Source organism: Chryseobacterium sp. RU37D, assembly GCF_900156075.1.
GTDB lineage: Bacteria > Bacteroidota > Bacteroidia > Flavobacteriales > Weeksellaceae > Chryseobacterium.
In genome coordinates, this window is the sequence record NZ_FTMM01000011.1 from 57,672 (window position 1) to 106,128 (window position 48,457).

Here is a 48,457-nt window from a genome sequence, read left to right on the forward strand (position 1 = left end):
ATGAATATTTATTCATACCACGGAATTCGCCCCATCATTAAGCCATCCGCTTACGTTCATCCACAAGCGGTGATTATCGGAAATGTGGAAATCGGCGAAGAAGTTTATGTTGGTCCGAATGCGGTAATTCGTGGAGACTGGGGTAAAATTATTGTGAAAGACGGTGCAAATGTTCAGGAAAACTGTACGCTTCATGTATTCCCTGGCATTGAAACCATTTTGGAGGAATATGCACATATCGGTCACGGAGCAATCATTCATTCCGGACATATCGGTAAAAACTGTCTCGTTGGAATGAACGCTGTTGTAATGGATAAAGCCGTTATTGGTGAGGAATGTATCATCGGAGCATTAGCTTTTGTTCCTGCCAACTTCAAATGTGAACCAAGAAAATTAATTGTGGGAAGTCCTGCAAAAATTATCCGCAATGTTTCTGACGAAATGATCAAATGGAAAACAGAAGGAACAAAACTATATCAGGAACTGGCAAGAGAAGGAAAGGACGCAATTTTACCATGTGAACCTTTTACAGAATATGTTCAGCAGATTCCTACGAAAGTTGTTGATTACAGCATTTGGGATGATGTGAAATAATTTCCGTACCTAAACCTCATAGGTTTTTAAAACCTATGAGGTTTGAATATTAAAATACAAATGAAGAAAAATAAATGTCAAATACAGAAAGTTTTGAATGTGGTTATGTATACCATATTTACACTCACGCAAATGGAAAAGATTTAATTTTTAGAGAAGAGGAAAATTATAAATATTTTTTAGATAAGCTTATAAAATACATTATTCCAGTAGCTGAAATATATGTATATTGTTTGATGTCTAATCATTTTCATTTTTTAGTAAGGTTTAAAAATGTAGACCAAATATCGGATGAAGATGAGCATAAATATTTAATGAAGCAGTTTAGTAATTTATTAAATGGTTATGCAAAAGCTTATAATAAGAAATATAATAGAAAAGGGTCTCTTTTTCTTGATTATCTAAAACGTAAAAGAGTAAACGATGAAAAGTATTTGATTAAATTATTACATTATATCCACAATAATCCTGTCAATCATGGATTTGTTGAAGATATTAATGATTGGAAATATTCATCTTATAATTCTTACATTAATTTGACTAAAGAAAGCAAAATTGAAAGAAAAGAAATGATGCAATACTTTGATACAATAAAAAATTTTGTAGAATATCATCAATCGAATGTTGAATATGATTTTCTGACTATTGAATAAATATGGCAACTCAAACCTCATAGGTTTCTAAAACCTATGAGGTTTTGAAAAGAAAAATAAAGTATGTTAAAAAAACTTCTCATTTTCTGCAGCATTCTCTTTACATTTCAATCTGTGTTTTTTACCCAAACAGGAAATGTAAAACCTTTTTTGAATATTGAAGAAATCAGAACCATAAAATCAGAAATTTTAAACAAGGAAAGAACATTAAACATCTATCTTCCACAAAATTTTTATAAAAATAAATCTTACCCAATTATTTATTTTTTGGATGGAGGTATAAATGAAGATTTCATCCATGTGATAGGTTTAGTTCAATTTTTTAATCAAATGTATTCCATGACAGAAACGATTGTGGTCGGAATTGCCAATATTGACAGAAAAAGAGACTTCACTTTTCATACCGATTTAAAGGATTTGCATAAAGATTATCCTGCGAGTGGACATTCTGATAAATTCATCAGTTTTTTGGAAAAAGAATTAAAACCCTATATCGAAAATCAGTTTAAAACAACAGAAAAATATTTGTTTAGACAATCGTTGGGCGGGCTTTTAGCAACTGAAATTTTGTTGAAAAAACCTGAAATGTCCAATAATTATTTTATCATCAGTCCGAGTTTATGGTGGGATGATGAAAGTCTTTTGAAACAGGCCCCTCAATTATTAACCAAAATTCCGGATACTAAGAAATTCATTTATGTTTCTGTCGGAAAAGGTGAACATCCGGTGATGGTAAAAGATGCTGAGGATTTATTTGATGTTTTAAAAAAAGCCAACAAAAAATTGGACGGTAGAATACAAAATGATGGAAACAGACAATCATGCAACGATTCTTCACAGAAGTTTGTATGAAGGTTTGGTGAAATTGTTTCCATATCAGGAACCGAAATAAAATAATATACCAATGTATCAATGTAACAATTTTGAGCCTGTCATTCTGAACGCAATGAAGAATCCCATTGGTAAACTGTTACATTAATACATTTTTAAATTAAAATATAAGAATATTTTATGGAAAAGTTAAAAAATTACATCCACGGCGAATGGATCGAAGGTACCGGAAACGGAATTCCTTTATATAACGCAGTGACAGGAGAACAGGTTGCTGTTTCCGATACGGAAGGTCTGAATTTTGAACAGGCTTTAGATTACGGAAGAACAGTAGGTTACAAAAATCTTTCATCCATGACGTTCTACGATCGTGGAGAAATGTTGAAAAAAGTAGCGCTTTACCTTTTAGAAAGAAAGAAAAAATATTACGATTTATCTTATAAAACGGGAGCAACTCATGTAGATTCTTGGGTAGATATCGAGGGAGGTTTTGGTACTTTCTTTACATACTCAGGATTGGCGAAGAGAATGCTTCCAAATACTCCGTTTTGGGTGGATGGAGATACTCAGAAAATTTCTGCTAACGGAACTTTTTTGGGAACTCATATATTAACGCCAAGTGAAGGGGTTTCTATTCAAATCAATGCATACAATTTTCCGGTTTGGGGAATGTTGGAAAAGTTATCCACATCTTTGTTGGCAGGTGTTCCGTCAATTGTGAAGCCTTCTCCGTTTGGCTCTTATTTGACGAATGCCGTTTTCCAGGATATGATTGAAAGCGGAATTCTTCCGGAAGGAGCTGTTCAGTTGGTTTGTGGTGAACCGGGAAATATTCTGGATTACGTTCAGGATGGAGACTCTGTATTATTCACAGGTTCTGCGACGACGGGTAGAAAATTAAAATCTTTACCATCAGTTGCAGGAAATGCAGTTCGTTTCAACATGGAAGCAGATTCTTTGAACTGCTCAATTCTTGGATTGGATGCAAAACCGGGAACTCCGGAATTTGATCTATTCATCAAAGAAGTTCGTAACGAAATGACGACGAAAGCTGGACAAAAATGTACAGCAATCAGAAGAATTATCGTTCCTGAAAACTTAATCGGAGACGTTCAGAATGCTTTGTCTAAAGCTTTGGATCAGACAAAGATCGGAAATCCGTTAAGCAGAGAAACAAGAATGGGTTCTTTGGTCGGAAAACAGCAGTACGATGAGGTTGTAAGAAAAGTAAATTTACTAAAAGCTGAAACAGAATTGGTTTATGACGGACAACACGAATTGGTAGATGCAAATTATGAAAATGGAGCATTTATGAGTCCAAAATTGTTCTTAAACGATTCTCCGTTTACTAAAAATATCTCTCACGATGTCGAAGCTTTTGGTCCGGTTTCTACATTAATGCCTTACAAAGATGCAGAAGAAGCTGCAGCGTTGGCAAAAAGAGGAAAAGGAAGTTTGGTAGGTTCTATCATTTCTCATGACGACAATTTCGTAGCAGAAACTTCGTGGAAAATGGCTTCTCAACACGGAAGGATTTTCGTTTTAAACAGAGATAATGCGAAAGAAAGTACAGGTCACGGTTCTCCGCTTCCGACTTTGATGCACGGTGGTCCCGGAAGAGCAGGTGGCGGTGAAGAAATGGGCGGTTTGAGCGGTCTGCATTTCTTCCTACAAAAAACAGCGATTCAGGGCTCTCCCGATACTTTGACAGCTATTACTAAAATTTATCAGCAAGGTGCTGAGAAAAAATATTCAGATAAACACCCTTTCCAAAAATATTTCGAAGAAGTTGAGGTTGGCGATTCTTTAGAAACAGCAGGAAGAACGGTTACCGATGCAGATATTGTAAATTTCTCCAATATTTCCTGGGATCATTTCTACGCACATACAGATGCAACGAGCTTAACAGGAACTATCTTCGACAAAACCGTTGCTCACGGATACTTCATCCTTTCTGCAGCAGCGGGATTATTCGTTTCTGGTAAAAAAGGACCTGTTATCGCGAATTATGGATTGGAAAACTGTTCGTTCTTCAAACCTGTTTACGCAGGAGATACCATTACGGTTTATTTGACTGCAAAAGAGAAGATCAATCGCGGAGTAAAAGGGAGAAATATTCCTTCAGGAGTTGTAAAATGGCTGGTTGAAGTGGTGAATCAAAGAGATGAGATCGTTTGTGTGGCTACGATTTTAACACTGGTGGCTAAACAATCTCCTTTTATTGATTTAAATCTAAAAACTATTCAAAAAGCTTTAAATGGCTTAACGGAATCTACTCAGCCAGCTTGGGGCAAAATGTCCCCTCAGCAAATGATCGAACATCTGGAGCATGGCATTTTGGTAAGCTTGGGAGAACCAGAAGCAGAAAAATGCTTCACTCCGGAAGAACAGCTGGAAAAATGGCAGGATTCTTTATACAATCACAGGAAAATGCCCAAAGATTTCCCTGCGCCATTCTTAAAAGAAGACGAAAAGTTATTGGAGCTGAGACATAAAAATCTTGAAGCTGCAAAAATTTCTTTTATAGATTCTTTAAAGCGATACCTGATTTATTATAAAGAAAATCCTCAAGCTGAGCATATGAATTTCGTGTTCGGAAGACTAAATAAAGAAATGTGGGAGCTGATGCACAGAAAACATTTTACACATCATTTTGAGCAGTTTCAATTAATCTAATTGAATAAAGCATACATGTTATCCCTTTTTTGTTTTTGATTGAAAGGGATTTTTTAAGCCTTGTCAATGTTCAAAACCTAGATAAGGCTTCTTAAAAAAGGCTTCATGTATTCTTAAAATAATTTCTCGGATTTTTAATTCTTATTTCCAGCTGGTTTAATAAAGAAAAAAATAGACATGGAGTTTTTATAGAATCTCCGTTGAAAAGAATAATTGATTATATCCGTTTGTCATTTCTAGGCTCATAGCAAATCCTGTAGTTTTTCGTTTGGGTAAACTTTGTTATCCATGATATTAGGCGCGACATCCCTCTTTCTGAGGCTTTCCAGATATCGCCATATAATTCAAAGTAATAACAACAATCATTAAATTTGTAGTAGAGTAGAAAATACCAAATTAAGAATTACATATTTCTACATAACAATAATAGGAATTACAATAAAAGGTATACCCTGTTTTTTGGCATTAAATTTCTTAAAATAGCTGTATTTTAGTATTTTTGTGTTTATCAATTTAATTTAAAAAATGAACGAATTCGTAGTTTCAGAACTTAAAAATAATATCGCCGAAATCACATTCGGAACCCCAAAAAGCAATTCCCTTCCGGGAGCCATTCTTGAAAAATTAGCACAAACCATTCTTGATGAAGGTGCGAAAGATGATGTAAAAGCTATCCTTGTAAAGAGTGAAGGTAAGAAAGCTTTTTGTGCAGGAGCCAGTTTTGATGAGCTTTTGGAAATTGAAGAGCTGGAAAAATCAACCCAATTTTTCGGAGGTTTCGCAAAAGTATTGAATGCAATGAGAAACTGCGGGAAAATCATTGTTATAAGAGTTCAGGGAAAAACCACTGGTGGTGGGGTAGGATTGGCTTGCGGAGCAGATTACTGTTTTGCAACAAAAGATTCTTCATTGGCTCTTACTGAGATTAATTTAGGAATTGGCCCTTTCGTAATCGGGCCTTATGTGGAAAGAAAAATTGGGAAGTCCCAATTTTCAGCTATGGCCATTGATGCAGATTTCAGATCGGCGGAGTGGGCAGCACAGCACAATATTTACCATTCAGTTTCAGAAACAATTGAAGAAATGGACTCAAAATTAGAAAAGTTCCTGCAGACTTTAGCTTCCAGAAGCTGTGAGGCTTTAGCTTTAATTAAAAAAGTTTCATGGGAAGGTACAGATCATTTCAATGAACTAATGCCGGCCAGAATTCATATGAGCGCAAGCTTAATTTTGGAAGATTCTGCAAAGAAAAACATTGAATCTATTAAAGAAAAATTGAGAGCTAAATAATTTTGACATTTCTTTTATAAATATAACCGCTGGATTTCCAGCGGCTTTTTTTTGAGTTGAGATCAGTTAATTAACCTTTATTTTTTTTAGAAACAATTTTGTACTTTGAAAAAAAATAATAACTTTGTATCTCAAAGTTCTTTTTATGGATTCAAAAAACTATCACGAAGACTTATCACACATCCGTTCCATGATGGAGCGTTCTTCCAGATTTATTTCTTTGAGTGGATTATCCGGAGTTTTTGCGGGTGTGGCGGCACTTATTGGAGCCAGCTATGTTTATTTTGTTTTCCATAAGAAAAATATAAGCTATTTTGACGGGGAAAGCCATTCTTATCCGCCATCGTTAGTAAATGAATTAGTAATTACAGGAACTTTGATATTACTGGCCGCACTTTTCAGTGGATATATTTTTACAGCCAATAAAAGTAAACAAAAAGGACTGAAGATATGGGATGCCACCACAAAAAGGCTTCTCATCACTTTTTCAGTGCCTTTGGTGACGGGAGGGATCTTCTGCTTGGGCCTTCTTTATCATCACTTTTTTGTTTTCGTTGCCCCTGCGACATTAATTTTCTATGGAATTGCCCTGGTAGCAGCTGAAAGGTATACTTTGACGGATATAAAATATTTAGGATACTGCCAGATTGTTCTTGGGCTGGTTTCTCTGTTCTTTTTAGGATGGGGGTTGCTTTTCTGGGCTCTTGGCTTTGGAGTATTGCATATCGTTTACGGATTGATTATGCACAAAAAATATAAATAAGTATAAAAATTGCAGACCTGAAAAATTTAAATCTGCCAAGTGCAGCCTTCTTATTATGATAAAAATAAATCAACTCAATAAAGAATTCGAAAGCCGTGTAAGATTAGGCATCATGTCCGTTCTTATGGTCAACGACTGGGTTGATTTTTCGGAAATGAAAAACCTGCTGGAGATCACGGACGGTAACCTTTCCAGTCACAGCAACGCGTTGGAAAAAGTGGGCTATATCGAAGTGAAGAAAGAATTTGTAGGTAAAAAGCCCAAAACCTCTTACCGTGTTACCCAAAATGGCAGGGAAGCCTTTTCTGAACATCTCAATTCTTTAGAAAAATTATTAAGAAAATAAGGGAAAAATTTTATAAATAAACTTTGAAATACAAAGTACTTTTAATAATTAATTAAAAATTAAAATATGATTACTACAAAACAAAAAACGCCGTTCATTTTCGCAGTTCCGGCTTTATTACTTTCAGCAGCATTTTTCGGAAACCTTTTTGTAGAAGGCTGGAATTGGTCGTCGTTTGACTTTATTATTGCCGGAATTTTGCTTTTCGGGTCAGCTCTTCTTATTAATCTAATGATTAGGTCAGAAAGAACTTTTTCTTCAAAATTGATTGTCTGCTCGGTTATTTTGCTTCTGCTACTACTGGTTTGGGCAGAATTGGCTGTAGGCATTTTCGGAAGCCCGTTTGCGGGAAGTTAAGTTTAATTGATAAAATAGATCTATGAATGATTCTATAATAGAAAGTATAGGAAAATATACCTTCGGACTGTTTTTCCTGCTTGGAAATATCCGCCTTTTCGGATATGTACTGACAAAAAATGATGAATTTGCCGCTGGTGGATTAACTCTTATAATTTTGGGTACAGTCATCAATTTGATTATTATCATAAGCTTACTTATTTACGGAGTTATTTTAAAATCAAAACTCAATGTATGTCTGAAAGCAACAGGTATAATGCTCTTAAATGTTCCTGTTGCCGTAATCTATAACATAATAGGAATCAATATTATTAATTAAATAAACTATGAAAAAAATACGCATTCAATTTCTTCTTTTTGTTTACGATAAAACTCAAAAGCTGTACAGAAAATACTTTAAGAAAAAGAAACGACAGTGGCAGTTTAACGAAAAGCAGCTTCTTGAGTTCCAGGAAGATTCATTAGGGAGAAAGCTTGGGGAATTTTACAAAAAACATGGCTTCACCATGATCCCGAAAATGGAAAATCACGATGTGCACCATCTTATAACAGGCTGCGGAACTAATTTTGAAGATGAAATTGCCATGCAATTCCTTCTTTTAGGCAACGGAAAGCTCAATGCGCACCTTCTGGCGGCAGTGGTTTTGGGAAGCATCATCTTACCGGAATACTACAGGATGTATATCAAAGCATATAAAAAAGGGCAAAATATGCGGCCATTTTATCATTGGGATTTTGAGGCTTTGCTGTGGCAGAATTTTGAACACCTGAAAGATTTTATCCAGCAAAAAAACACGGTGGTTATTCATTAATGAGAGCTTAATTCTTTTAAATTTTTAATCATTAAATAGTTAAATAAAATGAAAACACATCATTATATACTCCTCACTACAATCCTTTTTGTTATTGTATTTTATGATCAAAATCCGGGATTGAATCTTGGGATCATCGGGATCATTTATTCCTTGCTTACCCTTTACAGAACACCGGAAAAAAACAGGACCAGGGTTTTCTTTTTCCTTTTTGTAACGAGTATTTTATCCAGTGTTGCATTTGCGTGGTACGGAGATTTTCCTTCGTTTTTGGCTGTTGCAAGCTCTTACCTGCTATTGGCTTACCGTTCAAAAAACAGGAGACTGAAAATTTTATTCCTAATTCCGGTTTTTGCAATAAACTGTTTTACGGCAATTTTCCGGTTTTTCAGCTTTGATGGATGGCTTCCGAAAAAAGATGTGCCGGGATTGTGGCAGAAAACCTTGGCGTTTGTACTAATTCCGTTATTATTCATTTCGATTTTCTTTGCAATTTATTCCGCGGGAAGCCAGCATTTTGCAAATATTTTCACCAATGTAGAGCTTGATATTAATATCTGGCAGCTTCTGGCAATGACTGTTTTAGGTTTTTTTATCGCTTTCAATTACTGGAATTTTGCAGTGGAGAAATTTATTTATAAAAACAACCATATTCTTGATGATGAATTTAAGGAAAAAGAGGCGGTTCAGAAATCAACATATTCTTTCCTTGATCTTGATGCAGAAAGAATGAGTGGTGTAATTTCTTTCTTTGCACTAAATGTTTTGTTGATTTTTTTCATCATAACATACAATTACGAACAATTTTATGAAGTTCAAAAAACTCCGGCTCAGCTTTCCGAAGAAACACATGAAAGGGTAAATGCTGTAATTATGTCAATTGTAATGGCAATTTTGGTCATTATGTTTTACTTTAAATCGAATTTTAATTTTGATCCGAAAGCAGGTTTGATGAAAATTTTAGCCAAAATCTGGATTTTCCTTAATGCTGTTCTGGTTATCTCTGCAATGGTGAAAAATTCTGAGTATATTATTAATTATGGTTTCACGTATAAAAGGCTGGGAGTTTATGCTTTCCTGATTTTATCGTTGATAGGCCTGGTTACAACATTTATTAAAATTCAGATGAAAAAAAGAAATGCCTTCCTTTTCAATACAATGGTGTGGTGCGTTTACGGGACGATTCTCACCTGTAGCTTTATCAATTGGGGCGGGTTCATTACTTCCGAAAATAGGAAACGTAAAGATTTTGTTTGGGAATATCATCAAAATCAAATCAATTTTAATGAAAAAGAGTTATTGAAATACGCAGAAGAAAAGCACGACAATCAACTAAAATCTGAAATTGTAAATTCAGAAAGAGTGAAGTTTCAGCAAAAAGAAAAATTTTTGTCTAAAGTTCTATATTATCAATTCGTTAAATAAAAAAGATATAGCTTTTGCACAGCCTGCATGAAACATAAACATATTAAAATGATGAAAAAATTAAAAGAAAACCAGAGGTTTAGGCTCACTTTACTGCTGATGCTGATGACCTGTTTTTGTTTCGCACTCTCTATTTTTCGTTTTTATATCAGCAATACGAAGGTGTTTTTATTCTTAAACTGGAACCTTTTTCTGGCCTGGATTCCTTTTCTGGTTAGTAGTTTTTTAATAATTTCTAAAAATAAGAGTAAAATTTTATTAGATATTGCTGTTGTCGTATGGGTTTTCTTTTTCCCTAATTCACCATATATTCTCACGGATCTTTTTCATCTGAAAACCAGAAGTCTGGTCCCTATATGGTATGATCTTATGGTTATCCTTTCTTTTGCCTGGACGGGGCTTTTCTGCGGATTTATCAGCCTGATGGATATTGAAAAACTGCTTTCTGATTATGTTAAAACCTCTACGATTAATTATTTCGGCATTATATTTTTATTCATGTCGGGTTTTGGAGTTTATTTAGGCCGGTTTCTGAGATGGAACAGCTGGGATATCCTCAATAATCCTCTTGGCTTATTCCAGGATATTTTTATACGGATCATATATCCGGCAGAGCATCCGAAAACATGGGGCATTACTATACTGATGGGGATTCTGCTTAATTTTATGTATTTAATGATTAAATGTCTGAAGTCAGATAGCAAAGTAAAAACTACTCTTGAAAACTGAAATTCTAATATTTTTTTAAGCTTAAAAATCTGTCAATGGAACAGTTTTAGCTTCTCAATACTATCATTAAAAATCAAGATTATGAAAAAATCCTTATTGCTGATCCCGCTGATTATTGTTTCGTGTAAAAAAGATCCGGGCATTTCAGAGACACAGAATAAAGATTCAATGACGGTCGAAGAGCAGCCTGCCACTGCAGAAAAACCGGATTCTGCTGCATTGAGAATGAAGGATTCGATCATTAATAATGCACCCAAAACCAAAGAAGTTTTACGGACAGGAGTAATGAGAAATGTGAAGAACGGGCAGATTATCAGAACAGCTGATGCAGAGCAGCTTCCTTTCACTTTAGGAGAAGAATTTACAAAAGATGATCAGGAATTTATTTTGAAAATAACGAATTTTAGCCAGCCTAATCTTAAAGCAAAAATTTCAACAAAAGAGAAAGATTTTAATATCCGGTTTAACCAGATTAAGCTTCCTAACGGCAATTATGACGGACCTTTCGGAAGAGAATTTACTTACGATATTAAAGACAAAGGAGAAGTCTGGCTGATTATCGGAAAGAGCAATATGGCTTCGGGAAATACTAAAGGAAGTTTTACCGTAAGTGTAGAATAATTTTTTTCAATTTGGTGCAATTTATGAAAACAAAATTTTAAAATTTATCATTATGAAAAATATATTTTTGACGACGGCAGTGGCTTCGGTTGCATTGGTAAGTTGTGGTACAGTACAGTCGTTGGTCCAGAATACATTTCCTTATACAGCCAACGTTTTGGTTTCCACAGGGGTTCCGGCTGATAAAGAGGTTTCTTCTACGGCAACAGCGTCCAACGTCCAGACGTGGTTTGGAGGGAATAATAATGCGCAGATTAAAGATGTGAGAATTGCAGATGTAAAGGTTTCGGTAGTTTCACCGTCAGGAGGTAATCTGCGTGCTTTTAAATCTATTAAAGTATACATTTCATCAAGTGGGACCGGAGAAAGGCTGGTCGCTTCAAGATCAAATATTTCCACCGATGCTTCGAATCTTAATCTTGACTTGGAAAATTCCGGATTTTTAGATGAGGTGGTGAAAAGTACCGGGCTTACGGTAAGAACGGTTTACGAATTGAAAAACCAGACCAGCTCTGATATGAACCTTAGAATTTCACTTAATTTCAGCAGTGTTCCTGCGAAATAGTTTTTTATAAAAGTTTATTTTAAAAAACGTCTTTCAAATTCTTGAAAGACGTTTTTATTGTTATAGTAAATTGAACCTTTAAATTAATTAAATACTTAAATATTTAAATCATTACTTAAAATCAATCAGATCAATATCAAAAATAAGCGTTGATCCCGGCGGGATTACGTTTCCTGCACCGTTGTCTCCGTATGCAAGATCGGCAGGAATGTAAAATCTGTATTTTGATCCTTTGCTCATTAACGGGATACCTTCCGTCCAACCTTTTATCACTCCGGAAAGGTTCAGCTCGATAGGTTTACCGCCGTTTTTATCCGTAGAATCGAAAACAGTTCCATCCATCAGCTTTCCTGTATAAGTTACATTAACGGTGCTTGTAGCCGTAGGTCTTGTCTTTCCGTCACCTTCTTTCAAAACTTCGTATTGCAGGCCGCTCGCTGTGGTTTTTATTTTTTTATTCTGTTTGTTTTTGGTAAGGAATTCAATGCCTTTTTTTCTGTTTTCGTCTGCTTTTACTTTTGCTTCTGCCTGTTTTTTTTCACTTTGTTTTTGCATAAAACCTTGTAAAAAAGTGCTCATTTCTTCTTTCGGGAATAACCTTGGCTTATCTCCAAACTCGTCTTTTATAGCCTGGGCCAATAGTTCAGGATCTGCTGAAAATCCTTGTTTTTTCATATTTTGAGCAATATCTAATCCAATATAATAAGACGCTTTTTGCTCATCAGTGTAAGATTTCTGAGCAAACGCAAGGTTTACTCCTGTAAGAAGAACTAAGATAATTAATGTTTTTTTCATTGTTATTTAAAATATAATTTGTTTGCAAATTTAAGCTTTTGTACTTAAGAAGTGATATAATTTAATTTTAATAATATTCTACGGATTTCTGTTATAAATTGATTGTTATTAGTAAGCCAAATTATTATGATATTTTTTTCCGGAATCATGATTAAATGTGATTTAAATCCATCCTGATCCCTAGCGTGTTCAATAACCTTTTCATTTTTCTTCAGTTTTTGTATAATAATAAAATCATTGTAAACAAACCAGGCTCCGGAAGGAATCCAACTTGATTTTTAAAAGCTTGTCGCGACTTTGCTCAAAATAGAGACATGAAATAAGAATAGAACAAATAAATTAATCTTTAAGTTAAAAGGCAGTAATTAGCTTTTGGTCATAGAATCCATTACAATTGTTACGGGTCCGTCATTAATTAAAGAAACTTTCATATCTGCACCAAAAATCCCACTTTCGGTTTTCAGTCCTGATTTTGAAATTTCTTCTTTAAAATAATCAAAAAGCGGAATTGCTTTATCCGGTTTTGCGGCCTTAATGAATGATGGGCGGTTTCCTTTTTTGTAGTCTGCAACTAATGTGAACTGACTGATACAAAGGATTTCACCTTTAATGTCAAGAATAGAAAGATTCAGTTTATCATCTTCATCCCCGAAAATTCTAAGGTTTAAAATTTTCTGGACGAGCCAGTCTGCATCAGATTTTGAATCATTTTCATCAATTCCTACCAGAAGCGTGAATCCGTTTCCTATTTCTCCTACAATTTTTCCGTCTACTTTTACATGGGACTCGGAAACTCTTTGTATGACAACTTTCATTTTTAATAATAAATATTTAAAATTTTCCCTCCGGCATCATAATTATAAAGATACGTTTTCGGCGGAACATTGGCCCCGGCAGTCGGCTGTCCCGTCAATAAAATCCACTGGGCGTTGTCTTTCGGGCAGATGATTTTGATATTATCCTTTACCTCAAGGGTGGTGTTGGTATCCGGGCAGATTTGGGGAGCATTCCTGTCGTATACTTTAAACGTAGTGTCAGATGCTCTTACAACGATAAGGCCTCTTGTTCCGGACTGCTGTTCATTGATGTAAACCCATCCACCGACCTGGTTGAGAACATAGTAAGCTGGAAGATTAAGATTTAAAGTCACATTAATAGGATTATTGGGGAAACAGCTTACTGTATCTTCTCTAGTTCCACATGAATTTATTGATAAATTGCTGAAAATCAACAATGTTAATGTGAAAAAGATTGAAAAAGTTTTTTTCATTTCAATTTAAATTTTTATATATTTGTAAAAATAAACGATTATAATACGAAAACATTGTCCGGCAAATGTCGGATTATTTTTTTATACTAAAACTAAATTTTGAAAATTATGGCAAGCTATGTTACAAAGGAGGGATTAGAGAAAATGAAAGCTGAGCTGGAACAGTTGGAAACTGTGGAAAGACCAAAAATTACCCAGCAGATTGCAGAAGCCAGAGACAAAGGAGATTTGTCTGAAAATGCAGAGTATGATGCGGCTAAAGAAGCTCAGGGTATGCTTGAAATGAGAATTTCCAAGCTTAAAGATGCTATTGCTACTTCTAAAATTATAGACGAAAGTCAGCTGGATACTTCGAAAGTTTCTATTCTTACAACGGTAAAACTTAAAAATAATACAACAAAGCAGGAGCAGGTGTTTACTTTGGTTCCGGATAATGAAAGTGATCTTAAATCTGGTAAAATCTCTGTAAATACCCCCATTGCTAAAGGATTGCTTGGAAAAGCTGTAGGAGAAACAGCAGACATTACACTTCCAAACGGGAATAAACTATCTTTCGAAGTATTAGAGATTACGTTATAATTAAATTTTTTTAACTAACTTCTAAAATCTAATTTCTATAAAGATGAGCACAATATTTACAAAGATCATCAACGGTGAAATCCCTTCTTACAAAATTGCCGAAGATGAAAACTTTATTGCGTTTTTAGATGCGATGCCTTTAGTAAAAGGACATACTTTGGTGATTCCTAAAAAAGAAGTTGACCTGATTTTTGATCTGGACAGCGAAGAGTATAAAAACCTTTGGGGATTTGCCCAGGAGGTTGCCAAGAAAATAAAGAACGCCATCCCGTGTATAAGAGTAGGCGTGGCAGTTGTAGGCCTGGAAGTTCCTCATGCTCATATTCATCTTATTCCTCTAAATAAAATGGAAGATATGAATTTCAGAAATGAAAGATTGAAATTAACAAGCGAAGAATATACCGAGATCCAAAACTCAATAATTAATTCTTAAAAAAACAAGAGCTCGTAAATAGTACTTTTACGAGTTTCTTTAATCTATACCTTATATATTATATATAAAAAATGAATTCAAACCAATGTTCTTTCTGCGGAAGAAAAAGAAATGAAGTGCAGATGCTGATTTCCGGCCAGAATGGTTTTATTTGTGAAAACTGTATTGAGCAGGCTCATGCCATCGTAAAAGACAGTTCTTTGAAAACAGGATATTCTCCTGCAGAAAATATAGACGAACTAAAAAAACCGAAAGAAATTAAAGAATTTCTGGACCAATATGTAATAGGGCAGGACCAGGCCAAGAAACAATTATCAATTGCAGTTTATAACCATTATAAAAGGCTGCTCCACGCTCAGGACGAAAATAGGGAAGTGGAACTGGAAAAGTCAAACATCATCATGATCGGTGAAACAGGAACAGGGAAAACTTTGCTGGCGAAGACCATAGCAAGAGAACTGAACGTCCCTTTCTGTATCGTAGACGCAACGATTCTTACGGAGGCAGGGTATGTAGGAGAAGATGTAGAAAGTATTTTATCAAGATTATTAATGGTTGCTGATTATGATGTGGAAAAGGCCGAAAGAGGGATTGTATTTATTGACGAGATTGATAAGATTGCAAGAAAGTCTGACAACCCAAGCATTACAAGAGATGTTTCGGGAGAAGGCGTTCAGCAGGGCTTACTGAAATTACTGGAGGGCAGTATTGTGAATGTTCCGCCTCAGGGAGGGAGAAAACATCCTGACCAGAAATATATCCAGGTAAATACACAAAATATTTTATTCATCGCCGGCGGAGCTTTTGACGGTATTAAAGAGATTATTGAGAGAAGAATGAATAAGCAGGCAATTGGCTTCAGTTCGGAAAAAATCAATAAGACCGATGAAGATGAGTATATATTAACAAATATTAATGCAATAGATCTCCGTTCTTTCGGATTAATTCCCGAACTTTTAGGAAGATTTCCAATCATAACTTATCTCGATAAACTCACAAAAGAAACGATGATAAGAATAATGAAAGAACCAAAAAACTCTATTGTGAATCAATTTGTGGAACTTTTCAAAATGGATGGCACAAAATTGGTATTCACAGATGAAGCAATTGAAAAAATTGTAGAAGAGACTATTGAAAAAGGTTTAGGCGCAAGGGGATTGAGGGGAACTACTGAAAAAGTCCTTGAGGATTATATGTTTTCAATAGGGGAAGAAAACGAAATAATGTTAACGAAAGATAATATTTTTGTTAATAAATAAAAAATATTTTGTTTTTTATTTTAAAATAACATACCTTTGCAGTTGAGATATTGTATTAATATACAAGTAATTGTATTTTATGCATTAAATTTGTATTAACACACAAATAATTATACAATGAGAAAAAGTTTATTTGCTATTGGTTTATTAGCGGCAGTGAGTTCTGTTCAGGCGCAGAATGTTCTATTACACGTAGATGACGCTGCTACTACGTATGTGAGTAAAGGTACACTATTATACAGTGGTGGTGGCCTACAAATGAAAGCTACGGGAAAAGTTGAAAATCATGGAAATGTTATGGTTTCCGGATCTGCAACGGATTCTTTTAAAACAATTGATGCTTCTAATGCAGACAAAACAGAAGCTACCGGTGGAGGGAATTTTGTTAACAAGCTTAATGAGCCTACGGCTTATGCTTCAACAAATCCAACTGATGCAGTAACACCTCCAGTTTATACTTACGGACAACTTTATATTTCCGGAATTCCTCAAACTAATATTACAGGTATTGTAGATCAGGAATTTAGATCTGTTAGTCATGGAGCTTACCAACAAATTGGTATGCCGTTCTATGATAAAACAGCTTCTACTTTAAGTACAGAACTTGGTAAAACATTTAATACTACTAGAGGAGGAGGAAGTGATATCCTTCACTGGGAAAATTCTAAAGCACAATTCCACAACTTAACAAATTTTGCTACACAAAAAATTGGTTTGGCTGCAGCTCCTTATGCTTATTATATTCTAGGAGGTACAGGACTTGATGTAAGTACACAAACAAGAACTGTAAAAGGTCGTCCAAATACGGATAGCGGTACATCTATTACATTGCAAGATGGTGGAGCAGCAGGATTCTTTGGACCTGGTGGAAATGGAACTAACTCTTATGGAGAAACATATAAATCTTATCTTCAAGATGGATTTGATATCGGTTCTGGTGGTACTGCTTGGCAAGGTAATTATGGTAAAAACTGGTATCAGTTTTCAAACCCATTCCTTACCAATCTAGATTTATCTAGAATCGCTTACAATGAGCCAGCTGCTAATGGAGACGGTGTGAATTTAACTACAATTTATGGTGTTAGATTAGAAGTTTCTGGGGTACAGTATGTTTCTGGTGCTGGAGGCGGATCTACATCATATAAGTATATTACATTTGGCTCAGGAGGAGTACCAACAGGTGATGTTGATTATATGATGGTAAGACCTATGGAAACATTTGCTATAAAGCTTAAAAATAATACAGCAGCAGATGTTCTTAACCTAGGAAACCTTAGAAGATTCAATTATTATCCTAGAGCTGAAGGAACAGATTATGGTGTAGCTAATAAAAATGCTAGTAATACAGTAAAACAGTTAGGTGTTATAGGTTTGGATGCTAATGGTAACGAAGTTGGAAGAACTTATTATGTAGTTTATCCAAATGCAGTTACTGGTCATGCTTCAGGAGCTAGTACACAAAGTTCAGCTTTTGGTTCTGATGTAATTGGTACTTATGAAGAAGCTCCGACAGGAGGATATGATTATAACTATACTAATAGCTATTGGTTATATATCAATGAGGCTAATGAAAATAATTTCAAGGGTAAAAATATTAAGCTTGTAAATTATGATCTTAATAAAGTTAAGTCTTATAGATTTGAAATTAGAGAGAATGCAGCTTTAGTAAGTACTGGAACACATGCGCTATCTACAGGAGTAGGTTTCTATTATAAAACTCCAAACGGAACAGCTCAACAAGCAAAACAAGGTGATGTAATTCCTGCAAGTGCAGCAGAATTTGATCTTTATTATGGAGAACCTAGCAGTGTAGTATTAGCGGCTAATGAAACTGTAAAAGCAGGATCAAGAACATTGGTAATTTACAATCCTCAAATTGATGACTATATTGTAAGATTTGATCCAAATTGGAAAAAAGCAGATATTGAAGTTTATGATATGAGTGGAAAACTCGTAATCTCTAAAAAAGCAGTTGAAACTTCTAGAGATTTTGTTATTCAATTAGATAGCAAAATTAAAAATTCTTATGTAGTAAAAATTGTTTCTGAAAAAGGAGACGTTGTTAACACTAAAATCTTAAAATAAAATATATGAAAACTATAAATAAACTAGTATCAGCTCTTTTTCTTTTTGCTATTGTAATGATAAATGCACAGCCAGGTGGAGGCCCTCCAGGTGGGGGGGGAGGTACAACTCCAGGAGCACTACCATCATCACCAATTGATATGTATGTATATGCATTGGGTATTATAGCAGTAATGTTTATTGCTTTCTTTACAAAAAAATATTCAAGCAATAAAATATAAAATTTTATTAAACTCTCTGTTTACTCAGAGAGTTTTTTTATTTTTACGATATGAAAAAGATTTATATAATTTCAGCATTATTAGCTGCATTTTCTATGCAGGCTCAGTTTACTGTTACGATTCAGACGCCTCCGGATTTCAAAGATCAAGATGCGATTCTATATACTTTAAATGGTTCTAAGGATATCATTGTATCGAAAGAGCAAAGTAAAAATAATACCTGGACTTTTAAGTATCCGAAAAATTATATGGGAATGATGAAAGTCTATTTCCCAAGTTCAAACAATACATTCAATTTTATTTCTGAAAATAAAAATGTAAGTGTAAAACTTGAAACTCAGACTAATAAAATTAAAAATGTTATCTATCTGGATGAAGCCAACGAAATCATGAGCAAAATACAGGAAGGTTCTCAGAAAAAAGAACTTATTTTACCAGCGTTGTCCCAAATTAAAGACTATTACAAAGATGACACAGAATTTGGAAAAGCTTTGAAAGCTGAAATAAACAGACTTTCCGGAAGTGCAGACGGAGTTGATCAAGCTAAGCACCCATTTATCTCTTATTATAACTCAAACTACAGCAAATTCCTTTCGAATGATAAAAAAGCAAGTTTGGATGACATGATCAATTTTATTGATAAGTCCAATGATATGCTTGAAACGTCTTCATTATTAAGGCCAATATTAGTAGCTTATCTTTATACCGGAGGGAATACCAATTTTTCGGCTTCTGTAGATAAACTTCTAGACAAATTAAAAGTGGAAACTCCCCGTGGGCAAACAGTTTTGTCAGAGTTGATCGATATTTTTAGCGTATATGAAATGAACGAGTACAAGGATAAATACCTTAACCTTGCTAAAAATCTCAAATGTACAATTACCGACAGACTGGCCACAACATTAAAGTCTAATGCAAATGTAGAGCTGGGAGCTACTTTCCCGAATAATAAATTTCAGTCTCCTGTGAATACGACAGCAAAATCACTTTACGATATCAAGGCAGACAAAAAGATCATCGTATTTTGGTCTTCTACATGCTCGCATTGTGAAAATGAATTGCCGCAATTATTGGCAAAATACAATGATTTAAAAGCTAAGAATATTCAGGTAGTAGGCTTATCGCTAGATGTTGACAAAGATTCTTATTCTAAAAAAATAACAGCATTCCCTTGGGTGAATGATTCTGAATTAAGAGGATGGAATAGTAGCTATGTAGATACTTATAATGTTCATGCAACTCCTACGTATTTTATTTTAGATGCTAACAATAAGATTATCAATAAACCAGACCATGTAGGCGATGTTTTGGAATATTTTAAATTAAAATAATTTTGGAGGTAAGTAAATATTTTTTATATTTGCACCACCAAAACGGCGAGGTAGCTCAGTTGGTTAGAGCGCAGGATTCATAACCCTGAGGTCACGGGTTCAATTCCCGTCTTCGCTACAAAAAACCGGAACATTTGTGTTTCGGTTTTTTTATTTTATGTACTTAACTTTGATATCCAAGAAGCTTTCTTATTTGGTAAAAAAATCTTTCGATTAATCTTAAATCCTGTGTGACGATTTCAGCATTTCCTCTTAGCTCTTTGTCAAAAGGAAGGGTTTTGTTATAGCTTGTTTTTAACCCTTTCGGAAGAATAACATTTACATAATAATTTCCTTTATCATCAGGGGCAAGAGAAATATTTTGCACTTTACCCTCCACAATACCATATTCCTGGTAACGATAATTGTCAAGTTTAATTAAAACTTTTTCTCCGGATACAATCTTTCCGGAATTGATAGCCGGTACAGACATTCTTCCTGCCAGATTTTCTTTATTTCTGGGAAGGATGGATAATATGACATCTCCTGTTTTTACAAATTGATTTTCGCCGAAAAATTGCTGAAAGCTTACCAATCCCTCTGTATTGGAAATAATGAGGTAATTCTGCTCCCATTGCTTGAGTGATTTTCTTAATTGCTCAAACAGCTGCAGGGTTTGGGAGGAGTAGGTGATTTTATCTTTTTCCGTATTAATGGCGGCTCCGCTTTTGGTTTTATTTAAATTTGAAATTCCTTCATCCATTTGTGAAAGAGAAATTGTAATATTTTCAAGATTCTGCTGAGCCTGCAAATATTTTATTTTTTCATTTTCCATTTCTACCTGTGCGATTACCCCCTGATTGAACAGTTCCTGAGAACGCTGGTAGTTTTTCTTTGTAAGCTCATATTTTGCCTGCTCCAGGCTTTTTTGCTGTTTTAATGTGATAATTCTTACCTTGTATTCAGAAATGCTCTGATTAGCAGCCAGCTTTTCTGGTGCGTATGGCTGAAGCCTTGTAAATAGAGCCTCATCCTGAAATGCCTTTGCAAAACTATTGTAATCGCCCTGCAGCTCACCAAGTTTGAAATGGGAGGTCTGCTGAAGAGGAAATGAAGACAGTTGATTGGGTGAAATGGAATCAATTAGTTTTTTAAGCTCCAATACATTTTTATAGTTGGCAGTAGATTGCATGACCATTAAAACCTGATCTTTAGTAACAGGCTGATGGTTTTTTATGAGTATTTTTTCAATTTTAGAATTGGAGCGTGCTTCCAGCTTTTCTGGCGGGTTTTGTGAGGTTACTATGATGGGAGCAGGAATGAATTCCGGGTATTTGATAATGTAGCTCATAATCAAAATGAGAATGAGGATAATAAAAATAACAGTATTTCCCCAACGGATCATCCAGTGTGGAGGTTGTGTAAGAATATCCTGAACGCTTTCAGAACGGAGTTCCAGATTGTCTAATATATCGTTGCCTTTCATTAATTTAGTTGTTGTTTTTTCACAGATCTTACAGGTTTTAGACGATGAAATTTGTAATTAAAAATATTATAATTCAACTAGCTTCCGAGTTCTAATTGGTTTTTTACCAGCCTGTAATATTCACCTCTTAAAGCTACTAATTCAGTGTGGTTTCCTTCTTCCACTACTTTTCCTTTATCCAAAACAATAATTTTATCGGCATGCTTTACTGTTGATAATCTGTGTGCAATCACAATAGCTGTTTTACCTTTGAAAAACTGTTCAAGATTTTCCATAATGACTTTTTCATTATTGGCATCAAGAGCAGAAGTGGCTTCATCAAAGAAAATATATTCGGGTGATTTATAAACTGCTCTGGCAATGAAGAGCCTTTGCTTTTGGCCGCCGCTTACTCCCAAACCTTCATTCCCGATTTTTGTGTTGTAGCTTAAAGGCAGCTCTTCGATAAAGTCTTTGATATTGGCAATTTCTACGGCTTGTCTTAGCTTTTTTTTGTCTACAAAATCTTCACCTACAGTAATATTGTTGGCAATAGTATCATTAAAAATGTAGCCTTCCTGCATCACTACCCCGCAATGGTCCCGCCAGAACCTCGGGGAGATATTTTTAAGCTTCGTATTTCCAAGTTTTATTTCTCCTTCGGTAGGTTCATAGAATTTCATTAACAACTTTAAAAGTGTCGTCTTACCGCTTCCGCTGGCTCCTACAATAGCTGTAGTTTTTTGATAAGGAATGGAAAGATTCAGGTTTTCAAAAACATAATTGTCTGAACCAATGTACCTGAAAGAAAGATTGTCTATTTCAATATCTTTTTCCGGGAGGTCATGGGTGTATTGTTCATCTTTATTCTCCTCATCGTCCTTATCATGAATCTCCCCTAATCTTTCGAGTGAGATTTTGGCATCCTGTGTTTGTTTAATAAAGTCAATTAATTGTAACAAAGGACTATTCAATTGCCCGATAATATACTGTACCGAAAGCATCATTCCTAATGTTAAGTTTCCGCTTAAAACAAGCTTTGCTGATAAAAAACTTACCAGAATATCTTTCATTTGATTAATAAAATTCCCACCGACTGACTGCCATTGTTCCAGCGAAAGAGATTTTATTCTTATTTTAAATAATTTTACCTGTAAAAATTCCCAATCCCAGCGTTTTTGCTTCTCGGCGTTATGCATTTTAATTTCCTGCATTCCGTTGATGAGTTCTATTACTTTGCTTTGTTCCTGGGAAACCTGAGAGAATCTTTTATAATCGAGTTCTTTTCTTTTATTTAGGAAAAAGCTGATCCAGCCGATATAAGCTGCAGCTCCGACCAGGTAAACGATAAACAGCCTGTAATCATAAAATAAAAGCACTATGCTGAAAATAATCAGATTGACCAATGAAAACAAGGTATTCAAAGAAGAACTGGTGAGTAGCTGTTCAATTCTGTGGTGGTCATTGATCCTCTGCATAATATCTCCCGTCATTCTCGTATCAAAAAAGCTTATGGGAAGTTTCATGAGTTTAATAAAAAAATCGGAAATAATGGAAATATTGATCCTGGCAGATAAATGAAGCAGAATCCAGCTTCGGATGACCTCAATTCCCGTTCTGCCTAAAAATAACATGATTTGGGCTAAAAGCACAAGGTAAATAAAGTTTAGATCCTGGTTTTGAATCCCGACATCAACAATGCTTTGGGTAAGAAACGGAAAGATAAGCGAAAGTAAACTCCCCGCCAATAGCCCAATGGCAAGCTGAATAACAAGTGATTTGTATTTTAATAAATATTTAGATAAAAAGCTAAAGCTGGCCTTACTTTCCTGATCATCAAACTCTGTTTGAAAGAAGGTAGGGGTAGTTTCCAGAATTAGAACAATTCCTTCTTCTGTTTTTTCATTTGCATTTTCCCCGATCCATAGTTTAATGAATTCGTCGCGGGTATAGGTGATCAGTCCGTAGCTTGGATCTGATACATAGACTTTATTGTTTTTGTCAATTTTATAAACCACCACAAAATGGTTTTTATTCCAATGGACAATGCAGGGGAGGGGAACTTCCTCAGTAAGCGTTTCAAAATTGATCTGAACGCCCAGTGAACGATAGCCAAGTTCTTCCGCCGCGTCACTTAAGCCCAGCAGGCTGCTTCCTTCCCTTGTAGTTTCGGAAAGGTTTCTGATCTGTTGCAAGGAAATGCTTTTTCCGTAATGCTTACTTACAATACGGAGGCAGGTGGGGCCGCAGTCTTTGGAGTCTGGCTGAATATAATGAGGGAATTTTTTCAATTATGAATTTTTTTGAAGCTTAAAAATAGAATTGTTATAATTATTTATAAAAGATGGGCTCTGTAATACCTTCCTTTAATAAAACATCTTTATTCATATTGAAATGTCTTTCAGTCATTATATTTAAATATTTTTTTAAAGGATCAAGGTTGTACTTTTTTCTCAACTTATCTATATTAATAGTATCAATTAAGCCATTTTTAGGTTTAGCTTGTCCATTTTTTTTGTATTCTATTTGAGTTCCAAATAACTGTTTCTCGCCGTTATTAACCTTAATTCTATCATATAAAAGAGCATAATTGTCTGGACTGGCATTTTTTTTACTAACTTCCTTTTTTAAGGATTTCAAAACTTTATTTTGAAAATCAACAGATTTATCAGAGTGTTGTACAATTGCCCAAAACTGTGTTTCTCCTTTTTCTCCTACTTTATCAATCCCCAAATATCCATATTTTTTATAAAGTAACTCTGCTCTTTTTGTATTATCTACCATAACACTATCTTTAAATGTATTCCATTTTTCACGAGAGTAATTGGCATATTTTCCCTGAGGAATATAAGCAGCAACCTGATCTATTTTTCCCATTGCATCTATTTCATTTGTCAAATCTCTTTTTTCAGTGATTGACAATGTATTTTTGCAACTTACAGTGATTAATAAAAGGGAAATAGCAATTATTCTTTTACACATATCTGTTTTTTTAATAAATGTAATTTTTATTTTTCCACCAATTCTGATAAATCGTAATATTTTATTGCTTTTTCTTTAATTGGGTTTTTATTCCAATGGACAATACAGGGGAGGGGAACTTCCTCAGCAAGCGTTTCAAAATTGATCTGAACGCCCAGTGAACGATAGCCAAGGTCTTCCGCCGCGTCACTTAAGCCCAACAGGCTGCTTCCTTCCCTTGTAGTTTCGGAAAGGTTTCTGATCTGTTGCAAGGAAATGCTTTTTCCGTAATGCTTACTTACAATACGGAGGCAGGTGGGGCTGCAGTCTTTGGAGTCTGGTTGGTGGTAAAATGGAAAAGATTTCAATTATTTATGTTTTATATTTAAACAAATTGCCACTAATTTAATGACAAATTGCTTCGCTTTGGGCTTTTAAAATTTTTCTAAATTAAGGAATTTTTATTAATGTAGAATCTCCCTATCTTCTGTGAGCTCATCAATAAAATAATAGATGTCTTCGCGATCATATTTTTCAGGAAACTGGTACCCGTTGATGAGAATAATTGGGGTGAAATTCAATCCGGCCGCTCTGTTTTCCGCAGACATATTAATTAGAGATGACAAATCTTCCTGAACGGAAAAGTTTCCTGCTTTTTGTTTTATTTTGTTTTCATCTTTGGTTTCAAACCAATATTCTATGGTATTAAGGAATTCTTCTTCCGGCTTGTTTTTATAGATATGCATAAAGTCAGAAATAAGTCCGGTTAATTTTTCATTCTGATTTTCAGGAGAATAATTAAATCTTATCTGTACAGAAATATCATTGGGGTATTTTTCAAGCAGATTTTCCATAATCTTGTGGGCGTCTTTACAAAATCCACAATAAGGATTGGATATGATGGATATATTTAACCTGGAGTTTGGGTTTCCTACAGAAAAAGTTTCGCTGTCTGTAAATGTAATTTTTTCGTTTTCTAAAAGCTCTTTTTTGAAGAGGTCATAATTTCTTTTAAACCTTAAATTTTTTGCGTTTGATTTTTGAAGGCTTTCTTTTTCATTAAGGGTGTTGTTTACATATAAAACCAATGAAAAAGCTGAGATCCAAAGAATAAAGCTTAATATTATTGTATTTATATCAAAATAGGGATTGCTGAAGAATAAAAGACCGATGGCCAGCTGTCCCACCAACACTGAAATAATCAAAAGACAGATTCTACAGAAGGCTTTCTCTACTAATGCTTGAATGTAAACGGAATATCCAATGGCAATTACCGTTGCAAAAGCAAAACCTTTAATGATAAATGATGCTGAGGGTAAAAATAAACCAAGGACTGTGATTCCTATGAAATATATTAATGAGAAATCAGAAAATTTAAGGCCTAATATGTTTGTTTTATCCTGATTGATGATTTTATTACATGAATTAACGGTTTGATTAGTTGCTGTATCACCACCGCAAATACTTCCGATAACGGCAGATGTATTCCCAAATTTTTGATTGAAAATTTCCAGCGAAATATAAACCCCAACCAACGATAGCACATTGAAAACCGTTTCATACCAGGCAAGGTTGATAAAAGAATAAAAGATGATAAGTACAAAAAGGCTATAAATAAAGGGCTTGTAACTTCTGACCGATTTGCTTTTTGCATTCTCTTTTTCGAAAAGTAAAATGAAATCTGTGGATTTTTTGTAAAGCTCGTCTTTGTTTAAAGTTTTCGCTTTATCTGAATATATGGAGTATTGTGTTCCTGTTTTCTTGACTAATGAAAAAGAATTATCAACAATCGCAATGAATTCTTCCGGCAGTTCATCCCAATATTCTTTATCCAGCTCATATGCATCATTTCGGGCTCCCATAAAGTTTAAAGTATCGCTAAAAGCCAATGCCGAAGGATAGTTAGGATGTGAATTGAACTGAAAAAGAAACTCCTGTTTGTCGAGCTTGAGATAATTGATGAGTTTGTCCAAGAGTATATTAATATTTTTAATTAAAATGTGTATATGGTTGAAAATTAGAAGCTGTTTTTTTAGAATTTATTTTCTTACGGGTATTTTACGGCTTCGGAAAGTTCTATAGGGTTGTTGTTGTCACGAATATATTTTTGAGCAGATTTTGTTAACTTATCAAAATCAGGAGGCGGTTGATGTTCTCCTGTTTTTTCATCTATCATATAGATTATTTTTTTCTCTTTCATTCTTCTGTAGGGATTACTATAATGGGTAAGATAAAGTTTTTTTAATTGATTGTTGTTCACAACTAAAGCTTTCGGAAAATTTTTATTAGAAAATGCAAAAAAAGATTGTGATATTTTTTTCTTGCTATCTACAACTTTTTGCAAAGAAAAATTATAGTTGTTTTTTAGATCATGAAGTTGCACTATCAATCCGGGTAATCCATGGAAAACATATGGCCCATAAGAAATTGTATAGCTCTTATCAAACCATGCTTCCCATATTCGACCCTTGTATTTTAAAGTTGCTAATTGGCAAGTAAAGCCATTAATTTTTTTAATTTCGTTTTTAATATTCCAATCTAAAATTTCATTTTTTTCTAAATTTTTATATAAATAGTTGTCAATAAAATGATATTTATATAAGTAATTTTTATCCTTTATAGTCATAAAATCAATTTCGTCGCTGGATACATATATATCTTCATTATTCTCCTGATTTATTGAGTCTCGATTTATTAATTCATTTGAACAAAAAACTATACTATCCTTATCAATCCATAAAACCATCTGCTTATTTTCCCTCTTATTATTTATTGTATCGTGAACAAATTCTAAATTATAAAGCAATTTAAAATTTTGTCCAGATATGCTTATAAAAACAAATGTCAGTATATTTAACAAAAAAAATTTCATTCTTAGATTTTTAAATTTATTTTAAATGCTGCTAGTAATAGCAGCATTGTGTTATTAACATCCTCCCATTGCAGTAAATGACTTACAATGATATCCTGATGGGGGCGTTGGACATTTCCCTCCACCACTTTGACCATAGTCTGAAGAAGTTCCAGTTAAAGTGCCATTTTTTTCATGTACCCAACAATTTCCTCCTGCTACATCTACGCTCATATTTTGAGCGAATCTTCCACCAACCATATCTTTCAATTCATTTCTTGAAAGTTTTCTAAGATTTTTCATCTATTTAATTTTTTAAAGTTAATAATTTGTTTTGTCATACAAACCCTGACATGGGTCTTTGCTGATCAGCTTATTTATACTTTTCATACTGCGCATTATAAAAAGAAAATAGCGTTTGTGTTTTTGCCTGAGACAAAGATGTGGGAGATTTCCAGACCGCACAAGAAAAGCATATCGGTATTGATCAATTTTGGGTTCTTTTTTACCGATATTGATAAAAAAAGGGACGAATAAATATTTTATATTTTTGACTATGAATAAGTTCTGTTATTTGAGAGTTTTATTCACAAGTTGGTATAAAAATTTATATTTTTGTGCAAGTAAAAACACATGCACAAACGTTTTCTATATTTTCTTCTTATTTTTTATACTTCATTATTCTTTTGCCAGAGCGTAAAAGGGTTTCATATTCCGGATTCTTTACGGAATAAAAGCTTTGATGAGCTCGATAATAAATTTAACCAATTTCGTGAAAGTAATCAATCAATACTTTACGTAAATTCTTATATAGTAAAGGCAAAAAAGGAAAAAAACATCATCAAACTAATTAATGGATATTATTTACAAACTATAAAAGAAAAAGAAAAAACAGGATATATTGATAGCATAAAAAGCATTATCAAAAAAAGTATCGATGTGAAAGAGCTATCTCTAGGTCATCGCAAAATTGGCAACATATATTACAACTGTGGCAAATACGATCTGGCTCTGTCTTCCTATTTAATTGCTCTTTCCTGTCGTTAGATGGAATTGTGAATAAAGAAAATTTTTCATCTGAAATAAAAGAATGGAGAAATAAAAGAAAAATCCCCAAATGGATACAATGGGTAAAATCTGATAACAAGCTTACCGTAAACTTAGAAAATTATGATCTTATAAAAATGTTTATAGATTCTGTGAAAAGTCAGGGGTTTATTATCATTGAAGAGTTTTTGTATAATGAGAAAGACGAATTCAAACGTGAATTTATTTTCCCGATCTATAAAGTAAAATAAAAAACACGCCCTATGATGAAAAGAAAATTTATTCCAGGAAGCAAATGGCTTTATTTTAAAATTTACACCGGAGTAAAAACTTCCGATACTATTCTTACAGAAGCAATTTCACCGCTGGTAAGTCGGCTGCTGGAAAATAGTAATATAAAAAAATGGTTTTTCATTCGTTATAATGATCCCAAATCTCACTTAAGGATAAGATTTGAACTGACAGAAGCAGATCAGTACAATATTGTTCTTTCCGCAATCAACCAAATGTTGGAACAGTATATCACTTCTGGAGAAATATCGAACCTTCAATTTGATACATATAACAGAGAAATCGAAAGGTATGGTGAAGAAACAATAGAATGTGCAGAGCTCCTTTTTTTCTGGAACAGCAGGCTTGTAATTCAGGAGTATATAGATTTTGATGATGAAGAAAAAATAATTGTTTCCATATATTTTGTGAATAAAATGCTGGACAGGCTGCAGCTTTCGGTGGAAGAACAATTGAAATGGATCGAAAATTCTAATAAAGCTTTTAAAAAAGAATTTAATGCAGATAAAGTATTAAATTCCCAGCTTGATAAAAAATACCGTGATTTTAAAATAAAATATCTTGACTTTTTAAACTCTGATGAATATCAATATTTCAGGGCTGTAATTGATATGGAGATTAATAATTCAGGAAATATTTTAAATATGATTATTGAAAAATCAGACAGGTCTTTCCTGCAAAGTTTTTTTGCAAGCATTTTTCATATGAATATCAATAGGATATTTATTTCAAATCAACGGACTTTTGAAATGATCATTTATGACTATTTGTATAGGTATCATAAATCGGTGCATTTTAATCATCAGGTTAATTAATATTTTAATTAATTTAAAGAAATAAATTTTCTGATGAAAAAATATTTCTTTATTGGTTTTCTTTGTTCCTTTAGCTATTTCTTTGCCCAGAAGAAAGAAGAGCTTTTTACTGTTAAGGACAGCATTACGATCCAGACGAAGGATAATGCTTTTCTTTCCCTTACATTGATTCTTAATAAGGATAAAAATCCTCAAAACACTATTCTTATCAATACCATCTATCCGGATAAAAATAATATTGAACTCCTTAGGAATTTTGTAAACAACGGCTATGCGGGAGTAATTCTTCATGCAAGAGGAAAGTATCTGAGCAATAATGATATAGAACCATTTGAGCATGATGCAGATGATATTAATGCAGCAATCGACTGGATTATAAAGCAGCCCTGGAGCAATGGAAAGGTTGGAATGTTGGGGGGAAGCTACCTGGGTTTCAGCCAATGGGCGGCGGCAAAAAAGCTGCATCCGGCTTTGAAAACCATAATCCCCCAAGCGGCTACAGGTATCGGAACAATGAGCTTTCCCATGAACAATAATATCTTTATGGGATATGCTCTGCAGTGGCTGGATTATGTGACCACTAATAAAACGACGAATTCCAAAAGCTTTTATGATCAGAAAAAATGGAATCTGATATTTAAAAAATGGTACGAAAGCGGAACATCTTTCCGTAAGCTGGATTCTATAAGCGGCAAGCCTAATGCTGTTTTTCAGGAGTGGCTGGATCATCCGGGTTATGATGATTACTGGAAAAAAATGATCCCGTACAAGGAAGAGTTTTCAAAGATCGATATTCCTGTTCTTTCGGTTACCGGATATTTTGATGTAGATAAAACGGGGGCTTTGTATTATTTTAATCAACATTATAAGTATCATAAAAATGCCGAACATTATCTTATCATTGGCCCATATGACCATTGGGGAGCACAAGGTTTTATAAAAAATGAGGTACGGGGATACAAAATGGATCCTGCTGCGATGATAGATCTAAAAAAGATCTGGTTGCAATGGTTTGATTATGCTTTAAAAAATAAAACAAAACCAATATTTCTCAAGGATAAAATTAATTATGAGGTAATGGGTAGTAATGAATGGAAGGGAATAAAATCCATTAATGAAAATCAAAATAATATAAAGCTTTATTTGGAGGAAAGCCTTATTTTATCAAATAATAAAAGCAAAGAAGAAAAATTTTCAACCCTTATGGTTAATCTTGCAGACAAGTCTGATGCAGATGAGCTGTTGGGCTTGAAGTATAATATTTTAGATAATTTTATTTACACTAAAAATAATATAGTTTTTAAAACAAAACCATTCAGTAAGCCTATTGAATATACAGGAAACTTTTCCGGCAATTTGAGTTTTTCGGTTAATAAAAAAGATGTCGATCTTTATATAAATTTATACGAAGAAACAGAAAATAGGCAGTATTTTTTACTTTCTACTTATGTCTCCCGAACCAGTTTTGTAAATGATAATGAAAATAGAAATTTACTTGTTCCCGGCAAAAAGCAAATGATCTCAATTATTAATAATGATTTTGTGAGTAAAAAAATTGAAAAAAGAAGCAGGATTGTACTAATGATAGGCGTTGTGAAAAGCCCTTTCTGGCAGCTCAACTATGGAAGTGGAAAGGATGTAAGTGATGAAACAATTGCAGATGCAAAAGTACCATTGGAAATAAAATTGTATAATAACAGCTATATAAAATTACCCGTTGTAAAAAATTGATATCACTTTGTTCTTTAAATTTTTCTACGAATTTTATAGAAGTAAAAATATTTGTAATTAAACAAATGTTTGATTTTATATGTATTTTAAATTAAAATTAAATTTATGATATTATTTTGATAATTATTTAATAAATTATTAATAAATCATTTAAAAGTGATTAAACTCAACTGAACTTAAAAGGTCTTAAAGTTTTCATAAAGTTTTAAAAAAAGGGTAAAATGTTTTTGTATTTATAAAATATATTGTAAATTTACAACGCCTTGAATGAGGGAACAAGTCAAGGTAATAAATTTTTTTTCATCATTTGTGTTTTTAGAATCGTATCGCCTGATACGATTCTTTTTTTTATTTTAGATCTTCATAATTGAGAAGTAAGTCAATAAAATATGAATAAGTAACCGATCCTTCTTGTTGATTACTTTTTAAAAAAAGATTGTTTGTACATCCAAAAAAGTCATTCAACAGTCCCTCGTGTTTTAAAATATAAGCTCTTTCGTACAATCTGTCTCGTTTCATTTCCGGAGAGTAGTTTTTAATTATATTTTTTACAAATACAGGATCTTCATCTGAAATGAAATTTAATAAGCTTTTTAAAGTAAAATATTCAGTACTATATCGTAATTCGGTATTTTTTGAATTAATTCCAATCAGATAGCCTACAAAATTTGCTTCTTGTTCTCTGGCAAACCCAAGCTGGTGCGAACTTTCATGGGCAGAGGTAAAAGGAATAAACGTATTCGGTAATTCCGGATTATATTGAGCCTCTGCAGTGAAAGGATTGTAATAGCCGAGAATACCGGTAAAGCTCATTATGCTTTTAAAAATGCTGGGTTTGAAAGAATTGATTAGAGGAGCTTTTTTAATAGCAATATATTTGGGCATTGTTGTTTGCTGAAGGAGTATTTCTTTTTGCACAGATTTCAGATTTGTTACAATGAAAATCCCATTTTTATCTTGTTTTACAGCTTTTCGTGTTGCTTTACATTTTTCAAGATATTGTAAGCTCAATGCTTTTGCCTTTGCAATATTAGGCGCTTCCTGAGATTTTAATTTTTTAATGATAGGAACCTGAAAATAAAGCATTCCCCAGAATAGCTGATAAGTAAAATAAAACAGGTTGATAATGATAAGAAGCCTCAGTAAAGATGTGTTTCTGCTTTTCTTTTTAAAGCTTTTAATGATAAAATAAAGAAGAAAAATACCTAACAATACATACAAAACGTCTCCAAAAGAAAACGAAATCCAAGCAAAAATAATCTGATGAACGGTTTTCTGAATTTCAAAAAAACTTTCAAAAAACGAAATCATTATTCGGGATTTCGAGAAAACATAAAACAAAAGAAATTGGGCAAGTAATAAACCCGCCCAAAATCTTTTCTTAGATATTATTTTTGTATTATTAATGACCACCGCCTTTAGTAATTTTATCAAGATCGATCCCTTGAGACTTCAAAATCCCGCTTACTCGGATCGCATAGAATGCAAGATAAGCAAAACAGATTACTCCAACAATATAGCTGAAATGGATATTCGTAAGGTCTGCAATATATCCTTGGATGAAACTTACAATTCCACCTCCCATAATCATCATAATAAGATACCCCGAACCTTGGTTCGTATGTTTTCCAAGACCATTGATTGCCAAGGCAAAAATACAAGGCCAAAGTGTAGAGCAGAATAAACCAACACTTGTGAAGGCATATACAGAAACCATTCCTGTTGTAAACATACCAATCAGCAAAGCTGCAATACCGGCAACAGAGAAAATCAGAAGCATTCTTGCAGGATTTCCCTTACTCATGATATCACAGATAATCATTGCAATGATAATTATACCATACACATAGAAATGTGAAAGTTCATGTTTTGCAATCGCGTTTACCAATAAGAATACTCCAAAAGCTAAATACGGAGCTAAGAATCTCAACACTTTTTTGAATCCCGCGTTCACGTCGAATGCCTCAACAGCACCCGTCCAACGGCCAATCATCAAAGAAGCCCAATATAAAGAGATGTAAGGGGCCACATCTTTAGTTTCAAAACCTAGACTTTTTTCCATGTAGGCAGGAAGATTACTCGCTGTAGAAACTTCTACACCTACATACACGAAAATAGCGATCATTCCTAAAATCAACTGTGGATATTCAAAAGCGGATTTTCTGTGTTCACCCGGAGTAGAATCGTCTGTATCTTCAAGGTTTGTAGGAGTTACGGCCGGAAGCGATGAAAATTTAAGCATGATGGCAACTAAAACGAATGCTACACCCAAAATAAGATAAGGAACTTTTACACTTTCAACACTTACATCATTACTCGCAGCAGCTGCAGATCCGAAAATCGCAAAAGAAACAATTAGCGGTCCGATCGTTGTTCCAAGGTTATTGATTCCTCCTGCCATAGTTAATCTCTGTGAACCTGTTTCAGTAGGTCCCACTTCGATGGCTAATGGATTGGCAACAATCTGTTGTAATGAGAAACCAAGTCCTACGATAAACAAACCGGAAATCATTAACGGGAAAGAGTGCATATTTGCCGCCGGATAAAACAATAAAGTTCCTGCCGCAGAAATAAGAAGCCCTACAATCAATCCGTTTTTGTACCCTATCTTGTTGATCAGGTCCTGTTTTATTCCTTTAGAAATTGCCATATAAATTAGAGAACCTACCGTGTATGCCACATAGAAGCATATCTGTACAAGCATACTCTCGGTTTGAGATAAATTAAAGGCTTTTTTGAAAACCGGGATCAAAATATCGTTACTTGCCGCTACAAATCCCCAGAAAAAAAATACAGTAACTAACGGAATGAATTGTCCCCAATTAGTTTGTTTAGAATAATTTGACATGTTTGTTGAAAATTTCTAAAAACAAATATATTATTATTTCTTTAATTAGAGTGTTTCGCCAATGTTTTTTTTATTTCAATAAACGCCTCAGCTTTGAGGTCTTTTGGAGAATCTGAGGGAGGGAAAATTCCATTGAAGTACACTTTCGCTTTACCTGGATAACCTTTTGAATTGTCAAATGGAAAAATTTCCTTTAATCCTATGAAAGTGAAGATTACAATCGGAGAGTTGTGTTTTGAGGAAAGCGTAAAGGCGCCATCTTTAAATTCATCCAGAATAATGGAAGTATCATCCGGAACACCGCCTTCAGGAAAAATCACAATGCTGTTTCCTTCCTCCATCTTTTCGGCGCATCTTCTGTACACATCGGCACGGCTTCTGGCACTGCTGCGGTCTACCATTACACAAACTCTTTTATAAATCGTCCCGAAAATAGGGATTTTCACCAGCTCTTTTTTTCCCACGAAACAGATAGGATGATCTGAGCACAAAATGCACATCAGCATGATATCCATGATTGATGTATGATTGGAAATAAATACGTATTGTTGGTTTTTATCTAATTTCTGGCTGGAAAGTTTCGTGAGGTCATACCTTAACCCCATTCCGTAAAAAAGACAGTAGCTCCAGCATCTGATAAACTTATAAGCGTACTTATAATGCTTTTTATAGAATGATAAAATATATACGGGGATCCCGAAAAGTATTGTAAAAACAAAAGCCAGCAGCAGCAGCCAGAATCTCCAGAGATAATTTAAAACTTTTGCCACAGCTTATCCGTTAAAAATTACTTTTTTCTTCACAGAATAATTAAGGATCGAAACCAGGACAATGGCAGCTATTTTACTGATCATTTCCGGGCTTAAAGTATAAATTATAAAATCAATATTATCCTTGAATATATAGCTATAAAAAATCTGGAAAAATCCCAGGCTTAATATGGTAGAAATAAAAGAAACCATCATAAAATAAGCAAACTCCTTTCTTTTGGAATGTTTTCCTCTTTCAAAAACAAACCAGATGCTCAGAAAATAATTGCTGACAATCCCGCAGCTGGTAGAAAAAATATTACTCAGGGGATAATGTATTCCATGAAAATTCATCTCGCCGGAGAAAAAGTGTGGCAGATAAGTGCTGAAAAGCTTAAAGCTTCCGATTTCCACGATAGCGCTCAGCCCTCCTGCAATAACGAAGAATAAAACCTGTTTCTGGCGTATTAGTATATCTCTCATCTAATTTATATGATTTGCAAATTTAAAACTATATGTTAAACAGTAAAAAAAGTTGTTAAAAATTTTTTTAAATTCAAAATAATTTATAAATTTAATTTTCTAGAATGATGTAAATTTAACCTGATAATAAATTCATTTTCAACTGTTTGTTGATGGTTTTTTCTATCTTGTAATGCGTGATTGAAGCATACGACCCAAACTTTTTAGCTCCACTTATTTAAAAATATTTGTATGAAACGTCAAAACAAATACAGGAAATTCCAGCTTCAGCAAAAAAATATTGAGGCTTTAGAAAGAGAAAATTCCCGCTTCAAAAGGGTGTATTCAGAATACGAAAACATGTCCGACGAGCTTTGGAACCTTGAAAACTCCAGCGGCGAACCTGTTCCGGATGATTTTATTAATGCAATGATCCTTCAGACTTCATATTTGGAAGATGAAATTGAAGATTGGTTAATACAGTTCAACGAAAAGAAAGCTGAGATAAAACATCAATGATTTTAGACAGCTTCCGGGCTGTTTGTAAAGAAGGTTTAAAGATAAATTCATATTTTAGCATCTTTAAACTAAAATGTAAAATATGGTAGCTATTGTTGATGGTGGCTCTACAAAATGTGATTGGGTAATTCTGGACGACTTTCATAAGGTCTTCCTGAAAACTGAAACCATAGGTTTCAATCCTAATAATACTGCAGCAGAACTTATCGTACCCGAAATTGAAAAAAATATCAGTCTTGGTGCTGTTAAAAATTCTATTATCAAAGTCTTTTACTATGGTTCCGGCTGTGGAGTAGCCGCAAACCGCGACATCATCCACGGAGAGCTCCAGAAATTTTTCAATAAAGCAGAAATTTCTGTTAAAGAAGACCTTACCGCCGCAGCATACGCAGCCTATAACGGGAAACCTGCATTGGTTTGTATTTTGGGGACAGGGTCTAATTGTTGTTATTTTGACGGAACTAACGTCAAAGTGAAGCTTCCTTCACTCGGATTCCTTATGGATGATGGAAACGGAAGCTCTATCGGCAAGCAGCTAGTACGCAGATATTTCATGCAGAAACTTCCGGCAGACCTTCATCAGGAATTTGAGAAAACATACAGTCTTTCTATTGAAGAGGTGCTGAAAAATATGTATCATAACTCAATGCCGAACGCTTATCTTGCAACTTTCAACAGATTCGTTGTGGAAAGAAAAGATCATCCTTATTTCAGGCAAATGATTTTCGACGAAATGACAAGCTTCTTTAATTTTCAGGTGATGCCTTATGAAGAAGTAAAGGATGCCGAGATTAATTTCATTGGCTCTATTGCGTATTATTACGAAGATATATTACGTGCTGCAGCTGAGGAGCTTAACCTTAAAGTGGGGCACATTGTACAGAAACCCATCGAAAGTTTAGTTAACTATCATATTAAATACATACTTTAATTTAATTCTTAATATTAAGAATTTAAAGATTATTTTGAAAATCGGGAATTATTCTTGCTGCTTTTAGCCACCTCACTGATTAATTATCAAGTTTGTCATTTCGCAGGAATCTCAGCTATGTCGATTAAACGTGACAGATTTTTAAAACCTGTTACGTTTGAACAATAAAAAATAAATTAAAACAGGCTTTACTGTTAAAAAACAAAATAAGCCTTATTTAAATAAATAAAAACAAAATTCTATGTCAAGTAAAACTCACCGCGACGAAAAAAACTTTAATCAGGCCGCGTTAGATTATCATAAAGCCGAACCTAAAGGAAAAATAGAAGTGATTCCATCAAAACCGCACTCATCTCAGAGAGATTTGTCATTGGCGTATTCGCCGGGTGTTGCAGTTCCTTGTATGGAGATCCACGACAAGCCGGAGACCGTATACGATTACACCGGAAAAGGGAATCTGGTAGCGGTTATTTCAAACGGTACAGCGGTTCTTGGATTGGGAGATATCGGTGCGGAGGCTTCTAAGCCGGTAATGGAAGGGAAAGGTCTTTTGTTTAAAATTTTTGCTGATATTAACGTTTTTGATATTGAGATTAACGAAAAAGATCCTGATAAATTTATAGATATTGTAAAAGGAATTGCCCCTACTTTCGGAGGAATCAATTTAGAAGATATTAAAGCTCCTGAAGCATTTTATATCGAACAAAGATTAAAGGAAGAATTAGATATTCCTTTGATGCATGATGATCAGCATGGTACAGCAATCATTTCTGCCGCAGCCCTGATCAACTCTTTGAAAATCGCCAATAAAAACATCGAAGAAGTAAAAATGGTTGTCAATGGCGCGGGAGCAGCCGCTATTGCCTGCACGAACCTTTATATCTCTCTCGGTTTAAAGAGAGAAAATGTGCTGATGTGTGACAGCAAAGGGGTGATCAATCATAAAAGAGAAAATCTTACCCCTGAAAAGATAGACTTCATCGCCAATACAGATATTGATGCTTTAGAAGATGCTGTAAAAGGTTCAGACGTTTTTGTGGGATTGTCGAAAGGAAATGTAATGACCCCTGAAATGTTATTAAGCATGAATGAAAACCCTATCGTTTTTGCTTTATCAAATCCGGATCCGGAAATCGCTTATGATCTGGCATTAGAAACACGGAAAGATGTAATCATGGCAACAGGAAGAAGTGATTATCCTAACCAGGTAAACAATGTTCTGGGGTTCCCGTATATTTTCCGTGGAGCATTAGATGTTCAGGCTAAAGGAATTAATGAAGAAATGAAATTGGCTGCTGTACATGCCATTGCAGACCTTGCCAATGAACCTGTCCCTGAAGCGGTAATTTTAGCCTATAATGTTCAGAACCTACAGTTTGGGAGAGAATATTTTATTCCTAAGCCTTTTGATAACAGGTTGATTACCAAAGTTTCAAGCGCTGTTGCGAAAGCAGCTATCGATAGCGGAATTGCCAGAAAAACAATCACTGACTTTGAAGAGTATGAAAACAACCTTCTTGACAGAATGGGAAGGGATGAGAAGCTGGTAAGAATGATGCAGAGTCGTGCAAAAGCCAATCCTAAAAGAATTACTTTAGGAAATGCTGAGGAATATAATGTTTTGAAGGCTGCCCAGATTTTATATGAAGAAGGAATTGCTTATCCAAGCCTTTTAGGAAACAAAAAATACATTAAAGAGCAGATGGAACGTTTCGGAATCAATCTTGATGTTCCGATTATAGATCCAAGTGATGATGATCAGAAGGAAAACAGAAAAAAATACAGGGAAACCCTTTGGAAGCTTCGTCAGAGAAAAGGGATGAACGAATATAAAGCGAAAAGATTCGTTCGCCAGAGAGACTATTTTGGTCCGTTGATGCTGAGACACGGTGATACAGACGGGTTGATCGTTGGTTTTTCTAAAAATTATGTTTCCGTTTTAAGGCCTGTTTTAGAAGTTATCGAAAAGGATAAAGGTGTAGATAAAGTAGCAGCAATGATGATGATTCTGTCTGAAAAGAAACCTATTTTCTTCGCAGATACATCTATTAATCAAAATCCTACGGCCGAAGATCTTGTCAATATTGCTAAAATGGCAGAATTTACCGTAAAATCTTTCGCTATTGAGCCAAGAATTGCCATGCTTGGGTTTGAAAACTTTGCTGCGATTTCCGATACCTCAAAAAAAGTAGCAAAAGCAGTAAGCATCCTTCACGAGAAATATCCGAAAATGGTAGTAGATGGAGAAATTCAGCCGGATTTTGCAATGAATGCAGACCATTTGAGCGACTATCCGTTCTCAAAGCTTGAAACAACCCCGGCCAACACATTCATTTTCCCGAATCTTGAAAGTGCGAACTTATCCTACAAGATCATCAGAGGAATGAAGGTTGCCCAGGTGATCGGACCGATTTTGATGGGACTGAAACAACCGGTTCACGTTTTACAAATGCGCTCAAGCGTTGATGAAATTGTAAATCTTGCCACTATTGCTGTGCTTGATGCTCAAAGAAGAGAAACAAAAAACAAAAAATAAACACAACAACACAAATTTTGGAAAAGATGAGGTTTAATGAAAAAGCAATAATTTTTGATATGGATGGAACTCTGGTAAATAACATCCGTTATCACGAAGAATCCTGGATTTTATTCCTAAACCAGCATGGAATTGATATGGAGCCCGAGAATTTCGCAGCTCAAAATCATGGTACAATGGATGAGATGATTATCCGTTTTTTCGGAAACGATTTACCAGAGAGCAGAGTTAAAGAATTGGGGCTGAAAAAAGAAGAAGCGTATCAAAATCTTTATCGGCCACATATCAGGGAGGTGAATGGCTTAACACTTTTTCTCCAGAAATTAAATCAAGATAAAATAAAGACGGGGCTTGCTACAATGGGAATTCCCACAAGCATTGATTTTATTTTACAAAGTCTGAAAATTAGAGATTATTTCCACGCAATTACCGGAGGAATAGAAGTTGCCAAAGGAAAACCGAATCCTGAAATATTTTTGAAAACTCTTGAAAAACTGAATGTAAATAGTAAGGATACCATTGCTGTGGAAGATTCAGCGGGTGGTATAAAAGCAGCAAAAGATGCCGGAATGAAAGTTGTAGGAATCGCTACAACCCATTCAAAAGAAGAGCTGATGGATTTTGGCTGCTGTCGAGTAATTAATGATTATTCAGAAATCGAAATTATTTGATATTTTTTAATTAAATAATCATAGAAAATAAATAATTTTAATAAAGACTCCATATTTTGGAGTCTTTTATTTTTATCTTGATTCTTTAAAAAGGGGAATAAAAATTAAGTTAAAAATCATAAGTGTGTGAAAGAAAAACATTAATTAGTTTAATTTGCTATATTTGGGAGTTTTTAAAAATTAATAATGATATTTTCACTACAAGGCATTGTTCAGGAACTTACGCCTATCTATGCAGTGATCAACATACAGGGTGTTGGTTACTATGTAGGTATTAGTCTAATGACCTCACAGGCCCTTACGCCTAATAAAGAAACCACTCTTTTTATTCAGCAAATCATCAGAGAAGATGCCCATTTGCTGTTTGGTTTTAACACTCGTTCTGAAAAAGAAATGTTCAACCTGTTAATAAGCGTTAACGGAGTAGGTGCAGTTTCAGCCCTTATTTTACTGTCAACACTAAGTCTCGATGAGATCGCTTCGGCCATTTTGTCAAAAAACAGCGTGCTGATTCAAAAGGCAAAAGGGATCGGTGCAAAAACCGCTGAAAGAATTATTGTAGATCTTAAAGATAAAGTCCAGAAATTCAGTAATCCGGAAGAAAATATTTCTACATTTGCAAATAATAAAATCAAGGAAGAATCGTTATCTGCATTAGAAGTTTTGGGCATCCCGAAACGAATGAGCGAGAAGCTTGCAGACAGAATAATAAAACAAGATCCTAACATTTCAGTAGAAGAGTTGGTAAAGCAAATTTTAAAAAACATTTAACATTTGGTGGCAAATAATAAGTATTTCAATACATTTCTGTTCCTATCGATATTATTTATTTCGGTCAGGTCATTTGCGCAGGTCAGACCTCCTGCAGAACCTCCCATCGTCAAGAAAGATTATCAGCTGGCAGATCCTACCCAATATGAAGCCTATTATGATATAAAAACCGGGATGTATTTCGTATACCCAAAAATCGGGAATACGGTTACGGGGCCTCCTACGGCGATGTCTCCTGAAGAATATAAAGAATTCATGCTGGCGGCGCAGACAAGGGCTTATTATAAAGAAAAATCAGACCGGTACAGCCTGATGTTCCGAAAGGATAAAAGTGATGCGGCAAAAAAAGGTTTAATTCCATCTCTTACAATCAACAACAGGCTTTTTGAAACTATTTTTGGAAGCAATAAAATTGAAATTATCCCTTCCGGATACGCTTCCTTTGATTTTGCAGGATTGTACCAGAAGATTGACAATCCGCTGATTCTGCCTCAAAACAGGACAAGCTTCACTTTTGATATCGACCAAAGAATTCAGCTTGGGTTAATTGGAAAAGTAGGAGAAAACCTTCAATTAAAAGCCAATTACGATACCCAAAGTGGCTTTGCATTTGAAAACAAGATGAACTTAGTCTGGCAGGCAAAAGGCAGCTGGAAAGACCTTAAACAGAAGGGTTTGAATGATGTCGACAAGCCAAGCGCAGGAGGAGAAGATAAAATCATTAAAAGAGTAGAATTTGGTAACGTAAATATGCCGCTGTCAACAAGCTTGATACGCGGTTCTCAATCATTATTCGGGGTAAAGACAGAATTCCAGCTCGGAAAAACATACGGAACAGTCGTGCTTTCTCAACAGCAGGGCGAGGCCAGAAATATTACTGTTCAGGGTGGTGGTGTTGTGAACACATTTAAATTAAATGCTATTGATTATGAAGACAATCAGCACTACTTTTTAGGGCATTATTTCTTAAATAATTATGATAATTCATTGTTAAATTATCCTCAGATTAACTCAAAAATCAGCATTACAAGATTAGAAGTCTGGGTATTGGACCAGGGAAATACTAATCTTCAATATCAGAAAAGTATCGTTGGGATCAGGGATTTAGGTGACGGAGGAGGTCTTCCGAATAATGACCAGGCCGGATTCAACTTATATTCAACAATAAACGGTTTGCCGGGAATCAGGGATGCAAGTACAGCTTATAATGCTATTAAAGGTAATAACCTTCCAGTGGCTTCCGGCGGTGCGCAGCCTTATGTAGACGGGGAGCATTTCATTTTTAACAAAAAAGCAAGAAGATTAAATCAAAACGAGTATACATTACAACCACAGTTAGGTTACATCTCATTAAATCAAAAATTGAATGATAATCAGCTTCTTGCGGTTTCCTTTTCATATACAATGAATGGGAGCAATCAGGTGTATAAGGTCGGGGAATTCTCCGAAGAAAGCCAGGTGCTGGTAACGAAAGTTTTGAAGCCTAATACTACTGTAAAAACTTCCTCGCCAATGTGGGATCTGATGATGAAAAATATCTACTCTCTGGATGCAGGACAAGTGAATCAGGACGGATTTATTCTAAACGTATTGTACAGAGACCCACAATCAGGAGGTAAGGTAAATTATCTTCCGGTAAACAATAATGATCAGATCAGAAGCCAGCCTTTGATCAAATTATTAAACTGGGACAGATTAAATGTGAACGGTGACTTACAAAGCAATGGAAATTCCACAGGTGACGGTATTTTCGACTTTGTAAATGGGATCACCATCAGGCCGGAAACAGGAAGGGTGATTTTTACAAAAGTTCAGCCTTTTGGTAGCTTTATTCAAAATGTAATAGGAAGTAATGATCCGCAGTTTGTTTTCTCGGATCTTTATACGCAGCAGAAACAGGTGGCTACATCCAGCAATCTTGCACAACGATATACCATTGAAGGCCGTTACAAAGGAACCCAAGGACAAGGTATATCCTTAGGGGCTGTAAACGTTCCGCAGGGTTCTGTGAAAGTTTCGGCGAATGGAGTGCAGCTTACAGAAGGTATCGACTATACCGTTGACTATATGTTGGGAACGGTAACTATTATTAACGAACAGGTAAAACAATCTGGACAGGCCATCAATATTTCATTAGAAAACCAACTGACATTTAATACCCAAAGAAAAAGATTCTTAGGATTAAACCTGGAAAGAAGATTTAATGAAAACTTTATTTTAGGAGGAACCATTGTTAATTATTCAGAATCACCGCTTACCCAAAAGGTAAATTATGGTCAGGAAGCCGTAAACAATACAATGGCGGGGATTAATTTAATGTATAACAATCAACTTCCTTTCCTAACGAGATTAACAGACAAAATCCCTTTAGTCAATACAGAAGCGCCTTCTAATTTGAACTTCAAAATGGAAGCGGCGTATTTACTTCCGGGATTAAATAAAGGAATTAATGACCAGTCCTACATCGATGATTTTGAACAGACCACTTCAAAAATTTCTTTAAAAGAACCAACCGCATGGAGTCTGGCTTCCAAGCCAGAAAAGAATCAGGCTGATCCTATTTTCCAGGGTGCCGGGAAAAATAATGATATTACGGAAGGATATGGAAGAGGTCTATTATCATGGTATAATATTGACCCAAGATTCTGGGGTATTGGAGGTAAAGCGCCAAACGGCATCACACCACAGTCGGTTTCAAACCACGCTTCAAGAAGAGTACAGTTTTCTGAGATCTTTAACAACAGAGATTTCGTAGCGGGTGAGCAAACCTATACCAATACTTTCGATATTTCATATTATCCGACAGAAAAGGGTCCATATAACGTAAATCCTACTCCGGAAAGCACTTCTGCAAGATGGGCAGGGATCATGAGACCAATTACGGTTTCCAACTTTGTAAATTCAAATATCGAGTATGTAGAATTCTGGATGATGGATCCGTATGCTGACGGAAATACACTGGGAACGGCTCCGAAACTTTTACTACAATTAGGTAACGTATCCGAAGATATTTTGAAAGATGGGCAGATGCAGTACGAAAATGGTTTACCAACTCCTTCAGCACCATCTACGACCACCAATTCAAATTGGGGAACTCAGCCGAAGCAGCCGCCTATTCTTTATGCATTCTCAAGCGAAGGAGCAGATAGAGTAGCGCAGGATGCCGGATACGATGGTTTAAGCTCAGATCAGGAGGCCGCATTATTTGGAAATACTTTTGTAAATCCGGTAACAGGAGTAAATGACCCTGCAATAGACGATTTCGTATTCTATATGTCTGATAAATTTACAGGAAACCAGGCTTCATCAGTGATTCAGAGATATAAATATTTCAGAAATCCTGAAGGAAACTCTCAGAGCAATTCCCTGGAAGTAGCTTCACAGACTCCGGACGCAGAAGATATTAATAAAGATTATAACTTAGATCAAAGTGAAAGCTATAACCAGTATGAGGTTAATCTAGACCAAGGAAGCTTAGCTTTAGGACAAAACAATATCGTTGATGTTAAGACTGTTCAGGCACAATTCCAGAACGGAAGCTCTGCACAGGTAAAATGGTATTTATTCAGGATTCCTGTTTCACAATATGTGAATACTGCTGGAGACCATGATCTTTCAATTTTGAACAATGTAAGATTCGTGAGATTATTATTAAAAGGTTTCGATCAGACATCAACATTGAGATTCGGTACAATGGATTTGGTAAGATCAGACTGGAGAAAGTATCCTAAAAATATCGCGAAAACCAATGATCCGGCTACAGATGAAGGATCTGTTGTAGATGTAACTCCTCAAAATCTTGAAGTAGGAAGCGTAAATATTGAAGAAAATGCTCTGAATCAGCCACCATACGTACTACCTCCGGGAATCGATAGACAGATTTTGAGTGGAAATGCGGGTGCCCAAAGGCAGAACGAGGCTTCTTTGTATTTGAAAGCTAATGGCTTATTAGCTACGGAAGCGAAAGGGGTATTTAAAAATACAACCCTTGATATGAGAAGATATAAAAAGCTTAAACTTTTTGTACATGCTCACGATCCTGTAAATAGAGATCCAAATGTGGGGCAAATGGATGAGAAAACTAAGTTTTTTATCCGTATAGGTAGCGATGCTACAGACAACTATTATGAATATGAAGCTTCTTTAAAATTAACTTCTACCAATGCAACAGCACCAATGGACATCTGGCCGACGGAAAATGAGGTTGATCTTGATATCCAAAGTTTCGTGGATGCTAAAATAAGAAGAGATAAAAACTTCCCTAACGATATTACAAAAAGAATTCAGGATAGTGATTTTGGAGGTGATGTAAACTTGAAAAAGATTTATATTAAAGGACGTCCAAGTTTAGGTAATATTACTACCATTATGTTGGGTATTAGAAATGCTGGTAACAGAGGAGGTGTTTCTATCAACAGAATTCTTTGGGTAAACGAAATCCGTCTTTCAGAAATCGAAAATGACGGAGGGTATGCAGGAAACGCAAGCTTAAACTTCAATCTCGGAGATTTTGCTACGGTTAATACAAGTGCTTCATATACTTCAGTAGGCTTCGGGAATATTGATTCTAAGCCGGCGGAAAGAAACCAGTCGACACAATCTGCTTTTAGTATTAATACTGCCATTAACGTAGATAAATTATTACCGGAAAAAAGTGGAGTTAAAATTCCATTAAACTACTCTTATTCCCAAACCATCGAAGATCCAAAATACAATCCTTTGGATACCGATGTTGAGTTTAATAAAGCAGCCAATAAAGAACAGCTGAAAAAAGTAGCAAGAACGTATACTCAGCAAAGAAGTATCGGAGTAGTAAATATGCATAAGGAAAGAATGAACCAGAATAAAAAACCGAAATTCTATGATGTGGAAAATATTTCCGTAACTGCTGTTTATAATGACGATTTCTACAGAGATATTTATACGAAGAGAAATTACAGACAGTATTTGAGAGGATACATTGATTACAATTATAGTTTTAAGCCGTGGGTGATCAAGCCGTTCAATAAAATGATAAGCGATACCGCGAAGTCTGCAAAATACCTGAAATGGGTAAAAGAATTCAACTTTAATCCGATTCCGACAAGATTATCCTTCAGAACAGAGATTGATAGAAATTACAATGAATTAGAATTCAGGAATATTGATGCAATCTTAAGCGGAAACTATAATGATGATTTTGCAGCAATTAAAAACAGAAACTTCTATTTCGGATGGCAGTATGGGTTAGGATTTAATTTTACAAAATCTTTAAAGCTCGAGATCAACTCTGCAACCAGAACTTTGAATGACAATGTGGATGTTAATACGATGGATAACAATTCCATCTTCGGAAATGTATTCAGAGCCGGAAGACCGGTATTGTACAACCACAGGGTTCAGTTGAATTACAAGCTGCCGTTCCAGTATCTTCCGTATTTGGATTTCATCGATGCAGAATTAGGTTATGGATTTACCTATAACTGGAATGCTAGATCTACGGTGTTGCTAAACAGCCCGGACGGAAGCTTAGGATCAATAGGTCAGAACACAAACATCATTCAGGCTACGGCTACAGCAGACTTTACTAAGTTCTTTGGCCAGTTTAAATATTTTAAAAATATTTCTGCGAAGCTTCAGAAACGCAAGCAGGAGATTGATTCATTAAACAACATATACACTCAGGCCTGGGAGAAAAATAGATATGCTTATAAAAAATATAAGTTTAAAAACAGGCTGACTCCGCTGCAGAGCATGGCCTACTTCCTGACTTCATTCAAGCATTTGGATGTTAATTATTCTGAAAACAACGGTACCGTATTACCTGGCTTATTATCTGCACCGAACTGGTACGGATACGGACAGACATTAGGAGGCCCTACCATAGGATTCTTATTAGGATCTCAGGCAGATATCAGAAGAACGGTAATGGAAAATGGATGGGTAAGCGGTTCAGAATTCATGACAGACCCTTATGTAAGAATGTCAACCAGGGAATTGCGGGCTAATTTGCAGGTGATGCCGATGAACGATCTTAGAATTGATATCAGTGCGTTGCATAATTATAACAGAAACTTCTCCCATACCGGATTTAATTATCGGGATCCAGTCACAGGAGCTCCAAACCCTGATTATACTTTTGCAAATGATATGGTGACCTATTCAAATTCTGTAGTGCTTCTGAAAACAGCATTCAAAGACGGGGCAGCAATCTATCAGGCTATTCGAGAAAATGCAAGAGCCTTATCGCTGCAGATGCCTGGGCAGGTTGAATCAAACGGTTTCAAAGATGGTTACGGAATCTCCAATGCTTATATCTTGATTCCGGCATTCAGGGCAGCCGTTGAAGGGAAATCTCCTAAGTTAATGGGCAATCCTAAAAAAGCAGGGCTTCCAATTCCAAACTGGAAGATTACTTATTCAGGATTAAAAAATATCCCGATTATTAACGGCCAGTTCTCGAAGTTTGATATTCTTCATGCTTATCAGGCAACGTATACAGCAACGGGTATCCAGTCAAGTATTGATTACTTTAACAGCCTTCATTCTTATGACGCTACCCAAAGGGATATTAATGATGATTATATCAATCCGTTTACATTTGCTCAGGTGGGTTATGTAGAAAACTTCTCGCCGCTTATAGGGGTAGATGTTACAATGAGAAATAATATGCAGTTTGGTATTCAGTACAATAGATTAAGAACCTTGTTATTAGGATTGGTAAACCATACCTTGACGGAAGACTCAAACAGCGAGTATGTAGTAAGGGTAGGCTATATCATTAGGAACTTCAGATTAGGAATGACCAACGTAAGAGGCCGTGGAAAAGGAAAGGGAAGTGACCTGAACATCAGAGGAGATTTCTCTTTAAGAGATAGCAAAACAAGCATTACTAATATATTGTTAGATGACTCGCAGGTGACAGGAGGTCAGAAGCTGATGAATATTAAAATTTCTGCGGACTACAATGTTTCTGAAAACCTGAACTTAAGAGTATTCTACGAGCAGATGACCTCTAAATACAAAATCTCAACAGCATTCCCACTGTCAACGATCAGAGCAGGTATTTCTGCGACGTTTACATTCGGAGACTCAAGAGGTTTCTAATTAGAACAAAAATAAATTTTAATGTCCTTCAAATTTGGAGGACATTTTTTATATCCGATATTTGAACCTTCTGGAATTTTGAATACATTTGTACAAAATAAAAATTAAAAAATGAACACACCATCAGAATTAAAGTACACTAAAGATCACGAATGGATTAAGATCGAAGGTAATGTAGCTACAATCGGTATTACAGACTTCGCGCAAGGCGAGCTTGGAGATATCGTTTACGTGGATGTAGATACTGTAGATGACGATCTTGAAGGGGGTGCAGTTTTCGGAAGTGTAGAAGCTGTAAAAACAGTTTCAGATCTATTCCTGCCGATTTCAGGGAAAGTGATTGAATTCAATTCAGGATTGGAAGACCAGCCAGAATTATTGAATGCAGATCCTTATGGAAGCGGATGGATCATCAAATTAGAAGTTGCTAAGGGTGCTGATCATTCAGATTTGCTTTCTGCTGAAGAATATCAGGCAATCATTGGATAAGATTTTAAAAATATTTAGTAAGATACTGCCCATCTATTGGGCATTTCTTACTTATATGCTCCTCAAGCCGGGCGAGGAAAATCATGAATATTGGTTTATGTTCAATGGTATCGATAAAGTTTTGCATCTAAGCATCTTTGCGGCACTTGGATTCTTCTTCATGGCTGCATTTCCAAAAATTAGATTTTACTACTTCATTCAGATCATTCTTATATACGCCTTCCTTACCGAAATCCTTCAGGAAGAAATGGGGCTTGGCAGATCTATGGAAAATTTGGATATTGTTGCTGATACCATCGGTTGCCTCATCGGTTATTATATTTATAAGTTTCTTGTCAAAAGATTTTTCTAATACAATATTGACATTCAATTTTAATTCATTGCGAAGAGCACATTGATTCTGTGCTGATTTTGTTGAATTAAAGCAATCTGAAAGCCTTTCTCAGCCTGCATTTAGAAGCGATCCTCGTTCAAACGTTGAAGATTTAGAAATTTGCCACCCTCCAGTCGCAGACTCGCCAACGCTCAATCGCCCAACTCACTCACCAGTTCACTAACAAATCCTTCATCTATCAAACATGAGTTTAAAAAGTGTTAAATTATTCTCTCTAGTTTCCAGC

Annotated in this window: 45 protein-coding genes, 1 tRNA gene and 1 pseudogene; 33 read left to right on the forward strand and 14 right to left on the reverse strand. The window is 35.0% G+C overall.

Annotation, left to right across the window (positions count from 1 at the left end):
* From BW926_RS07295 to BW926_RS07360, 14 genes are all read left to right on the forward strand, one after another.
* Positions 1-594 (forward strand): acyltransferase, encoded by a 594-nt coding sequence (locus tag BW926_RS07295; protein WP_076445694.1) that lies wholly within the window; start codon positions 1-3, stop codon positions 592-594.
* 74 nt (positions 595-668) lie between these two features.
* Positions 669-1,247: a transposase gene (locus BW926_RS07300; RefSeq protein WP_076445697.1), complete on the forward strand. Its 579-nt coding sequence runs from the start codon at positions 669-671 to the stop codon at positions 1,245-1,247.
* Positions 1,248-1,310: 63 nt separating this feature from the next.
* Positions 1,311-2,099, forward strand: coding sequence for an alpha/beta hydrolase (locus BW926_RS07305; RefSeq protein ID WP_228403417.1), 789 nt, complete (start codon positions 1,311-1,313; stop codon positions 2,097-2,099).
* A 159-nt stretch (positions 2,100-2,258) separates the two neighbouring features.
* Positions 2,259-4,754 (forward strand): phenylacetic acid degradation bifunctional protein PaaZ, encoded by a 2,496-nt coding sequence (paaZ, locus tag BW926_RS07310; RefSeq protein WP_076445699.1) that lies wholly within the window; start codon positions 2,259-2,261, stop codon positions 4,752-4,754.
* A gap of 525 nt (positions 4,755-5,279) precedes the next feature.
* Entirely contained in the window at positions 5,280-6,044 is a 765-nt protein-coding gene (locus BW926_RS07315; protein WP_076445701.1) for an enoyl-CoA hydratase/isomerase family protein, read from the forward strand.
* Between the two features lie 145 nt (positions 6,045-6,189).
* On the forward strand, positions 6,190-6,807 hold the full coding sequence (locus BW926_RS07320) for a hypothetical protein (protein WP_076445703.1): 618 nt from the start codon (positions 6,190-6,192) through the stop codon (positions 6,805-6,807).
* A 55-nt stretch (positions 6,808-6,862) separates the two neighbouring features.
* On the forward strand, positions 6,863-7,153 hold the full coding sequence (locus tag BW926_RS07325) for a winged helix-turn-helix domain-containing protein (RefSeq protein ID WP_076445705.1): 291 nt from the start codon (positions 6,863-6,865) through the stop codon (positions 7,151-7,153).
* 66 nt (positions 7,154-7,219) lie between these two features.
* The gene (locus BW926_RS07330) at positions 7,220-7,510 is read left to right on the forward strand and encodes a hypothetical protein (protein WP_083672280.1); all 291 of its coding nucleotides are present in this window, start codon (positions 7,220-7,222) and stop codon (positions 7,508-7,510) included.
* 22 nt (positions 7,511-7,532) lie between these two features.
* Positions 7,533-7,829, forward strand: coding sequence for a hypothetical protein (locus tag BW926_RS07335; protein ID WP_076445707.1), 297 nt, complete (start codon positions 7,533-7,535; stop codon positions 7,827-7,829).
* 7 nt (positions 7,830-7,836) lie between these two features.
* Positions 7,837-8,322, forward strand: coding sequence for a Coq4 family protein (locus BW926_RS07340; RefSeq protein WP_076445709.1), 486 nt, complete (start codon positions 7,837-7,839; stop codon positions 8,320-8,322).
* Positions 8,323-8,370: 48 nt separating this feature from the next.
* Entirely contained in the window at positions 8,371-9,747 is a 1,377-nt protein-coding gene (locus BW926_RS07345; RefSeq protein WP_076445711.1) for a DUF4153 domain-containing protein, read from the forward strand.
* Between the two features lie 48 nt (positions 9,748-9,795).
* Positions 9,796-10,476 (forward strand): DUF1361 domain-containing protein, encoded by a 681-nt coding sequence (locus tag BW926_RS07350; protein ID WP_076445713.1) that lies wholly within the window; start codon positions 9,796-9,798, stop codon positions 10,474-10,476.
* 81 nt (positions 10,477-10,557) lie between these two features.
* The gene (locus tag BW926_RS07355) at positions 10,558-11,097 is read left to right on the forward strand and encodes a hypothetical protein (protein ID WP_076445715.1); all 540 of its coding nucleotides are present in this window, start codon (positions 10,558-10,560) and stop codon (positions 11,095-11,097) included.
* Between the two features lie 52 nt (positions 11,098-11,149).
* Entirely contained in the window at positions 11,150-11,662 is a 513-nt protein-coding gene (locus BW926_RS07360; RefSeq protein WP_076445717.1) for a hypothetical protein, read from the forward strand.
* A gap of 111 nt (positions 11,663-11,773) precedes the next feature.
* Here the strand turns inward: BW926_RS07360 and BW926_RS07365 are convergent, their stop codons facing one another.
* The 3 genes from BW926_RS07365 to BW926_RS07375 form a co-directional block, all read right to left on the reverse strand.
* A complete protein-coding gene (locus BW926_RS07365; RefSeq protein ID WP_076445719.1) occupies positions 11,774-12,457 on the reverse strand; it encodes an FKBP-type peptidyl-prolyl cis-trans isomerase in 684 nt (227 codons plus the stop codon).
* 365 nt (positions 12,458-12,822) lie between these two features.
* Positions 12,823-13,272, reverse strand: a complete 450-nt coding sequence (gene dtd, locus BW926_RS07370) for a D-aminoacyl-tRNA deacylase (RefSeq protein WP_076445721.1) — start codon at positions 13,270-13,272, stop codon at positions 12,823-12,825.
* Positions 13,273-13,274: 2 nt separating this feature from the next.
* A complete protein-coding gene (locus BW926_RS07375; protein WP_076445723.1) occupies positions 13,275-13,727 on the reverse strand; it encodes a hypothetical protein in 453 nt (150 codons plus the stop codon).
* A 108-nt stretch (positions 13,728-13,835) separates the two neighbouring features.
* Between BW926_RS07375 and greA the strand changes: the two genes are divergently transcribed.
* The 7 genes from greA to BW926_RS07410 all read left to right on the forward strand — a co-directional run bounded on the left by greA (position 13,836) and on the right by BW926_RS07410 (position 19,753).
* Positions 13,836-14,306, forward strand: coding sequence for a transcription elongation factor GreA (gene greA / locus BW926_RS07380; protein WP_076445725.1), 471 nt, complete (start codon positions 13,836-13,838; stop codon positions 14,304-14,306).
* Between the two features lie 43 nt (positions 14,307-14,349).
* A complete protein-coding gene (locus BW926_RS07385) occupies positions 14,350-14,739 on the forward strand; it encodes an HIT family protein (RefSeq protein WP_076445727.1) in 390 nt (129 codons plus the stop codon).
* A 71-nt stretch (positions 14,740-14,810) separates the two neighbouring features.
* Positions 14,811-15,998: an ATP-dependent Clp protease ATP-binding subunit ClpX gene (clpX, locus tag BW926_RS07390; RefSeq protein ID WP_076445729.1), complete on the forward strand. Its 1,188-nt coding sequence runs from the start codon at positions 14,811-14,813 to the stop codon at positions 15,996-15,998.
* Positions 15,999-16,154: 156 nt separating this feature from the next.
* A complete protein-coding gene (locus tag BW926_RS07395) occupies positions 16,155-18,083 on the forward strand; it encodes a T9SS type A sorting domain-containing protein (protein ID WP_179077987.1) in 1,929 nt (642 codons plus the stop codon).
* Between the two features lie 5 nt (positions 18,084-18,088).
* Complete coding sequence (locus BW926_RS07400) at positions 18,089-18,304, forward strand: signal peptidase (RefSeq protein WP_076445731.1); 216 nt, start codon at positions 18,089-18,091, stop codon at positions 18,302-18,304.
* A 50-nt stretch (positions 18,305-18,354) separates the two neighbouring features.
* A complete protein-coding gene (locus BW926_RS07405) occupies positions 18,355-19,635 on the forward strand; it encodes a TlpA family protein disulfide reductase (RefSeq protein ID WP_076445734.1) in 1,281 nt (426 codons plus the stop codon).
* Positions 19,636-19,679: 44 nt separating this feature from the next.
* A tRNA-Met gene (locus tag BW926_RS07410) sits at positions 19,680-19,753 on the forward strand.
* 45 nt (positions 19,754-19,798) lie between these two features.
* Here the strand turns inward: BW926_RS07410 and BW926_RS07415 are convergent.
* From BW926_RS07415 to BW926_RS14350, 7 genes and pseudogenes are all read right to left on the reverse strand, one after another.
* Positions 19,799-21,100: an HlyD family secretion protein gene (locus tag BW926_RS07415; protein ID WP_076445737.1), complete on the reverse strand. Its 1,302-nt coding sequence runs from the start codon at positions 21,098-21,100 to the stop codon at positions 19,799-19,801.
* A 77-nt stretch (positions 21,101-21,177) separates the two neighbouring features.
* Positions 21,178-23,370 carry a peptidase domain-containing ABC transporter gene (locus BW926_RS07420; protein ID WP_076445740.1) on the reverse strand — a complete coding sequence of 731 codons (2,193 nt, stop codon included), beginning with the start codon at positions 23,368-23,370 and terminating at the stop codon, positions 21,178-21,180.
* A 40-nt stretch (positions 23,371-23,410) separates the two neighbouring features.
* Complete coding sequence (locus BW926_RS07425; RefSeq protein WP_076445742.1) at positions 23,411-24,061, reverse strand: DUF6624 domain-containing protein; 651 nt, start codon at positions 24,059-24,061, stop codon at positions 23,411-23,413.
* Positions 24,062-24,144: 83 nt separating this feature from the next.
* Positions 24,145-24,408: pseudogene (locus tag BW926_RS07430) on the reverse strand (cysteine peptidase family C39 domain-containing protein); the annotation flags it as partial.
* Positions 24,409-24,504: 96 nt separating this feature from the next.
* The gene (locus BW926_RS07435) at positions 24,505-26,013 is read right to left on the reverse strand and encodes a thioredoxin domain-containing protein (RefSeq protein ID WP_228403418.1); all 1,509 of its coding nucleotides are present in this window, start codon (positions 26,011-26,013) and stop codon (positions 24,505-24,507) included.
* A 74-nt stretch (positions 26,014-26,087) separates the two neighbouring features.
* Positions 26,088-26,912, reverse strand: coding sequence for a GLPGLI family protein (locus BW926_RS07440; protein WP_076445748.1), 825 nt, complete (start codon positions 26,910-26,912; stop codon positions 26,088-26,090).
* 54 nt (positions 26,913-26,966) lie between these two features.
* The gene (locus BW926_RS14350) at positions 26,967-27,125 is read right to left on the reverse strand and encodes a hypothetical protein (RefSeq protein ID WP_179077988.1); all 159 of its coding nucleotides are present in this window, start codon (positions 27,123-27,125) and stop codon (positions 26,967-26,969) included.
* Between the two features lie 399 nt (positions 27,126-27,524).
* On the opposite strand from BW926_RS14350, the gene BW926_RS07450 reads away from it, so the two are divergent.
* The 4 genes from BW926_RS07450 to BW926_RS07465 are packed head-to-tail and all read left to right on the forward strand — an operon-like array spanning position 27,525 to position 30,775.
* Positions 27,525-27,938 (forward strand): hypothetical protein, encoded by a 414-nt coding sequence (locus BW926_RS07450; RefSeq protein ID WP_076445752.1) that lies wholly within the window; start codon positions 27,525-27,527, stop codon positions 27,936-27,938.
* Positions 27,939-27,946: 8 nt separating this feature from the next.
* Positions 27,947-28,189, forward strand: a complete 243-nt coding sequence (locus BW926_RS07455) for a hypothetical protein (protein WP_076445754.1) — start codon at positions 27,947-27,949, stop codon at positions 28,187-28,189.
* A 12-nt stretch (positions 28,190-28,201) separates the two neighbouring features.
* A complete protein-coding gene (locus BW926_RS07460) occupies positions 28,202-29,044 on the forward strand; it encodes a thiopeptide-type bacteriocin biosynthesis protein (RefSeq protein WP_076445756.1) in 843 nt (280 codons plus the stop codon).
* Positions 29,045-29,077: 33 nt separating this feature from the next.
* Entirely contained in the window at positions 29,078-30,775 is a 1,698-nt protein-coding gene (locus BW926_RS07465; protein ID WP_076445758.1) for a CocE/NonD family hydrolase, read from the forward strand.
* Between the two features lie 348 nt (positions 30,776-31,123).
* On the opposite strand, the gene BW926_RS07470 is transcribed toward BW926_RS07465, so the two are convergent.
* From BW926_RS07470 to BW926_RS07485, 4 genes are all read right to left on the reverse strand, one after another.
* Positions 31,124-32,086 carry a DUF3810 domain-containing protein gene (locus tag BW926_RS07470; RefSeq protein ID WP_317043264.1) on the reverse strand — a complete coding sequence of 321 codons (963 nt, stop codon included), beginning with the start codon at positions 32,084-32,086 and terminating at the stop codon, positions 31,124-31,126.
* Between the two features lie 91 nt (positions 32,087-32,177).
* A complete protein-coding gene (locus BW926_RS07475) occupies positions 32,178-33,623 on the reverse strand; it encodes a sugar MFS transporter (protein ID WP_076445760.1) in 1,446 nt (481 codons plus the stop codon).
* Positions 33,624-33,664: 41 nt separating this feature from the next.
* Positions 33,665-34,393: a lysophospholipid acyltransferase family protein gene (locus BW926_RS07480; RefSeq protein ID WP_083672282.1), complete on the reverse strand. Its 729-nt coding sequence runs from the start codon at positions 34,391-34,393 to the stop codon at positions 33,665-33,667.
* 3 nt (positions 34,394-34,396) lie between these two features.
* Complete coding sequence (locus BW926_RS07485) at positions 34,397-34,855, reverse strand: GtrA family protein (RefSeq protein WP_076445762.1); 459 nt, start codon at positions 34,853-34,855, stop codon at positions 34,397-34,399.
* A gap of 231 nt (positions 34,856-35,086) precedes the next feature.
* Here BW926_RS07485 and BW926_RS07490 point away from each other — a divergent pair, with 231 nt between their 5' ends.
* The 8 genes from BW926_RS07490 to BW926_RS07525 all read left to right on the forward strand — a co-directional run bounded on the left by BW926_RS07490 (position 35,087) and on the right by BW926_RS07525 (position 48,189).
* Entirely contained in the window at positions 35,087-35,353 is a 267-nt protein-coding gene (locus BW926_RS07490) for a hypothetical protein (protein WP_076445764.1), read from the forward strand.
* 82 nt (positions 35,354-35,435) lie between these two features.
* The gene (locus tag BW926_RS07495; protein ID WP_076445766.1) at positions 35,436-36,284 is read left to right on the forward strand and encodes an ATPase; all 849 of its coding nucleotides are present in this window, start codon (positions 35,436-35,438) and stop codon (positions 36,282-36,284) included.
* Between the two features lie 241 nt (positions 36,285-36,525).
* Positions 36,526-38,820, forward strand: a complete 2,295-nt coding sequence (locus BW926_RS07500) for an NADP-dependent malic enzyme (RefSeq protein ID WP_076445768.1) — start codon at positions 36,526-36,528, stop codon at positions 38,818-38,820.
* Positions 38,821-38,846: 26 nt separating this feature from the next.
* Positions 38,847-39,491: an HAD family hydrolase gene (locus tag BW926_RS07505; protein ID WP_076445770.1), complete on the forward strand. Its 645-nt coding sequence runs from the start codon at positions 38,847-38,849 to the stop codon at positions 39,489-39,491.
* A 186-nt stretch (positions 39,492-39,677) separates the two neighbouring features.
* On the forward strand, positions 39,678-40,262 hold the full coding sequence (gene ruvA / locus BW926_RS07510; RefSeq protein WP_076445772.1) for a Holliday junction branch migration protein RuvA: 585 nt from the start codon (positions 39,678-39,680) through the stop codon (positions 40,260-40,262).
* Positions 40,263-40,265: 3 nt separating this feature from the next.
* The gene (gene sprA / locus BW926_RS07515) at positions 40,266-47,348 is read left to right on the forward strand and encodes a T9SS outer membrane translocon Sov/SprA (protein ID WP_076445774.1); all 7,083 of its coding nucleotides are present in this window, start codon (positions 40,266-40,268) and stop codon (positions 47,346-47,348) included.
* Between the two features lie 111 nt (positions 47,349-47,459).
* Positions 47,460-47,837 (forward strand): glycine cleavage system protein GcvH, encoded by a 378-nt coding sequence (gene gcvH / locus BW926_RS07520; RefSeq protein ID WP_076445776.1) that lies wholly within the window; start codon positions 47,460-47,462, stop codon positions 47,835-47,837.
* Entirely contained in the window at positions 47,830-48,189 is a 360-nt protein-coding gene (locus BW926_RS07525; protein ID WP_262484491.1) for a VanZ family protein, read from the forward strand. The genes gcvH and BW926_RS07525 overlap by 8 nt, the downstream gene beginning before the upstream one ends.
* The last annotated feature ends 268 nt before the right edge of the window (positions 48,190-48,457 follow it).

Bases quoted from the DNA above. Each gene is read 5' to 3' on its own strand.
- BW926_RS07295 (WP_076445694.1), top strand. From the start codon at position 1: ATGAATATTTATTCATACCACGGAATTCGCCCCATCATTAAGCCATCC.
- BW926_RS07300 (WP_076445697.1), top strand. From the start codon at position 669: ATGTCAAATACAGAAAGTTTTGAATGTGGTTATGTATACCATATTTAC.
- BW926_RS07305 (WP_228403417.1), top strand. From the start codon at position 1,311: ATGTTAAAAAAACTTCTCATTTTCTGCAGCATTCTCTTTACATTTCAA.
- paaZ (WP_076445699.1), top strand. From the start codon at position 2,259: ATGGAAAAGTTAAAAAATTACATCCACGGCGAATGGATCGAAGGTACC.
- BW926_RS07315 (WP_076445701.1), top strand. From the start codon at position 5,280: ATGAACGAATTCGTAGTTTCAGAACTTAAAAATAATATCGCCGAAATC.
- BW926_RS07320 (WP_076445703.1), top strand. From the start codon at position 6,190: ATGGATTCAAAAAACTATCACGAAGACTTATCACACATCCGTTCCATG.
- BW926_RS07325 (WP_076445705.1), top strand. From the start codon at position 6,863: ATGATAAAAATAAATCAACTCAATAAAGAATTCGAAAGCCGTGTAAGA.
- BW926_RS07330 (WP_083672280.1), top strand. From the start codon at position 7,220: ATGATTACTACAAAACAAAAAACGCCGTTCATTTTCGCAGTTCCGGCT.
- BW926_RS07335 (WP_076445707.1), top strand. From the start codon at position 7,533: ATGAATGATTCTATAATAGAAAGTATAGGAAAATATACCTTCGGACTG.
- BW926_RS07340 (WP_076445709.1), top strand. From the start codon at position 7,837: ATGAAAAAAATACGCATTCAATTTCTTCTTTTTGTTTACGATAAAACT.
- BW926_RS07345 (WP_076445711.1), top strand. From the start codon at position 8,371: ATGAAAACACATCATTATATACTCCTCACTACAATCCTTTTTGTTATT.
- BW926_RS07350 (WP_076445713.1), top strand. From the start codon at position 9,796: ATGATGAAAAAATTAAAAGAAAACCAGAGGTTTAGGCTCACTTTACTG.
- BW926_RS07355 (WP_076445715.1), top strand. From the start codon at position 10,558: ATGAAAAAATCCTTATTGCTGATCCCGCTGATTATTGTTTCGTGTAAA.
- BW926_RS07360 (WP_076445717.1), top strand. From the start codon at position 11,150: ATGAAAAATATATTTTTGACGACGGCAGTGGCTTCGGTTGCATTGGTA.
- BW926_RS07365 (WP_076445719.1), bottom strand. From the start codon at position 12,457: ATGAAAAAAACATTAATTATCTTAGTTCTTCTTACAGGAGTAAACCTT.
- dtd (WP_076445721.1), bottom strand. From the start codon at position 13,272: ATGAAAGTTGTCATACAAAGAGTTTCCGAGTCCCATGTAAAAGTAGAC.
- BW926_RS07375 (WP_076445723.1), bottom strand. From the start codon at position 13,727: ATGAAAAAAACTTTTTCAATCTTTTTCACATTAACATTGTTGATTTTC.
- greA (WP_076445725.1), top strand. From the start codon at position 13,836: ATGGCAAGCTATGTTACAAAGGAGGGATTAGAGAAAATGAAAGCTGAG.
- BW926_RS07385 (WP_076445727.1), top strand. From the start codon at position 14,350: ATGAGCACAATATTTACAAAGATCATCAACGGTGAAATCCCTTCTTAC.
- clpX (WP_076445729.1), top strand. From the start codon at position 14,811: ATGAATTCAAACCAATGTTCTTTCTGCGGAAGAAAAAGAAATGAAGTG.
- BW926_RS07400 (WP_076445731.1), top strand. From the start codon at position 18,089: ATGAAAACTATAAATAAACTAGTATCAGCTCTTTTTCTTTTTGCTATT.
- BW926_RS07405 (WP_076445734.1), top strand. From the start codon at position 18,355: ATGAAAAAGATTTATATAATTTCAGCATTATTAGCTGCATTTTCTATG.
- BW926_RS07415 (WP_076445737.1), bottom strand. From the start codon at position 21,100: ATGAAAGGCAACGATATATTAGACAATCTGGAACTCCGTTCTGAAAGC.
- BW926_RS07425 (WP_076445742.1), bottom strand. From the start codon at position 24,061: ATGTGTAAAAGAATAATTGCTATTTCCCTTTTATTAATCACTGTAAGT.
- BW926_RS07440 (WP_076445748.1), bottom strand. From the start codon at position 26,912: ATGAAATTTTTTTTGTTAAATATACTGACATTTGTTTTTATAAGCATA.
- BW926_RS14350 (WP_179077988.1), bottom strand. From the start codon at position 27,125: ATGAGCGTAGATGTAGCAGGAGGAAATTGTTGGGTACATGAAAAAAAT.
- BW926_RS07450 (WP_076445752.1), top strand. From the start codon at position 27,525: ATGCACAAACGTTTTCTATATTTTCTTCTTATTTTTTATACTTCATTA.
- BW926_RS07460 (WP_076445756.1), top strand. From the start codon at position 28,202: ATGATGAAAAGAAAATTTATTCCAGGAAGCAAATGGCTTTATTTTAAA.
- BW926_RS07465 (WP_076445758.1), top strand. From the start codon at position 29,078: ATGAAAAAATATTTCTTTATTGGTTTTCTTTGTTCCTTTAGCTATTTC.
- BW926_RS07470 (WP_317043264.1), bottom strand. From the start codon at position 32,086: ATGATTTCGTTTTTTGAAAGTTTTTTTGAAATTCAGAAAACCGTTCAT.
- BW926_RS07475 (WP_076445760.1), bottom strand. From the start codon at position 33,623: ATGTCAAATTATTCTAAACAAACTAATTGGGGACAATTCATTCCGTTA.
- BW926_RS07485 (WP_076445762.1), bottom strand. From the start codon at position 34,855: ATGAGAGATATACTAATACGCCAGAAACAGGTTTTATTCTTCGTTATT.
- BW926_RS07490 (WP_076445764.1), top strand. From the start codon at position 35,087: ATGAAACGTCAAAACAAATACAGGAAATTCCAGCTTCAGCAAAAAAAT.
- BW926_RS07495 (WP_076445766.1), top strand. From the start codon at position 35,436: ATGGTAGCTATTGTTGATGGTGGCTCTACAAAATGTGATTGGGTAATT.
- BW926_RS07500 (WP_076445768.1), top strand. From the start codon at position 36,526: ATGTCAAGTAAAACTCACCGCGACGAAAAAAACTTTAATCAGGCCGCG.
- BW926_RS07505 (WP_076445770.1), top strand. From the start codon at position 38,847: ATGAGGTTTAATGAAAAAGCAATAATTTTTGATATGGATGGAACTCTG.
- ruvA (WP_076445772.1), top strand. From the start codon at position 39,678: ATGATATTTTCACTACAAGGCATTGTTCAGGAACTTACGCCTATCTAT.
- gcvH (WP_076445776.1), top strand. From the start codon at position 47,460: ATGAACACACCATCAGAATTAAAGTACACTAAAGATCACGAATGGATT.